Origin of the sequence: Enterococcus sp. 3G1_DIV0629, from assembly GCF_002141285.1 — a bacterium.
In the GTDB taxonomy this organism is placed as follows: domain Bacteria; phylum Bacillota; class Bacilli; order Lactobacillales; family Enterococcaceae; genus Enterococcus_B; species Enterococcus_B lactis.
Genome location: NZ_NGLI01000001.1, coordinates 1,379,556 through 1,432,310, shown reverse-complemented (window position 1 = coordinate 1,432,310; position 52,755 = coordinate 1,379,556). Strand labels below are relative to the sequence as shown.

At 37.1% G+C, this 52,755-nt stretch carries 50 protein-coding genes, 1 pseudogene and 1 other annotated feature (1 of these 52 cut by a window edge); of the genes and pseudogenes, 32 read left to right on the top strand and 19 right to left on the bottom strand.

Features of this window, described 5'->3' with window-relative positions:
• The first annotated feature begins 217 nt into the window (after positions 1-217).
• The 5 genes from A5816_RS07215 to A5816_RS07195 all read left to right on the top strand — a co-directional run bounded on the left by A5816_RS07215 (position 218) and on the right by A5816_RS07195 (position 3,967).
• Positions 218-1,522, top strand: a complete 1,305-nt coding sequence (locus A5816_RS07215; protein ID WP_038398819.1) for a PTS sugar transporter subunit IIC — start codon at positions 218-220, stop codon at positions 1,520-1,522.
• Between the two features lie 24 nt (positions 1,523-1,546).
• Positions 1,547-1,807 (top strand): hypothetical protein, encoded by a 261-nt coding sequence (locus A5816_RS07210; RefSeq protein ID WP_002309692.1) that lies wholly within the window; start codon positions 1,547-1,549, stop codon positions 1,805-1,807.
• Positions 1,808-2,007: 200 nt separating this feature from the next.
• Positions 2,008-2,406, top strand: coding sequence for a cytidine deaminase (locus tag A5816_RS07205; RefSeq protein WP_002292397.1), 399 nt, complete (start codon positions 2,008-2,010; stop codon positions 2,404-2,406).
• Between the two features lie 92 nt (positions 2,407-2,498).
• Positions 2,499-3,008, top strand: coding sequence for a kinase (locus tag A5816_RS07200; protein ID WP_086311033.1), 510 nt, complete (start codon positions 2,499-2,501; stop codon positions 3,006-3,008).
• A gap of 131 nt (positions 3,009-3,139) precedes the next feature.
• Complete coding sequence (locus A5816_RS07195; protein ID WP_086311032.1) at positions 3,140-3,967, top strand: helix-turn-helix transcriptional regulator; 828 nt, start codon at positions 3,140-3,142, stop codon at positions 3,965-3,967.
• Between the two features lie 97 nt (positions 3,968-4,064).
• On the opposite strand, the gene A5816_RS07190 is transcribed toward A5816_RS07195, so the two are convergent.
• The 3 genes from A5816_RS07190 to A5816_RS07180 form a co-directional block, all read right to left on the bottom strand.
• Positions 4,065-5,261, bottom strand: coding sequence for a MalY/PatB family protein (locus tag A5816_RS07190; protein ID WP_179189697.1), 1,197 nt, complete (start codon positions 5,259-5,261; stop codon positions 4,065-4,067).
• An 11-nt stretch (positions 5,262-5,272) separates the two neighbouring features.
• Positions 5,273-6,841 (bottom strand): maltose/glucose-specific PTS transporter subunit IIBC, encoded by a 1,569-nt coding sequence (gene malX / locus A5816_RS07185; RefSeq protein WP_086311030.1) that lies wholly within the window; start codon positions 6,839-6,841, stop codon positions 5,273-5,275.
• 170 nt (positions 6,842-7,011) lie between these two features.
• Positions 7,012-7,782, bottom strand: a complete 771-nt coding sequence (locus A5816_RS07180) for a MurR/RpiR family transcriptional regulator (RefSeq protein WP_038398821.1) — start codon at positions 7,780-7,782, stop codon at positions 7,012-7,014.
• A gap of 171 nt (positions 7,783-7,953) precedes the next feature.
• Here A5816_RS07180 and A5816_RS16655 point away from each other — a divergent pair.
• Positions 7,954-8,303: pseudogene (locus tag A5816_RS16655) on the top strand (hypothetical protein).
• Between the two features lie 106 nt (positions 8,304-8,409).
• On the opposite strand, the gene A5816_RS07170 reads toward A5816_RS16655, so the two are convergent.
• Complete coding sequence (locus tag A5816_RS07170; protein ID WP_086311029.1) at positions 8,410-9,180, bottom strand: DeoR/GlpR family DNA-binding transcription regulator; 771 nt, start codon at positions 9,178-9,180, stop codon at positions 8,410-8,412.
• A 216-nt stretch (positions 9,181-9,396) separates the two neighbouring features.
• Between A5816_RS07170 and ulaG the strand changes: the two genes are divergently transcribed.
• The 13 genes from ulaG to A5816_RS07105 all read left to right on the top strand — a co-directional run bounded on the left by ulaG (position 9,397) and on the right by A5816_RS07105 (position 25,110).
• Positions 9,397-10,464: an L-ascorbate 6-phosphate lactonase gene (ulaG, locus tag A5816_RS07165; protein WP_010732842.1), complete on the top strand. Its 1,068-nt coding sequence runs from the start codon at positions 9,397-9,399 to the stop codon at positions 10,462-10,464.
• 17 nt (positions 10,465-10,481) lie between these two features.
• Positions 10,482-10,943 carry a PTS sugar transporter subunit IIA gene (locus A5816_RS07160; RefSeq protein ID WP_086311028.1) on the top strand — a complete coding sequence of 154 codons (462 nt, stop codon included), beginning with the start codon at positions 10,482-10,484 and terminating at the stop codon, positions 10,941-10,943.
• Between the two features lie 19 nt (positions 10,944-10,962).
• Positions 10,963-12,447 carry a PTS ascorbate transporter subunit IIC gene (locus A5816_RS07155; protein ID WP_086311027.1) on the top strand — a complete coding sequence of 495 codons (1,485 nt, stop codon included), beginning with the start codon at positions 10,963-10,965 and terminating at the stop codon, positions 12,445-12,447.
• Positions 12,448-12,488: 41 nt separating this feature from the next.
• On the top strand, positions 12,489-12,788 hold the full coding sequence (locus tag A5816_RS07150; RefSeq protein WP_002292382.1) for a PTS sugar transporter subunit IIB: 300 nt from the start codon (positions 12,489-12,491) through the stop codon (positions 12,786-12,788).
• Positions 12,789-12,802: 14 nt separating this feature from the next.
• The gene (locus tag A5816_RS07145) at positions 12,803-13,441 is read left to right on the top strand and encodes a 3-keto-L-gulonate-6-phosphate decarboxylase UlaD (RefSeq protein ID WP_086311026.1); all 639 of its coding nucleotides are present in this window, start codon (positions 12,803-12,805) and stop codon (positions 13,439-13,441) included.
• 4 nt (positions 13,442-13,445) lie between these two features.
• Positions 13,446-14,306: an L-ribulose-5-phosphate 3-epimerase gene (locus A5816_RS07140; RefSeq protein ID WP_086311025.1), complete on the top strand. Its 861-nt coding sequence runs from the start codon at positions 13,446-13,448 to the stop codon at positions 14,304-14,306.
• Positions 14,296-15,006, top strand: coding sequence for an L-ribulose-5-phosphate 4-epimerase (locus tag A5816_RS07135; protein ID WP_086311176.1), 711 nt, complete (start codon positions 14,296-14,298; stop codon positions 15,004-15,006). The genes A5816_RS07140 and A5816_RS07135 overlap by 11 nt, the downstream gene beginning before the upstream one ends.
• A 733-nt stretch (positions 15,007-15,739) precedes the next feature.
• Entirely contained in the window at positions 15,740-16,585 is an 846-nt protein-coding gene (locus A5816_RS07130; RefSeq protein WP_086311024.1) for a class C sortase, read from the top strand.
• Positions 16,586-16,593: 8 nt separating this feature from the next.
• Positions 16,594-17,460 (top strand): class A sortase, encoded by an 867-nt coding sequence (locus A5816_RS07125; RefSeq protein ID WP_086311023.1) that lies wholly within the window; start codon positions 16,594-16,596, stop codon positions 17,458-17,460.
• 77 nt (positions 17,461-17,537) lie between these two features.
• Complete coding sequence (locus A5816_RS07120) at positions 17,538-19,172, top strand: SpaH/EbpB family LPXTG-anchored major pilin (RefSeq protein WP_086311022.1); 1,635 nt, start codon at positions 17,538-17,540, stop codon at positions 19,170-19,172.
• Positions 19,173-19,242: 70 nt separating this feature from the next.
• Positions 19,243-19,962 carry a prealbumin-like fold domain-containing protein gene (locus A5816_RS07115; RefSeq protein ID WP_086311021.1) on the top strand — a complete coding sequence of 240 codons (720 nt, stop codon included), beginning with the start codon at positions 19,243-19,245 and terminating at the stop codon, positions 19,960-19,962.
• Entirely contained in the window at positions 19,959-24,566 is a 4,608-nt protein-coding gene (locus A5816_RS07110; protein WP_086311020.1) for a BspA family leucine-rich repeat surface protein, read from the top strand. Before A5816_RS07115 ends, A5816_RS07110 begins: the two co-directional genes overlap by 4 nt.
• Before the next feature lie 136 nt (positions 24,567-24,702).
• Positions 24,703-25,110, top strand: coding sequence for a GNAT family N-acetyltransferase (locus A5816_RS07105; RefSeq protein ID WP_086311019.1), 408 nt, complete (start codon positions 24,703-24,705; stop codon positions 25,108-25,110).
• 98 nt (positions 25,111-25,208) lie between these two features.
• Here A5816_RS07105 and A5816_RS07100 read toward each other — a convergent pair whose 3' ends face one another.
• On the bottom strand, positions 25,209-25,508 hold the full coding sequence (locus tag A5816_RS07100; protein WP_086311018.1) for a hypothetical protein: 300 nt from the start codon (positions 25,506-25,508) through the stop codon (positions 25,209-25,211).
• A 63-nt stretch (positions 25,509-25,571) separates the two neighbouring features.
• A complete protein-coding gene (locus A5816_RS07095) occupies positions 25,572-25,766 on the bottom strand; it encodes a hypothetical protein (RefSeq protein WP_002372947.1) in 195 nt (64 codons plus the stop codon).
• Positions 25,767-26,203: 437 nt separating this feature from the next.
• On the opposite strand from A5816_RS07095, the gene A5816_RS07090 reads away from it, so the two are divergent.
• Positions 26,204-26,626: a hypothetical protein gene (locus tag A5816_RS07090; protein WP_086311017.1), complete on the top strand. Its 423-nt coding sequence runs from the start codon at positions 26,204-26,206 to the stop codon at positions 26,624-26,626.
• Between the two features lie 179 nt (positions 26,627-26,805).
• On the opposite strand, the gene A5816_RS07085 is transcribed toward A5816_RS07090, so the two are convergent.
• Positions 26,806-27,567 (bottom strand): formate/nitrite transporter family protein, encoded by a 762-nt coding sequence (locus A5816_RS07085; protein WP_070770671.1) that lies wholly within the window; start codon positions 27,565-27,567, stop codon positions 26,806-26,808.
• Positions 27,568-27,878: 311 nt separating this feature from the next.
• Between A5816_RS07085 and A5816_RS07080 the strand changes: the two genes are divergently transcribed.
• Positions 27,879-28,124 carry a hypothetical protein gene (locus A5816_RS07080; protein ID WP_086311016.1) on the top strand — a complete coding sequence of 82 codons (246 nt, stop codon included), beginning with the start codon at positions 27,879-27,881 and terminating at the stop codon, positions 28,122-28,124.
• A 354-nt stretch (positions 28,125-28,478) separates the two neighbouring features.
• On the top strand, positions 28,479-30,104 hold the full coding sequence (locus tag A5816_RS07075; RefSeq protein WP_086311015.1) for an acyltransferase family protein: 1,626 nt from the start codon (positions 28,479-28,481) through the stop codon (positions 30,102-30,104).
• Positions 30,105-30,297: 193 nt separating this feature from the next.
• Here the strand turns inward: A5816_RS07075 and A5816_RS07070 are convergent, their stop codons facing one another.
• Positions 30,298-31,056, bottom strand: a complete 759-nt coding sequence (locus tag A5816_RS07070) for a serine protease (RefSeq protein ID WP_002372955.1) — start codon at positions 31,054-31,056, stop codon at positions 30,298-30,300.
• Between the two features lie 214 nt (positions 31,057-31,270).
• On the opposite strand from A5816_RS07070, the gene A5816_RS07065 reads away from it, so the two are divergent.
• Positions 31,271-33,211, top strand: coding sequence for a PTS fructose transporter subunit IIABC (locus A5816_RS07065; RefSeq protein WP_086311014.1), 1,941 nt, complete (start codon positions 31,271-31,273; stop codon positions 33,209-33,211).
• An 89-nt stretch (positions 33,212-33,300) separates the two neighbouring features.
• Positions 33,301-35,223, top strand: a complete 1,923-nt coding sequence (locus tag A5816_RS07060; protein WP_086311013.1) for a BglG family transcription antiterminator — start codon at positions 33,301-33,303, stop codon at positions 35,221-35,223.
• Positions 35,224-35,512: 289 nt separating this feature from the next.
• Here A5816_RS07060 and A5816_RS07055 read toward each other — a convergent pair whose 3' ends face one another.
• From A5816_RS07055 to arsC, 4 genes are all read right to left on the bottom strand, one after another.
• Positions 35,513-36,346 carry an energy-coupling factor transporter transmembrane protein EcfT gene (locus A5816_RS07055; protein WP_002372959.1) on the bottom strand — a complete coding sequence of 278 codons (834 nt, stop codon included), beginning with the start codon at positions 36,344-36,346 and terminating at the stop codon, positions 35,513-35,515.
• On the bottom strand, positions 36,333-38,021 hold the full coding sequence (locus A5816_RS07050; RefSeq protein WP_086311012.1) for an ABC transporter ATP-binding protein: 1,689 nt from the start codon (positions 38,019-38,021) through the stop codon (positions 36,333-36,335). Before A5816_RS07050 ends, A5816_RS07055 begins: the two co-directional genes overlap by 14 nt.
• A 16-nt stretch (positions 38,022-38,037) precedes the next feature.
• On the bottom strand, positions 38,038-38,589 hold the full coding sequence (locus tag A5816_RS07045) for an ECF-type riboflavin transporter substrate-binding protein (RefSeq protein WP_002315249.1): 552 nt from the start codon (positions 38,587-38,589) through the stop codon (positions 38,038-38,040).
• Between the two features lie 201 nt (positions 38,590-38,790).
• Positions 38,791-39,038: a binding site (T-box leader), on the bottom strand.
• 140 nt (positions 39,039-39,178) lie between these two features.
• Positions 39,179-39,601, bottom strand: a complete 423-nt coding sequence (gene arsC / locus A5816_RS07040) for an arsenate reductase (thioredoxin) (RefSeq protein WP_086311011.1) — start codon at positions 39,599-39,601, stop codon at positions 39,179-39,181.
• Between the two features lie 392 nt (positions 39,602-39,993).
• Between arsC and A5816_RS07035 the strand changes: the two genes are divergently transcribed.
• Complete coding sequence (locus A5816_RS07035; protein ID WP_002315247.1) at positions 39,994-41,016, top strand: LLM class flavin-dependent oxidoreductase; 1,023 nt, start codon at positions 39,994-39,996, stop codon at positions 41,014-41,016.
• A 124-nt stretch (positions 41,017-41,140) separates the two neighbouring features.
• On the opposite strand, the gene A5816_RS07030 is transcribed toward A5816_RS07035, so the two are convergent.
• On the bottom strand, positions 41,141-41,575 hold the full coding sequence (locus A5816_RS07030; RefSeq protein ID WP_086311010.1) for a MerR family transcriptional regulator: 435 nt from the start codon (positions 41,573-41,575) through the stop codon (positions 41,141-41,143).
• Between the two features lie 114 nt (positions 41,576-41,689).
• Between A5816_RS07030 and A5816_RS07025 the strand changes: the two genes are divergently transcribed.
• Entirely contained in the window at positions 41,690-42,664 is a 975-nt protein-coding gene (locus A5816_RS07025) for an alpha/beta hydrolase (RefSeq protein ID WP_086311009.1), read from the top strand.
• A 502-nt stretch (positions 42,665-43,166) separates the two neighbouring features.
• On the opposite strand, the gene A5816_RS07020 is transcribed toward A5816_RS07025, so the two are convergent.
• Both A5816_RS07020 and A5816_RS07015 read right to left on the bottom strand, forming a co-directional pair.
• Positions 43,167-44,120, bottom strand: coding sequence for a 1-phosphofructokinase family hexose kinase (locus A5816_RS07020; RefSeq protein WP_086311008.1), 954 nt, complete (start codon positions 44,118-44,120; stop codon positions 43,167-43,169).
• Entirely contained in the window at positions 44,086-44,877 is a 792-nt protein-coding gene (locus A5816_RS07015; protein ID WP_002372971.1) for a DeoR/GlpR family DNA-binding transcription regulator, read from the bottom strand. The genes A5816_RS07020 and A5816_RS07015 overlap by 35 nt, the downstream gene beginning before the upstream one ends.
• Positions 44,878-45,098: 221 nt before the next feature.
• Here A5816_RS07015 and A5816_RS07010 point away from each other — a divergent pair, with 221 nt between their 5' ends.
• The 5 genes from A5816_RS07010 to A5816_RS06990 all read left to right on the top strand — a co-directional run bounded on the left by A5816_RS07010 (position 45,099) and on the right by A5816_RS06990 (position 48,350).
• Complete coding sequence (locus A5816_RS07010; RefSeq protein WP_010732816.1) at positions 45,099-45,557, top strand: PTS sugar transporter subunit IIA; 459 nt, start codon at positions 45,099-45,101, stop codon at positions 45,555-45,557.
• Positions 45,558-45,568: 11 nt separating this feature from the next.
• Positions 45,569-45,868: a PTS sugar transporter subunit IIB gene (locus A5816_RS07005; protein ID WP_002291814.1), complete on the top strand. Its 300-nt coding sequence runs from the start codon at positions 45,569-45,571 to the stop codon at positions 45,866-45,868.
• 72 nt (positions 45,869-45,940) lie between these two features.
• Positions 45,941-47,302: a PTS galactitol transporter subunit IIC gene (locus A5816_RS07000; RefSeq protein WP_044147008.1), complete on the top strand. Its 1,362-nt coding sequence runs from the start codon at positions 45,941-45,943 to the stop codon at positions 47,300-47,302.
• Between the two features lie 21 nt (positions 47,303-47,323).
• Positions 47,324-47,584: a hypothetical protein gene (locus A5816_RS06995; RefSeq protein WP_002372975.1), complete on the top strand. Its 261-nt coding sequence runs from the start codon at positions 47,324-47,326 to the stop codon at positions 47,582-47,584.
• Positions 47,585-47,597: 13 nt separating this feature from the next.
• Positions 47,598-48,350 carry a class II aldolase/adducin family protein gene (locus tag A5816_RS06990; RefSeq protein ID WP_002372977.1) on the top strand — a complete coding sequence of 251 codons (753 nt, stop codon included), beginning with the start codon at positions 47,598-47,600 and terminating at the stop codon, positions 48,348-48,350.
• Positions 48,351-48,442: 92 nt separating this feature from the next.
• Here the strand turns inward: A5816_RS06990 and A5816_RS06985 are convergent, their stop codons facing one another.
• The 4 genes from A5816_RS06985 to celB form a co-directional block, all read right to left on the bottom strand.
• Positions 48,443-49,048 (bottom strand): alpha/beta hydrolase, encoded by a 606-nt coding sequence (locus A5816_RS06985; protein WP_002372978.1) that lies wholly within the window; start codon positions 49,046-49,048, stop codon positions 48,443-48,445.
• 52 nt (positions 49,049-49,100) lie between these two features.
• Positions 49,101-50,075: a ring-cleaving dioxygenase gene (locus tag A5816_RS06980; RefSeq protein WP_002288275.1), complete on the bottom strand. Its 975-nt coding sequence runs from the start codon at positions 50,073-50,075 to the stop codon at positions 49,101-49,103.
• A gap of 351 nt (positions 50,076-50,426) precedes the next feature.
• Entirely contained in the window at positions 50,427-51,146 is a 720-nt protein-coding gene (locus tag A5816_RS06970; protein WP_179189695.1) for a GntR family transcriptional regulator, read from the bottom strand.
• 127 nt (positions 51,147-51,273) lie between these two features.
• Entirely contained in the window at positions 51,274-52,545 is a 1,272-nt protein-coding gene (gene celB / locus A5816_RS06965) for a PTS cellobiose transporter subunit IIC (protein ID WP_086311006.1), read from the bottom strand.
• A 153-nt stretch (positions 52,546-52,698) separates the two neighbouring features.
• On the opposite strand from celB, the gene A5816_RS06960 reads away from it, so the two are divergent.
• Positions 52,699-52,755, top strand: partial view of a glycoside hydrolase family 1 protein gene (locus A5816_RS06960; protein ID WP_002372983.1) — the 5' end (the start) only. Its footprint extends 1,341 nt past the window's final position; 57 of the gene's 1,398 nt are visible here — the first part of the coding sequence; its start codon is at positions 52,699-52,701; its stop codon lies beyond the right edge, outside the window.

Here is a 52,755-nt window from a genome sequence, read left to right as displayed (position 1 = left end):
CTATTTTATAAACCCATAGATCAGTATAGGAACAGTAAAGTTTATTAGGTTTGAAAAATTTTTTTTGTATAGAAAAAAGAACCTGTATTAAAAAATAATAATATTTTCTACTAAAATATATTGAAATAAAATTTCATAATTATATAATTAATTATGAACATTCTTTGCTTCATCATGCAGTGAATGGTTTCTATTTTATTGAAAAGGAGTGGTTTTAGTGGAAAAGCTGATGAAATGGGTTGAGGAAAAACTTGTCCCACCAATGGCAAAAATTGGTACACAGCGACATTTATTGGCAATTCGTAATGGGGTTGTTTCAACACTGTCATTGATTTTGATTGGTACATTTTTTATGGTTTTCATCAATTTACCGTTTCCTGGGTGGAATGAATTTATTGCCCCTTATTCGGCAACGATCGTTTTACCTTTCAGGATTACGATGGGATTAATGGCTATTTACGCAACTTTTGTTATGGGGTCGGATCTAGCTAAATCATATGGGTTGGATAGTGTGACAGGTGGTATATTATCACTAGGGACGTTCTTTATGTTACAAGTTCCTGTAAACGTTTTAACGCCTGAAGAGGCACCTCTTGGCTGGGTCTTACCGATGAGTTCTTTAGGAGCATCTGGGATGTTTGCCGGGATCCTATCCATGATTTTTGCAGTGGAAGTGTATCGTTTCTTTAAAAAGCGTAATATTACTATCAAAATGCCAGAACAAGTACCACCTGCTGTTGCCCGTAGTTTTGAGGCATTGATTCCTGGTGCAGTGATTTTAACAACGACTTGGTTGATTCGAAGCGTCGCGGGCTTTGATGTAAACGCTGCCTTATTATCGTTATTCGAGCCTTTAACCAATATTTTAGGGAATAATCTGCTTGGTGTTTTATTACCAATGTTTTTGATCCATTTGTTGTGGTCATTTGGGATTCATGGCATGAGTATCGTAGGAGCTGTTGTTCGTCCAATGTGGCTGATTATGTTGGATGAGAATGCGAAGGCGTTAGCAGATGGTACAGTTGCTACCAAATTGCCTTATATCGCTCCTGAACAGTTTTATCAATGGACAGTTACGATTGGCGGTGCAGGAGCCACAATTGTGGTATCAGTTTTGTTTTTATTCTTTTGTAAATCAAAATTCTTAAAAGAAGTTGGTCGTTTTTCCATTATTCCTGGTATCTTCAATATCAATGAGCCGATGATTTTTGGAGCTCCTATGATGTTGAATCCTTACATGTTCATTCCATTCAACTTAGTTCCTTTAGTTTTGACTATTGTCAGCTATTTTGCAGTCAAATTAGAAATGGTCAATGGATTTACTGTGCTGCCAACATGGACATTACCAGCACCAATCGGCGGCTATCTCTCAGCAGGAAATGACTGGCGTGTGGTTGTTTTGATCTTGATCAACACGCTGATAGCATTTATCATCTATTATCCATTTGTAAAAGCTTATGATAAAAAGATGTTGTCAGATGAACAAAATAATAGTGGAGATAACGAAATACAAACTGCTTAAGTCTGATTTCAGAGGTGGAAAACAATGTATTGGCTGATTTTATTTTTTGTTTTTATCTTTTTATTAACGATAAGCCAACTTATGTTGAATATGCTGGCTATGCGTCACGTTCACATCAATCGGTGGGTTTGGGCACTGGCATCATTTTTGATTGTGATTCTTCCAAAGATCATTTTACCGCAGATGAATGTTTTATTATCATGGGGTACATATATACTTTGTGGAATTTTTGCTATCAATTTTATGATCGAGCAGCATAGATGGTTTGTCACATCGAAGCTTTAATCGAAGCTTTAATCGAAACTTTAAATGTTCCAAAAGCAGGCTTGTAAATGCAAGCTTGCTTTTTTACCGTTGTATCAAGAACAATAGACCATACTCCATACTAACTGAGTCGTTTCTTTTCTTTACGTTCTGCCATTGATGTTTTTTTATATAAAGATTATGATTGCTTTAACCGATTTGGCAGAAAGAAGGAGATAAAAATGAGCGATTTATCAACAATGGATTTAGAATTAGTGGATGCTGCAACCGAAGTCATCAAATCAAATATTGATTTGGTGTCTTTCAATCATACAGTAGGAGCTGCAGTACGTTGCACAAACGGTAATGTGTATACTGGTGTGAATGTTTATTCGAATCATGGGGCATGTGCAGAAATCATTGCGTTAGGGACAGCAATCAGTCGTGGTGAACGTGATTTTGAGTGTATCGTAGCTGTGGGTGGAGATCATTCTGACATGATCTATTCTCCATGTGGGAATTGCCGACAGTTTATATTGGAGTATGCACCTGATTGTGAGATCATTGTCTCAACAGAAGAGGGGGCTAAAAAAATCAAAATTACGGATCTCATTCCATATGCTTACCACAGATCAGAATGATTTTATACAAACAGATTCTCTTTTTATTTTCAATCAACAGAAGGTAATGATGTTGGATGAATGATTATCGGTATACAAGGAGATGCAGTGTCATGGGGAAGCTAGTCATATTAAGAGGAAATTCAGCAAGTGGGAAAACAACGACAGCTAAAGCTATTCAAAATCATTTTCCTATGGGGAAGGTGATGCGAATCTCTCAAGATGAAGTGAGAAGAGGAATGTTGAATGTCAAAGATAAAGTAGGAAATCCTACGCCAGATTTGATCCGTCAGTTGGCAGAATTCGGAAAAGACAGATTTGATTTAGTCCTTGTTGAGGGGATCATGAGCACAAAAATCTACAAAGCGATGCTTATGGACCTGTATGAGAGCTTTCAAGGAAATGTATTTGCTTATTATTACGATCTTTCTTTTGAAGAAACGCTGAGACGTCACAGCCAGAGAAAGGTGTCAAAAGAATTTGGTGCAGAACAAATGGCGGCTTGGTGGTTGGAGCATGATATACTTGGATTGCCTAATGAGAAGATACTGACTGCCGAATTAAGTCAACAAGAAATGATAGAGAAAATACTTCAGGAGATTGATCTGCAGGTAGTCAGTTGATTTTTTATCAAGAAATAATTGGTGATAAAAATTAAAATTTTTATTCTGTTCTAAACAATTATGGTTGTTTAGAACTTTTTTTTGTGTATGATATAAAGGAGAAATAATTTTTTAAAGGGAAGGAAATTGTTTTGATAAAAGTAGATGGAGCATTACTGAAAGAATACCGAAAGAAAAAGGGGTTAACACAAGTACAATTAGCAGAAGGTATTTGCGAACAGGCAACTGTCAGCAATATCGAAAACAAGAATATGTCACCAGGTATCAACATCCTAAGTGCGCTTTGCAAAAAGTTGAATGTCGAGATCTCCGATATATTAGTGGAAACAGAAGAAGACAAGATCCGAAAAAAATTAAGTGAGATTCAATCGTTGAATGCTGTATCGAAGTACAAAGAATCTTATGAAATTTTACAAAAGATTGATCAGAAAAAAGTAAGCAATTCTGATCTTTTAAACCAAATCTTGTTTTATCAAGGACTGCTTGATCATCTTTATGCAAAAAAAGAAGATGCAGCATTGTTTTATTTCAATCAAGTGTTGGAACAAACGACCGAAACAGATATCCATCACTTACAAGCAGCTGCAAATGTGGCAATGATCTATTTGGCAAAAGGAGAATTAGACTTTGCAAAAGTGTATGTGGAACGTACGCTTAAAATCTTGAATGATACTGGTTTTGATAATCTGACGGTCTGTGCCGTATATTATAACATCGCCACCTATTACAGCAAAATCGAGAACTATGAAAAAGCAATCCAGTTGTGCGAGAAGGGGATTGAATACAATAAGAAACATAAATCGACCCATGCATTGGAATACTTGCTTTATGAAATTGCTTTTTGCCATAAGCAACTAGGAGAAGACGATTATTTAGAAAGATATATGGATGCCAAAAAAGTAGCATGTTTCAACGGGAATGATCACGCGGTGAAAGTGATCGAAAACGACCTTAAATAAAGAGGTCATGACAGAAGTGTATAACTTTAAGAACACCGTTGATTCGAAAAAAAGAAAAAAAAGAGATGTGACAAAAACTTTTGTCACATCTCTTTTATTATGGCTTAATTTCGATTGCAGCCACCGCTTCAAAACTTTTCAACATACGATCTAGTCCATCTACTAATTTTGATTTCGGACAGCCGATATTCAATCGTAAAAATTGATGACCGTTTCCGCCATAAATCGATCCATCCATAATCGCCACTTTACCTACAGAAATCAGCTTCTCTCTTAAAAGAGGGATATCTGATACAGCTTTGGACATATCCAGCCACATCAAATAGGTTGCTTCAAGATCGACGACTTTTACATCTGGCAGTTTTTCCTGGATAAATGCTTTTACATACCGCTGATTGCTTTCAAGATAATGATTCAGTTCATCTACCCAATGACTGCAATACCGATAGGCACTCATTGTCGCTAACATACCGAAAATATTGGTAGAAGATAACCCATCCGCATTTTTTAACTTCCTTTGAAAATGCTCACGTAATCCAAGATTCGGTATCAACGCATAGGCAAATGTCAATCCAGGGAAGTTAAATGTTTTTGTACCGCTGGTGACAATCGCCACTTGTTCATAATTGAAGCGTGTGATAGGTATATGCCTTTGTCCTCGTCCTAAAATGTCCATGTGTATCTCATCAGATAATAAAAATATAGAATATTGACGGCACAAAGCCACGATTTTTTCTAATTCCCATTGTTTCCATACTCTTCCGGTTGGATTGTGGGGAGAGCAGAGAAGTAGTACTTTGTTTTCTGGCATGGCTAATTTCTCTTCCAAATCCGTAAAATCGATCCGGTATTGACTTTCTTCATAGATCAAAGGATTCTCGACTAGAAGTCGGTCATTGTCTTGGATGACTTTAAAAAAAGCATCATAAGCTGGCGTTTGTAAAACCACTCCTTCCCCTTTTTTAGTAAGCATTTGAATAAGGGTAGATATTGCATAGATAACTGTTGGAGTGTACATGATCCATTCTTCTTCCAGTAGTGTGTCAAAACGGGATTGATACCACTGTTTAATTGCTTCTTTTAATTCATGATGATTCCAGCGGGTATAGCCAAATACTGGATGGTTCATTCTTTCTTTCAAAGTTTCAAGTACTTCTTCGGGGACCATAAAATCTGTATCAGAAATCGTAAAAGGGAGTAAATCAGCTTCTCCAAATCGGTCTTCAACGTAGTCCCACTGTGTACAGTACGTTCCTTTTCTATTTATAGCGGTATCAAATGTCAAAAATTTCACCTTCTATCTTTTTATCCTAAAATCGTATCAAGCTGATTGCGAACAGTTGTGACTTTTGTTCCGATAATCACTTGGACGTTTTGATGATCGAGATGGACCACACCTAATGCTCCTAGTTGTTTTAACTTTTCATCATCTACGATATCTGCATCTGCTAAAACTAAACGTAAACGTGTAATACAATTATCTAAAGATTGGATGTTTTCTTGACCACCAAGTGCTGCTAAAATTCCTTTTGCATCGTATCCGCCTGTTTTATGAAAGTTCACTTCTTGATCGGTATATTCTGTTTCATCCACTGTCTTGTCACGCCCAGGTGTTTTTAAATCCAATTTTATGATTACTGTTTTGAAGACAATATAGTAAATACCGAACCACAAAGCACCGATTATTAATACCCACCACCATTTTGTGTCATTACCTTGGAGTAGACCAAAAATCACAAAATCTAAGATTCCACCATCTGTATTCCCGATTACTACACCTAATAATGCCATGACCATAAAACCTAGACCAGTCATGACGACATGGAAGAGCCATAATAGCGGACTAATGAATAAAAATAAAAATTCGATTGGTTCTGTGATTCCGGTCACAGCTGTCGCAATCACACCTGAAATCAATAATCCTTTGATTTTATGTCGATTTTGTGGTGCTGCAGTACGATACATAGCTAATGCTGCTGCAGGCAGTCCAAAAATAAATGTAGGCATTTTTCCCTGTGATAAAAAGGCAGTTGCACTTGGCGAAATAGGCAAATTGTTTTGCAATTCTGCATAAAAGATATTCAGTGCACCAAATACTTCTTTCCCATCAATGATCGCCGAACCACCAACTTCAGTAAAGCGTATCATCGAAACTAGAATATGATGAAGCCCGAATGGAAGAAGCAGTCGTTCCCCTGAGCCGAATAAGAAGGGACCAAATATTCCTGAACGTTGGATTAGCTGGCCGATAGCCATAATGACCATAGCGAATAAAGGCCAAATCAAGGGGATGATCAAACCCACAAACCCTAAAACTAGAGAAGTGATAATCGGTACAAAACGAGCCCCTGAGAAGAAGGCGAAACTATCTGGTAACTGAACAGTATAAAACCTGTTATGCAACTTATAAACGATGATTCCAGCAATGATCCCTCCAAGAACACCCATTTCGATCGTCTGGATACCAAAAACCATTCCTTGTCCAGCTTCTCGCAAGTGGTCGGCATCAACTAAACGATTTGTCAGGACTAAGTAAAAGTTGATGGCTAAATTCATGACAGTGTAACCGACGAATCCAGAGAAAGCGGCCACACCTTTTTCCTTACGAACTAATCCTAATGGAATGGCCATGGCAAACATGACTGGCAAGTAGGTAAAGGCAAAACCGCCAATAGCAGACATGAATTGGAACACTGCTTTGACTGCTGGATATCCTAAAAACGGTAAAGTCTGAATCATTGATTCACTGGAAAATGAACTACCTAACCCTAAAAGAATACCCATGAAAGCCAACAAAGCAACCGGCAACATAAAAGTCTTTCCCAACCCTTGAAAGAACTCCCAAAAGGTCGATTTCTTTTTCTTTGTATCCATTTTTCTTCCTCCATCTCTTAGTAGTTTTAAGATCTTCAAAAAAATGATTGCGTTTTCATTGATAGGTTTATTATAGCTAACTAAAGGAAATAAAAAAGAGGAGACAGATATTCTGTATCCTCATACATGATTGAGTAAGCAGTTTCACTAGAAATAGCAACAAATTATAGCTAATTGTTTTTCATTTGGTCTGCATACATCAAGAGTACTGTATCAAATAAACAAATGACAGAAATTCTTGAACTTAAATCGACACTGTGGTGATAGCGAGTCGTTCCCTTTGCATATAAGGAAATCGTCGATAATTTTTCCAAGTTACTTCCCTTGGTTGAAATAATGCTGATGATAGGGACTTGTTGTCTTTGAGCAATCTGGGCATAGGAGAGGATACCTTTTGTTTCTCCTGTGAAACTGACGAAAATAGCTAAGTCTTCCTGATTTAAATTACTTACAGCTGCTTCTTGTTCATCCCAATCTGAACGAGCAAATGCTTTTTTTCCTAAAAAAGTCAGTTTTCGAGCAAAATCTGTACAAATAGGGAAGCTTCCTCCTAATCCAAAAACTTCAATAGTATTCGATTGATGGATCAATGTCATCATTTGTTTGGCCTTTTCTTCGCTCATTTGATGGAACGTTTCTGTAACATTTGAAGTGATCTGGTTCGTGATTGTTTGAAAGCTTTGGCTATTTCCTTCCTGTTCCTCTACATGGATGGATTGATCGATGGCGTATTTCAACTCTTTAAAACCTTGATAGCCTAAATGTTTAGCCGTTCGGGAGATAGTAGCAGTTGAGACAAATAAATCATCAGATACTTCATAAATCGTTTTTGTTCCAATATCGGACAAATGGAGGAATATATAATCCAATATTTCATTTTCGATTTTACTTAACGAGGAACGCTTCTTTTCTAGTAAAGCAATCAAACTATTGCTTAACATGGACGGTACTCCTTTCAATATCTAACAAAAATAGCATTCGTAAACAAATATCTCTGTTGAGTTTATATAATAATCTAACTTATTATATAGCGCTTTCATGAAAATGTATATATAATAAAAGTTAGTTAAAATACTGGGATGATCTAAAGACAAAAGAGAGGAAGGTAACCAATGAATCTTAACAAGCCCAAGATTGCTGAACAAAGTCCAAAGAAAATCTTTCTTTTCGATATGACATTCAGTTTGATTTCTTCTGATGGACTTTTGCAAACGCAACGTTTAGAAAGAAAATTGACACATTTTTTTCAAAAAGAGCAAAAAATGTGTCAGTCAAAGTCTATGATTCTAGCCAAATAGACAAAGAAGCAAAGAGAGCAGACATCTTATTGCTCACTCCTTTACTTGGATACGCAAAAGATAAAATAGAAAGTCAGTTCCCTGAAATCCCTGTTTTCGTAATATCTAAGGAAGAATATGGAACTTTGGATGTGGAGAAAATAGTTAGTAAAATGGATGATTAAATCAAATTTTGATTGTTCCTCCATTTTAGCGTTTTAAGAAGTCTCTGCTATGTTCAAATGGTAATTTTGAATGTAGCAGAGTTTTTTACGCAAACAAACATAATTCTTAAAATGAATCTACTTGGATGATTTTTGTCCCCGTATTCTTGATCTCGTCTAATACTTTTTCAGAGCAAAATTTATCAGTGATCAAATAATCAAAGACTGAAATATCAGCAATCTTGAACTTTGATGTCAGTCCGATTTTTCGATGATCAGCAACTAGAATCTTACATTTGATTGTCTGGTTGATCATCATTTCATTGATTGTTGATTCATTCAATATTTTCGTTGTGACCCCATGTGCGACATCGACTCCGCTGCAACCAATGATACAAATGTCTGCATTGATTGAAGCAATCGTATTTAATGCGATATCGCCCACCAGCGCTTCTTTTGGAAAGCGCATCTCTCCGCCAGTTAAAATATAACTGCAATTATCTTTGTGAGGAGAATAGTTGATTTTTACGTTGTTTGTAACGACTGTCAAATGGTTAGATTGAAGAAAATCCAGTGTTTTTAATGCAGTCGAGCTAGAATTAATAAACAATGTATCATAATCGCTAATGTATTTACTAGCTTCTCTGGCAATCGCTTGTTTAATCCTTTCAGGACCAGATTGATCAAAATCAGTCTGGTTTTTGTAATTATAAGAACAATAACCGTAATTGCGGATGATCTCGTTTTTTTCTTCTAATAAATTTAAATCTCTGCGTATCGTACTAATAGATACATCCAGAGATTCAGCTAATTCAAAAGTTGACAATTGTTCGGTTTGCTGAAGTAGTTCCAAAATATCTTTTTGTCGTTTTTCAATATTGACAAGTGAGTTTTTCATGACGTTGCCTCCTGAAGGACATCTTGATCCATGGATTTATTTGATTAGTTGTTCATTTAAATATTCATATCTGTCTTTATTATACTGAAACGATCATTAATCTTTAAAAGAAAATCATATAAAAGACAAACGGTCATATAAAAGGGTTTTCACGCATGCGGTTACGCATTAAGATTTACTTGTAAGTCGTAAGAATGATATGGGGGGAGCAAGCAAATGAGCAAAACGGTAAATGAAGTGACAAAAGAAAAGTGGCTATTAGAAACATTTCCAGAATGGGGTACGTATTTGAACGAGGAAATCGAATCAGAAGTAGTGCATCCTGGAACTTTTGCTATGTGGTGGCTAGGCTGTACGGGCATTTGGCTGAAAAGTCATGAAGGAACGAATATCTTATGTGATCTATGGTGTGGAACGGGAAAACGCAGTCATGGAAATGGCATGATGAAAAAAGGGCATCAGATGATGCGTATGAGCGGTGTTCAAAATATGCAGCCTAACTTACGGACTCAGCCTTTTGTAATCGATCCTTTTGAAATAAAAAATGTAGACGCTTTAATCGTCACACACATCCATTCCGATCATCTAGATATCCACACAGCTGCAGCCGTTCATCAAAATTGTCCTGAAGCAATATTCATTGGACCAAAAGAAGTGGTTCGCACGTGGCAAAAATGGGGGATCCCTGAAGAAAAAACGATTATCGTGAAACCAGGTGATGCGGTCAAAATCAAAGATATCAATGTAGTAGCTTTAGAAGCGTTTGATCGGACAGCGTTGGTTACTTGTGAAGATCCGGAAGAAGTATTGAAAGGAAAAATGCCTCAGGAGATGGATCAAATAGCAGTAAATTATTTATTCGAAACATCAGGAGGTAATCTTTATCACGCAGGAGATTCACATTATTCCAATTTATTTGCCAAACATGGCAATGACCACAAAATCGATGTCTGCTTAGGAGCCTACGGTGAAAACCCACGAGGGATAACAGACAAAGTTACTTCTGTTGATATGCTTCGCATGGCGGAGTCATTGAACGCAAAAGTAGTGATTCCTGTCCACTACGATATTTGGTCTAATTTTATGGCTGATCCTAAAGAGATTACTGAAATTTGGAAATTCAAAAAGGATCGCTTACAGTATGGGTTTAAACCTTATATCTGGCAAGTAGGCGGGAAATTCATCTATCCGACAAACAAAGATGATCTTGAGTTTAATTTTTATCGCGGATTTGAAGATGTCTTCTCGATTGAAAATGATACACCGTTTCCGTCGTTTTTATAAGAAAGAAGGGAAGTTTCTTGCTGAAATACTTTTTTGACCATCAATTGATCCATTACTCAGATAAAGAAATCACGGATTGGCGTGAAGCTATCGCCGAAAGCTGTCGTGTATTGATTGATAAGAAAATCATTGAACAAACGTATGTTGAAGAAATCATTCATTGTGTAGAAAAATATGGACCTTATATTGTGATTGCACCTCAAGTAGCCATGCCACATTCTTCAGAAAAAAGTGAGGGAGTTTTTGGAACGGCTATTTCATTTACCAAGTTGAAGCAGCCAGTCCGTTTTGAAAGTGAAGATGAGAATGAGGAGAAAACGGCCAGTTTGTTTTTTACACTCGCAGCAAAAAATCCAGAAGAACACCTAGAAAATATCCAAAAATTATCCGAATTATTAATGACAGATGGATTGGTTGAGCGTCTCATCTCTACGAACTCCATCGATGATTACCAAGTTGTGATGGCGGAATATAATTAATTGATAGAGGAGAAAAAAGATGGGGGAATTTTTGTTAAGCATTTGGACGTATTTTGCAACAAATATCTTGACGCAGCCAGCGTACCTGATTGGTTTTATCGTGTTATTAGGCTATATTTTGCTGAAACGCCCGCTTCATGAATGCATCGCTGGATTCTTAAAGGCAACGGTTGGTTACTTTATTTTGACTGTTGGCTCTGGTGGTTTGGTCAACAATTTTCGGCCAATCTTGGTTGGTCTGAAAGAACGGTTTAATTTGGATGCCATGGTTACAGATCCTTATTTTGGACAAAATGCTGTGGATGCTGGATTAATGGAGACATTTGGCCGTACCTTTGGAGATGTGATGATTTTATTACTGATTGCATTTGTTTTAAATATTTTATTAGTTCGTTTTCAGAAATATACGAAACTGCGATCCGTTTTCACTACCGGAAATGTTCAGGTCCAGCAAGCAGCTACCGCTTTTTGGATTTTACTGTTTTGCTTTCCTGATCTAGGCAGGATACAAGTATTGATATTTATGGGATTGATTTTAGGGTGTTATTGGGCAGTAGCTTCTAACTTAACAGTAGGGATCACGCAGGAATTGACAGAAGGTGCCGGATTTGCGGTGGCACATCAGCAAATGTTCGGAATCTTTATTTTTGCTAAACTAGCTGAATGGATGAAAAAGCGGGATGAAAAGAAAAATCGATCGATCAAGCAAGACAAGAAAATCGAAGATATCAAATTACCAGGATTCCTGTCGATATTTAATGAGAATATGATTGCTACTTCGTTGCTCATGCTATTTTTCTTTGGGATCATTCTGATTGTACTAGGCAAAGATTATTTGATTCAAGCACAATTCATGCAAGAGGGGCAGAGTTTCTTATTCTACATTATGACGACTTCCTTGAATTTTGCGGTATATCTGGCAATCTTGCAATTAGGTGTTCGGACTTTCGTCGATGAACTAACTCAATCTTTTCAAGGAATCTCAAGCACGATTTTACCAGGAGCTGTTCCAGGAATCGATGTAGCCGCTACTTTTGGCTTTGGTTCGCCAAATGCGGTAACGATTGGATTTTTGTTTGGTGCTTTGGGCCAGTTTTTGATGATTGGTTTACTGATTTTATTGAAATCACCAACGATCGTCATAGCCGGTTTCATTCCATTGTTCTTTGATAATGCTGTTATAGCAGTTTATGCCAATAACCGAGGTGGATTCAAAGCTGCCTGTCTATTCCCGTTTCTTTCTGGAATCATACAAGTAGGCGGTTCAGCATTATTCGCTACATGGATCGGGATGTCAACATACGGTGGTTATATCGGGATGTTCGATTGGGCGACAGCTTGGCCATTATTTACAGTAGTCATGAAAGTCCTAGGTTATGCTGGAATCGCCGTAGTCGTCATTGGTTTATTGGCTATTCCGCAGTTACAATATCGGAAAAATCCTGAGGGGTATTTCTTGATTGTAGAAGATTATGAAAAATATGCAGAAAAGCAGAAAGCATAAAAGAAATCTGATTAGACAACACTCATAATGGAGGGATTAGGATGAGAATTTTAGTATCGTGTGCAAATGGATCAGGAACCAGCTTGATGATGATGAGAAGTGTAGAAAAAGCAATGAAAGAACTAAATATACCAATTACCAAGATTCATCATTGTGCTATTTCAGAGGGAAAAAGCTCAGCGAGTCAATATGATGTAGTTTTTACACCAGTCAATTTTTTGAATATGTTTACTCAGGCAGAGAAAAAAGGCGTTACAGTTATCGGTATCAAAAATGTGATGTCCGCCAAAGAAATCAGTGAAAAATTTGCTGAAACAACATGGTATCAAAAAAACAAGTGAAAGAAGGAACCAAGATGAGCAGGCCGAATCTACAAATTGCGTTAGATCACAATGATTTAGAACATGCATTAGGCGATGTTATGAAAGTCGGTGATGTAGTAGATATTATTGAAGTGGGAACGATCCTTTGCTTACAGGAAGGACAAAAAGCGATTCGCTGTATTCACAGTATATTTCCAGACAAAAAACTGGTCGCTGATACAAAATGTGCAGATGCTGGAGGAACAGTAGCAAGAAATGTGGCTAATGCAGGAGCAGATTGGATGACAGTCATTTGCTGTGCAACAATGCCAACGATGAAGGCAGCACAAAAAGAGATAGGCGAATTACAAGTAGAACTCTATGGCAATTGGACTTTTGAGCAAGCCAAGGATTGGTATAACATCGGAATCCGACAGGTAATCTACCACCAAAGCCGTGATGCGCTCTTATCTGGTGAAGCTTGGGGTGAAAAAGATTTGTCGAAGGTCAGCAAACTGAATGAACTAGGCTTCAATGTTTCTGTAACTGGTGGATTAAATCCAAACACATTACAATTGTTTGAAGGAATCGACGTGTATACCTTTATCGCGGGTCGGGGGATTACAGCAGCAGAAGATCCAATGAAGGCTGCACAATGTTTCAAAGATGAGATTATTCGTATCTGGGGGTAAGGAAATGGCTCAAATTGGGATTTATGAAAAAGCATTACCCAAAGATATTTCATGGAAAGAACGTTTTTCCCTTGTAAAAGAAATGGACTTCGATTTTATCGAGATGTCGATTGATGAGACGGATGAGCGGTTAGCACGATTAGATTGGTCTGAAGAAAAGATGGCTGAGCTGAGAGAAGAGATGTTTAGCTCTGGAGTACGTATCCATTCGATTTGTTTAAGTGCGCATCGGCGATTTCCGTTTGGTTCTGCTGATCCAGAAAAGAAAAAAGCAGCGAAACAACTAATGAAAAAAGCAATCCATTTGGCGCATAATCTAAGCGTCAAAGTAATCCAAATAGCTGGATACGACGTTTATTATGAAGAGAAATCAATGAATTCCAGAGAAGACTTTATCGAAGGAATAAAAGAAAGCGTAAAGGAAGCTTCTAAATATGGCATCATTCTTTCCGTGGAAATCATGGATGATCCATTTATGAACTCCATTTCAAAATTTTTAGAAATCAAAGAACAGATTCATTCCCCTTTTCTACAAGTATATCCAGACCTAGGCAATTTGTCCGCATGGCCGGAAAATAATCCGGCTCGAGAACTTGAGAAAGGGATCGATTATATCACTGCTATCCACTTAAAAGACACGTATCCTGTAACAAAAGAATATTCAGGACAGTTTCGTGATGTTCCTTTTGGTAACGGATGCGTTGATTTTCTTGGATTATTGAGACATTTGAAACGTCTAGATTATGATGGAACATTCCTGATCGAAATGTGGAGTGAAAAAAGTCAAGACTTTCGAAGAGAAATCCAGCAGGCAAAAGACTACTTAAGTTCTAAATTGAAGGAGGCTGGCTATGATGTCTTGTGAAGAAAAAATTGCAGCAATGAAGCAACGTGTCTTTGAAGCAAATCTGGCATTGCCGCGATACGGATTAGTCAAATTGACTTGGGGCAATGTGAGTGAAGTGGACCGTGAATTAGGAGTCATCGTTATTAAGCCAAGCGGTGTCAGATATGAACGCATGCAAGCAGACCAAATGGTTGTAACAGATTTGTCAGGGAATATGATAGAAGAAGACAGCTTGAAACCATCTTCAGATCTGCCTACCCATGTTGTTTTATACAAAGCTTTTGAAGATGTAACTGCTGTTACTCATACTCATTCTACTCACTCTGTCATGTGGGCGCAAGCAGGCCGAGATTTGCCAGCTTATGGCACGACCCATGCTGATGCTTTTTATGGAAAGATTCCTTGTACACGCCAATTGACGAAAGAAGAAGTAAAAGAAGCTTACGAAGTTCATACAGGGAATGTGATTGTCGAGACGTTTAAGGAAAGAAAATTAGAGCCAAACGAAGTCCCTGGAGTACTTGTCTATGGACATGGACCATTCACTTGGGGGCACTCACCTATAGAAGCAGTAGAAAATAGCCTGATTTTAGATGAAATTTGTTTGATGGCTAAAGAAAACGAGTTGATCAACCCAAATATATGTGAAATCCCACAATATTTGCTAGATAAACATTATTTTCGAAAACATGGAAAGCATGCATACTATGGGCAATAGAAGTTTTCAACTGATAAGGTCAAGAAAAAAATAAGAGAATTTTAAAGGAGCTGTTTATGAGGACAGCTCTTTTTTGGTGTCCAATAAATAAATCATAAATAAAATGGATGAGTTCTTTTTATCAAATGCAACGGTGATAATGTATATTTATTTAATTAGTGTATGTGTGTGTAATTTTAATCTTCTTATATAATAAAAAAGAAAATGAATTGTTTCGTGCCTATTTAACAAAGTATAAGAATCTATATGACTTTATGCTTTATCTATTTTTATGAATAATTTTTATCAATATACAAAAAACAAAAAAGAAAGAATCTATATAAGAAAGCCAAACGTTGGTATCAATAGGTTGAAGAACATATGTCTTGTTTGAATAAAAGAAGTATTGTGTATTTTTACATGACAAAAAAATAGTTTTGTCGTTAGAACGGGATAAAGACTAAGCACATCTATATTTATATTAGTTATCAAATGAAAATCAAAATTACCTTATATTTTTTAAAACATAAAATATAAGGTAATTTTATGAATAAACATACCATTTTTTATTTGGGCCTAGGTATAAAATTAGAGTTGGAAAAGCGAAAAAGCTGATTATTCTGACTATTGAAATTTTAAAAATAAAAAATTTCAACATATCTGGAAAAGGATATAGATACAAAAAGGAATAGCTCTATAAATCGTTTTTCCTTACAGCAATCAACAAAGATAACTAGAGGGGGGATGACGGTCTGTGAAACGAAACGTGGACAGAAAAAAGCAGAAACGCAGGATAATCTATACGTTATTCAGCAGTGTTATCCTTTTAGGCGTTTTACTGTTATTAGCGCCAATCATTTTTGATATGGTAAATCTCGCTCACCGTAAAGATATGATGACAAAATACGAGCAGCAACTACCTGTAGAGGACGCTCAACTTACATTAATCAAAAAATACAACGAGATGATTTATCATCAACAAAAAGAAGAGTCCACTGAAACAATCAAGATCACGGAGATTCAAAAAAACTTGAAATTGCCAATTGGATATATCGATATTCCTAGCATCAAGCTAAAAAATATGGTGATTTATTTTGGCGATTCTGATTGGGTCCTTAATCGAGGAATAGGAACTTTACCATGGACAAGTTTGCCAATTGGCGGAAAGAACACGCTTAGCGGTATCACAGGACATTCAGGGTTAGCTAATCAGATTTTATTCGATAATATTCGTTATTTGAATAATGGCGATATCTTTTATGTTAACGCTTTTGGTAAGCGCTTAGCTTACCAAGTCTATGATCAAAAAGTGATCGATCCGAATGATAAAGAGGCAATCAAGGCTTTTTATGTCCAGAAAGATAAAGATATTGCGGCATTGATGACCTGTACACCCTTGTTTGTCAACAGTCACCGTTTAGTGGTATATGGTAAGCGGATTCCAATCAAAGATGCTAAAAAAGTCAAAATTGCCCATCGTACGATATGGTCGTTGGATATGATTTGGATTACAGTGCTGTTGCTGTTCCTACTCTTGCTTTTATTATGGATGCTGTATCGTTATTTTCGAGATAAACGTAAAAAAAGAGAAATCGATTGAAGATGTGAATGATTATGATTAAACGACTTGTCCTTTATTTCTTTCTTCCTGTCCTAGTGATTTTTTCTCTGACACTATGGATTTACGAAGGATACAATCAATTATTGAAGACTCCAGATACGACAGTTTCTTTAGTAGAAGGTCAACAACAAGCAGAAAAAAATTTACCAAAGTCTTCCCCACAAACAAACGATCAACGTGAAAAAATCACGGATGCGGGTATGCAAGTGCTCGTACAAGCCCGAAAAAAACGGGCTGAGATAATGGGACAAGCAGGGATTGGTCGTATCGCCATTCCTTCAGAGAACTTAGATTTACCTATTTTAAATGAAATCACCGAACTCAATCTGTCTACCGGAGCGACGATGTATTTTCCAGAACGCCATTTAGGTGAAGGAAATGTCGTTTTGGCTAGTCATAATTTTTCAGATGCGGATGTCTTACTTCACCGAATTAAAAATGTGAAGAAAGGAACAGAAATCTATCTAACTGATTTTACGAATGTTTGGATCTATCAAGTTACAGTGAATAAAATCATTCAGGAAACGCAAACTGACGTTTTGGAACAACCTTTGAATGATGAGACACTTGTGACTTTGATCCGCTGTGAAGGTGGAACAGGAACGAACTATCGGCGAGTTGTTCAAGGAATCTTGCAAAAAACGATGACGATTACCAATCTTAGTACTGCTCAGCAAACAAAACTTGGAATTAGCAAGAAAGAAACAAAACTGAAGAAGGAGTCAAGCTGGATGAGTGAGCAGTTAGCTCTTAGTATCCAAATGAAACGGCCGACCGTTCCATTGATATTAATTGTCGTCTTAGCAAGTCTATTTCTAGCTGTACAAGGAATCAATTTTGTCCGGAAAAATTAGGATATTGCTTTATCTGTTGATCTTAGGGTTGGAAAGTCAAATGCTATTCAGAAAATACACTCAAGGAGGAAATGAATATGAAAAATAAGTCAGTCAAAAAATCTCGCAAATGGCTGAGTACGTTATTAGTTTGCGGAACATTATTAGGTACAGCTAGCGTAGCTGGTGCTGTATTGTTTGTTGAAGACGAGGGAAATCAGTTCGTTTCGGCGACAGTTGTTTCTGATGATAGCAGCACACGAAGTATAACGATCCATAAATATAGCAATGCAACGGATGCTGGAACGCCAGTAGCTGACAATGGGGCCTTTGAAGCATCCATTGATACAACAGCCCACAAACCATTAGCAAATGTCCCATTTAAAGTGGTTCGTGTCACGCCTAAAGCTGGAGCTACTAGTTCAACGATCAAAGCAGATGATGCAACGACCTACGATGTAGATTCTGCATTCCCAGAAAAAACACAAGTGACAAATGCGGACGGCGAATTGACCTTTGATCTTGGAGCCGGAACTACTAATGATGGGTTTTACTTGGTAACTGAATTATCATCAGCCTCTGTAAAAACACCAACAGTGCCATTTGTTGTGGCTGTTCCATTAACGGTCCAAGGAGCAACTAGCTCAGATAATTCGCTATTATATGATGTTAATGTTTATCCAAAAAATGATACAGAAGAAGTCCATTTGAATCCAGTGAAATCACTTGTGGATACAGATGGGACAACATCAGCAGTATCTATCAAAGCAGGTGAGTCTGTCACTTGGGATTTAAGTGTGGATGTCCCAGCAGACATCTATACTCCTACAACAGTAGATACAGCGGCCATCTACGCAGAAAAATTGCAATTAATGGATCCAATCGATACGAAATCATTAGGTGCACCAGATTTTGGTGCTATCACTGGTAAAGCTACTGGTACGGTGGGCGCAGTTGATTTAGTGAACGGCACTGACTTCACTGCCACAGAAGAAGCTTCAGATGGTTTGGATGATTATTACACTGTCAAAATCGAATTGACTAAATCCGGAATGGAAAAAGTTGCTGGGTATGATAAAGTATCATTCCAAGTGGTGACAAAAGTTTTGGAGGATAAAACAGAAGGGCTTATCTTAAACAGTTTTGATACATTGTATGTAGGACCAACTGGTGAAAAAACACCAGAAACGACGAATCCAACACCAGATCCTAATCCAAATGATCAAATGCCAACATTACCTGATCCAAAAAACCCGGGTGAAAATACCCCTGAAGTAAAAATGGGGAATGTGGATGTTTTGAAAACAGATGAAGCAGGTACACCTCTAGCCAATGCTGTCTTTAGGCTTGCTGCAAGTGAAGAAGATGTGAAAGCAGAAAACTGGGTAACGGATGCAGATGGCGAAGTCGTTACTTTAACGACAGACGCCGAAGGTAAAGCAGAATTCACTGGTTTGAAAGTTGACCCAGAATCAGGAGAACAAAATTACTACTTGGTCGAAACGTCAGCACCAACAGGTTATGCTCTTGATGGAACAGTACATTTGGTAACAGCAAAAAATGATACGGATGTTGATGCAGCAGTTGTCAATAAAGACAACAAATGGGTTCCTAACTTACCAATGACTGGGGATGATGCTCGTTTGATCCTTTTAGTCACAGCTAGTGTTTTGATTGTTACTGGCGGTAGTGTACTTTACATGTATCATAGTAAAGAACAGGATAATAACTAGCAGTCACAAGCGAAAAAAGAGTACCTCCTATACGAGGTACCCCTTTTCGCATGAGGAAGGAGGAATTTACATGAGGCATAAAGTACGATTATTTAGTGTGCTGATTGTTAGCCTCGCTTGTCTTGTACTCGGTCATACAGTTACTGCGGATGTGTTGAATCAACCAAGTCCTTCAGTAACCATTATCAAGCGAACATCTGTTAGTTCTTCTGCTACAGTAACGCAAACAACGAGTCCTCTTGCAGGGGTACATTATCTATTGACCCGTATTTTACCTGTTGAAGGGAAAACAATCGTTGCGACAGATCCTACCACATACACGATTGCTTCTGGTGAGCAGGGGTTCACTACTGAACTAGTTACAGATGACAATGGACAAGTTGTCTATGATGATGCAGCTAAATTAACTGACGGTACTTATCTGTTAGAAGAATTAAAAGGATATGGTGTAGATACGACCGCAGATCCAGTCGTTTTTACATTGCCGTTTACGGATGCGACAGGGCAAGTATCAGATGATTTTATCTATGAACCAAAGTCAGGTCTGTCAGATATTTCAGGAAATAGCCAGACGAATCATCCAGGCATAAATGATTCAAATGGATCAGGTGTAAATTCAGGAGTAAATGTAGGAGCAAGTGATAAGAAACAAACAGTTATTATGCAAACAAGCGGAAGTGTTTGGTCAATTTCGCTTTTGTCTATCTTCTTTGCCTTAGGAGGATTCTTAAGTGCATTGATGGGTGGACTAGTTATTTTAAGAAAATATTTAGGGAGGGGAAAAGTATGAATAAAAAGAAACAACCAACTACTTTCGGATACCCTCAGCTAAAGAATAATAAGAAAAACAAACAGCTAAAAGATTCTTCTTATTTACAAGGCGTAGCAGCTCTGATCCTGATATTCCAAATAGCGACTGCTTCTCTTGCTCCTGTTTATCAAGTAGCAGCTCAAACATCTACAACTACAACAACAGCCTCTACAGTAGAAAAGCCAGATACAACAGGTTCTTCTACAGTAACGAGTACGATGAAAGAAGCATCAACACAAGCATCCTCTTCATCTAAGCAATCTGAATCTACGGAATCAACAGAAACAGCTGACTCAATTGAGACAAGTCAATCATCAGACGTTGGTCCTGACCAGCTTAAAAGAGAGTTGGTATCTGTGATTGCTGGGTTTGGAGATACAACGGGAGTATCGGTGACTATCGAAGATAAAAAAATTATCGTTGATCTCACTTCGCAGTTAAGTAAACAGGTAGACGCAATCAAAACAGCTGTGACTCCTAAAGTCCCTGCAGGGTATGAAATCACTATTACTGCCTTGGATGCTACGGTAACTGGTACATTTGGGACAGCACCGTGGTCTTTAACTGATGATGGAACATTGCATATAGGGGCAGGAGTTTTCAGTGCAACAACTGGCACAGGTAATTCAGCACCTTGGACTACTACCACTTATGCTTCCAAAGTAAAAAAAATTATTTTTGATGGTAACGTTACTGCTGATTCCCTATCTTCAGGATTATTTCAGCAGTTAACGAATCTTCAAACAATCGAAGGGTTGGGCAAGCTAGATGTTTCTAAAGTAACAGATATGTCGAGAATGTTTTGGAATGATAGGTCATTAATATCCCTAGATGTTTCTAGTTGGAAAGTAGATAATGTACAAAATATGCAGTGGATGTTTTATCTAAATAACTCATTGACATCCTTAGAGGTTTCTAATTGGAAAGTCAACAATGTGACGAATATGAATTCGATGTTCGGAGGGACAACCAATTTAACTCAACTAGACGTAAAAAACTGGGTGCCGGAAAAGGTAGCGGACTTTTCATTTATGTTCGCTGACTCGGGAGTACAATCTTTGGATTTCTCAAACTGGACAACAGCTAAGGTGATTACTACTAATATGTTCTATCGATCAGCCAATACAGGACCATCAAAACTAACAAAGGTTATTTTTGGTCCAAATATGAACCTTACGGTCAGTTTGCCCGTCCAGACGGGATATAATTGGTATTACCTTAGTGACACAGGTAATATCGATTTAACAAAGCAATTGAGTTCTGGTAAATATGTATCTGGTACGTCGACAAATGGAACCTATGTCATCGTCAATCCAACTTTACCAGTAACAGCTGACATCAAGTACCTTCCTACGGATAGCACTACTCCATTGACAACACAAACAATTTCCGGCACAGTGGGTCAAGTCAAACAAGTAACAGTTCTTGATCCATGGACATCAGCAGAATTGAAAGGACAACCTTATGTATTTGCAATCAGAAATGATGATCCTATGTCTGCTTTCAGTCCTCCAAATCTCTCTGTTACTTTATCAAGTGATACAACAGATGACAAACCTATTTCATTACAACCCGTAATAGCCAAAGGGATTTTCGGCACTGTGAAGTGGTACATGGATGAAGCTGGTACTTTACACATTGGCTCAGGCACCTTCGCTGATTCAAGCGGCACATCTCCATGGCAAGCCAATAGTTCCAATATCAAAAATATTATTTTTGAAGGCAATGTTACAGCAGCAACAGATTCTCGAAGTTTGTTCGATGGATTGAGCAATGTAGTGTCTATCAAAGGATTAGATAAACTTGACGTGAAAAATATCGGGAATGCCAAGCGAATGTTTGCTGATATGAAATCTCTAAAGGAAATAGGTGGCTTGAGCAATTGGAATACAGGTAATGTGAATAACATGAGCGAGATGTTCAATGGAGCTTCTGCTTTGAATAGTCTAGATTTTACTAATTGGAACACGAGTAATGTAACTAACATGGATCAGATGCTATCTGGAATGTCGGCATTACAAAAAATCACTTTTGGTTCTGGTTTTGTGACATCTCAAGCAACATCTAACCCGGTAGGACAAGTTGATTTACCAAATGATACTACTACAATCCAATGGCAAAGCGTCGCTGACGGTTCTGTAGAGGCACCATTAGGAACGACCTATATCGGTTTATACGACAGCGCGGTCAGCAAGCCTGACACCTATGTTCTTGCCAATGTCAAAACGGATGCTGTGATAAAATATGTCGACGCAGTGACAGGGACGGAAATTGCCAGCGAAACTGTTACAGGAGCAGTAGGAGATAAGATCAATTATAATGTGCTCGATCCTTGGAAATCACCTGAATTAAAAGATAAACTATACGTTTTTACCGCTACAGCTGAAAACAAGCTAGCTGCATACAGCCACGATCCTGTTTCGTTAACGCTAGCGCTAGCGCTAGACTCATCAGATGATCAAATAATCCAACTGCAAGAAGTAAAAGCCAAGGGAATAAACGGAGAAGTAAAATGGTATATTGATAGGAATAATGCTTTACATTTGGGTCCTGGTATTTATGGTATTGGTGGTTGGCAGGGATACAAGGATACAATCACCTCAATTGAAATCGAGGGTAAGATAAAACTCTTTGATCCCTATGCTTATAAACTATTTTATGAGTTTATAAATGTAACAAGTATCACAGGACTGGACAATATGGATGTCTCGGCAGTGACAGATATGCAATCTATGTTCTCTCGAGATTATAAATTAAAATCTTTGGATTTGTCTAGTTGGGATACGAGCAATGTAACAAATATGTCCAGCATGTTTGAAAATTTATCCTCTCTTGAAATACTTGACTTAAGTACTTGGGATACTTCAAATGTGACAGATATGAGCAGAATGTTCGCATTTGTTCAAAATATTGAGGATCTAGATATTTCAGGTTTTGATACTCACAATGTTAAAAATATGCAATCTATGTTTATTCAGTCCGCCTTAAAAACACTTGATTTAGGCACTTGGGATACTTCGAATGTGACAGATATGAGTGGAATGATGGGCTTCATGCCGAAATTAGAAAAAATCAACTTAGGAACTTGGGAAACACAATCTGTGGAAACAACGAGTGTAATGTTTTTTGGTGATTCAACATTGACAGAATTGAATCTTTCCTTTACCGACACACCCAACTTAAAAGATATTAGTAACATGTTAACGGGTATGACCAATCTTAGTAAATTAATAATAGGAAAAGGACTGGAAACTTCCAATATTGAAATCACTGCTAGTTCTCCTAATAAGAGTATGGATTTGCCGAATACACAAGATGAGGGAGTGTGGCAAAATATCGGGAACGGGACCGAGGAAAATCCGGCTGGTGATCAAATGATTACTGCATACGACAGTACAGTATCACCTGCGGATACTTACTTTTTGCTGAAGCAAGCAAATGTCGATTACCAAATATTAGACTATTATGGAAATCCTCAACCATTGGTTACAGATAAAACAGTATTAGGAAAGGTTGGAGGTACTGTTTCCTATGAGGTACAAGATCCTTGGAAATTCGATGATCTGAAAAAATATCCGATAGTTTTTGCAGGAGATGGATTGGCGGCGTTTGACTACGATCCTACAACAAATCCTGATTTGATTCCCGTACAAATCACGCTTGATGGAATTAGTCAAGGCCATATCAATATTAAACCAGTATTTTATAACCTTATAACGGACCCGGTTACTGGTGCAAGAAGTTTCGTATCAGGAAAAGGTATTTTCGGAGATGTGAAATGGTATATCGATCCAGAAGGCATTTTGCATATCGGTAGCGGAACATTTGCGGATACTAATGGAAAATCGCCATGGGCTGATTTTAAGGAGACGATTACTGGGATTATTTTTGAAGGCAATGTCAAGGCGGGGGCGGATTCGTCCTTATTGTTCTCAGATCTTCCAGCTGTAAAAGGAATTCAAAACATGGATCGATTAGATGTCTCTGGCGTAACAAATATGGCAGGCATGTTTGAGAACAGTCCACAACTGACATCATTAGATCTATCTACTTGGGAGGTATCGAATGTTGAAAACATGAAAACTATATTCCAAGGCACTATCAATCTTACTGATCTGAATATAAAGAATTGGGATGTGGATCAAGTGACGAATATGGGTGGAGCATTCGCTTCATCCGGCCTTTCCAACTTAGATTTGACGGGATGGAATACAGCTAAGGCCACCGATCATTCAGAGATGTTCGCTGATATGACTAATCTTAAACAGATCACGTTTGATAAAGGATTCGACCTGAAAGCTGAGTTGCCGAACACTACTGATACACTGAAATGGCGGAATTTGTCTGTAGCTGATGGTGGCACGGTAGAAAAACCAGCCGGAACAAACTTCTTTGATGTTTACGATGGTGAGCCTTCTTCAGCAGATACTTACGTATTAGGACCAGATGATACTCAAATTGCCTCGATATTCCCAAATACAGGAAGCAATTTTCGATTGTATACATTGATCAGCGCTAGCTTCATGATTATACTAAGTCTGTTTGGATTGATTTGGTTTAGAAAAACACAAGCAGAACGATAAGTAAAAGAGACAGCGATCACCACTTGATAAGAGTGATCGCTGTTTTTTTATTTAATGGAGAAGGTGGATACGGTTTGCTAAATAATCAAAGAATTGTATTATTAGAGGGAGAATTGTATAAGAAAGGAAGAAAAAAATGAATGTTGATTCCCTTATGATCGATGAGATTTCTGAATTATATAAGAGCGTTGGTTGGACGAATTACACAAAAGACACTGCAAGGTTAGCTAGAGCATTTGAACAATCTGAATCTCTGATAAAGCGTAATGGGGAAGGGAAGATTATCGGAGTTGTTCGTTGGATCACTGATTGTGCGACAATCGCATTTATTCAAGATATCCTCATTCATCCGAGGTACCAGCGCCAAGGAATAGGCAAAGCGCTTTTGAATGAAGCTTTGGAGAAGATCACTAGTTATGGACCAGTCCAAATCGAATTATTGACAGATGATACTGAGAAAACAAAAAAATTTTATGAATCAGTAGGATTTGTTCAAGTAAAAGAAATGGATGCTGTTTCTTATATAAAGGATACTAGAAGATAAGAGGGACTTTTTGGTAATGACAAATACTATGTATAACGTAAAAAGAAAAAATTGGAGGATAGATTCAAGTATCATTCAATCCATCCTCCAATCCTCGTCTATTTTATTTGTTTATTTACTTCTTTATCAAATACTATTTTTTGTAAATTTGAACTAATATAAAAAATGAATACATGATTTTTTTTAAAAGTAAATGCTATACGATAATTTTTTTTATCAATATTGACTTTCATTTCGTATATTCCCTTTGCCGAGCGTGTTCGTACTGGTTTTATACGAAAAAAATTATGGTCTAAATGCTCTATGATTTTTTTAGAAATAGTTTTTTTGTATGCGAGATGTACCTCTTGCGGAAATTGTTCCAATAGTTCACTGTCAAACTCAACAGTATAATCCATATTTTGCTTCCTTTCTATACGGCTTAAAGTGTTGGAATAAGTCATACATTAGTTTTTGCACTGTTACTTTTCGATAATCTCTACAACTGCTTTGCCGCAAGTCAGTTCTTTTTCCAGCTCGTTCTTTATTTTTATGGCACATGGTTTGGAAAAAGGAGCAGCTTCTTTCCATGAACCAAGTAAAGGATACTCATTACTCATGCCTTTCACATATTGTTTATTTTTGACACCTTTTGTTTTTACTTCTACATAATACATTTGATCATCTTCTTTCTTGCTGTTTTTAGTTCATATTCAAATATATGTAAGCGAAAATGATTATGTATCTATATCTTTATGATAAATAAAAAGAATCAATTTAAAAGTTTTTTTCACTCGATATAACTAATTTGAATAATACATATAATAAAAACGGATAGAATCTGTTGCTTTATTGAATCACTTGTTTTGAATAATCAATAGACAAAAGCTATCTCTAAACGTACTTTGTAAAATAATATCATTTAAAAATTATTAGTTAATCGTTAAATATAATAAATTAAAATAAGCCTGTAACTATTTATTTTGGTTATTGCTTTTCTTTTTCGCATATTATTAAGTAAAAAAATTAGCAGTATCTGTAATATCAGAAGAGGACGATCACCATTTTAAAAGTCATGATTCTATCTTAAGAAAAGAGAGTAGGTTCTATAATAATGATAAAAATATTTTATGTTCTGTTAATTGGTTGTATCACTATATTGAGTGGCTGTACAGCTACTACAGAAGGTCAAACAAGTATACCTAAAAAAATATCTCTTACACAAAAACAGTTAGACAGAGCAGATAGCCTGTCAGGACATTGGTTTTATCATGAAGAAGATACTAGATTCCATATCGAGATTACAAGTGACCAGATCAAAGTAAAAAAGAAGAAGACAGAAAACAAGGAAGAGGAAACAATTTATAGCATCTATAATTATGAAAATGAAAATGGAAAGATAAGCATTTATGGAACAACGGATAAAAGGGAATTTTATATTTCTGAAGTAGATACTGATACAGTTTATATCGGGGGTGGGATAGCAGACATAGAAAGTGCTTGGCGAGTTAAAGCACATAAGCAAACTTTAGAATAGAAATTTTATTGGTATCTTTTTCTAAGAAATAGTTAGTGGCGAGGAAAAGGGAGGAGATAAATAAATACTGTATGGATTATTATCTGAATGATCAAGAAACTATTTTTTAGCTTAGAGAAGATTCTAATAATAAAAATTGATAAGCTTCTTAATCATTCGGATAACATCTTATGTGGATTTCAATGATGTTTATAACTAACGTAATAAAAACCTGAAACAAAAATAGCTCCGCCAATGATATTTCCAATATAAACAGGGATAAAATTCGAGAGAAATTCTAACCAAGTCGCTTGACCTTCAAATATGGCAGCAGGTATCACAAAACAGTTGGCCACACTATGTTGGAAACCGATTGCCACAAAAATCATCACTGGAAACCAAATCGTTAATACTTTGCCGGCCGCATCTTTTGCCCCATATGATAACCATAACGCTAAACCAACAAACCAATTACAACCTATTCCAGACCCTAATGCTTGCCACCAAGAAACAGCGATTTTATGATCAGCAATATGGATCACTTGGTCGAGATAGACACCTGAATGAGTTAAACCAACAAAATGTCCAAAGAAGTAGGCTACGAAAATTGCCCCAATAATATTTGCAAAAGTAATCACTGACCAATTCTTAACCAGCTGTGAGAATGTGACTTTTTTATCCATAAAGGCAATCGCCACAGCCATCATATTTCCGGTGATCAATTCACCACCGCCAAGAAGGATGACCAGCAGACCGATAGGGAAAACCGAGGCACCAACTAAACTAGTCAAGCTAGCCATAGATTCTGGGATAGAAGCAGAGACCCGTACGTATGCCAAATAACCTAGAGAAATCATGGCTCCTCCGATAAACCCTAAAATCAGTTTAGCTAAGATAGGTTTCTGTATTTTTTTTGATCCAAGATGAATACTGATTTCCATAATTTCTTCTGGTGTGTGCATGATACTTCGACGCCTACTTTCTTAATGAATTTTCATGTGATAAAATATAGTGAAAAAATTCACATTTTTCTTGTTGATTATATCATCTTATTATTTATATGTGCATATTATTGTAAAAATTTTTATTTAATCACATTGGATTCTAAAAAAGAAACAAAAATAAAAGTTATGTATAGGGTGGTCAAAAAGTAAATAATATCAGTTATCAAATTTTCTGTAAATTTTCTTGAAATTATAGCATATTATTACTTTAAAACAATCTATATTTTTTATAAAAAAGGAAATGAATAAATTATGATAGGAGAGAAAAAATGTCAAAATCTAAAAAAAATATCACCATAATTGGTTTAGGGCTATCTGCATATTTATTTACAGAATTTGTTTATAGACATGTGAATTTATTTGCAGAACCTTTATTCGCATTATATGAATCAAATTCCTCAATCGTCAGAGAACTTGCTAATTTAATGATAGCCTTGCTGTTTACTCCCGCGTTGAGGGTCATAACTATTTTGGTCTGTTTAGTGCTCTTATTTTTCGTTAATAAAAAGAAATAACGTAGTATTTCAAAAGACAAAGAAGTGGGATGATGATTGCTATAGTATGCTATACGTGGTGCTAGTCAAGTGAGAATAAACAAAAAAACTGTAGAACAAAGAAAATTTTTTGTCTACAGTCTGAGGTGGTGACATATCTTTGTCACCACCTTTTTTTGTCGCACAAATAATTAATCGGATATTTTATGTTCATGTTTTTTGTGTTCAACGAGTATTGATAGGGAAAAGATACATTTTAGATGCTTTTAACTGTTAATTTACAAAACAAGGTAAACGAATAGAAAAATGAAAAAATAGATAAGGAAGAATATGTTTGATTAAAAAATGCCATGAAGAGAAGGAAGTTGATGATACATGAAAAAAATATATTCAAAGGAAATCGATTGTTTTAGAGGCATAGCTGTTTTAGCAGTGATATTTTATCATTTGCCAAATAGTAAGCTACCAGGCGGATTGCAAGGAGTAACGATCTTTTTTGTGGTTTCTGGTTTTTTAATGGCTAAAAATACGATAAGAGATGAAAAAAACAGACAATTCAGTTTTCTACATTTTTACTATAAGCGTATCAAACGTATTTATCCATTTTTACTGTTTTCTTTGGTCGTATCCATTTTCATACTAGGGATCAGCAACATTCGATTGATAGGAAATATTCGTAGTGAGCTACCTAGTTTGATTTTTGGCTATAACAATTGGTGGCAGCTGAATCAAGGCGTATCTTATTTCGACTCTTACTTTAATGCTTCTTTATTTAAACATTATTGGTCGCTTTCCGTTGAGCTACAATTTTATTTGATTTGGCCATTTTTGTTTATTGTCATTAAACGTATGAGGAGAAAACAAGTGTTTTACTTAATTTATACATTGATTTTTGTTTCTATTCTTTTTAGTTTGTTTTTACCTTCAGCTAAGGCGTATTATCATACGGTGGCTAAACTTTTTCCATTTTTATTAGGAGTTTGGGGGTATTTTAATCGAATAACTATTGGCCGTTTCTTTGAACAAAATAGTTTTAGTAAAATCTGGCTTTTACTACTAGCCAGTCTTTGTCTGATCCTGTTCCCGATTTTTCCTTATACACTAAATGAACTACTGATCAGTATTTGTTTTGCTCTATTGTTAGCCAGTGTCGATGATATGAACATTGCAAAAAAGACCAAAATCGCTAGTACAAAACTTTCTTTTGTAGGAAAAATCAGTTATGAACTTTATTTGGTGCATTTTCCAGTATTGATTGCTCTAACAAATCTATTCAAACATTATCATTTGAAATATTTGGATATCGCAGGTTTATTCACTGTGTTTTTGTGTACGTTACTCATGATTACTTTCTTTAGAAAAGGAGTGCAGAAGATGAGATCACCCAAAATTTGGACAGCTATGGCACTAATGATAATTGGAGTTTCTGTACTGGTATTACGCGCTCCAGCCAATAGGTTGACCGCTGACCAAAATCAGTTGCAAAGTTTATTAAAAGAAAATTCTAGTAAAGCAAGTGCAGGAGAAAATCAGTTGTCACAAGAGAAGAAAATATTATTTATCGGTGATTCTGTTATGCTGGGGGCGTATCAGGAACTGAAAGAGACTTTTCCTAAAGAAGCATTGGTAGACGCAAAAGAGTCAAGACAAATCACTGCGTTACCAGAAATCTTAAAGGAGCATAAAGATTTAGTTTCTTACCAACAAATAGTGATCGGGTTAGGAACCAATGGTGTGATAACAGATGAAGCTATAGAACAAACCATGTCTTTGCTGAAAGATAAAAAAGTATACTGGGTAAATATAAAAGCTCCAACTGGCTGGCAAGATACGATAAATGCCACATTAGCTAAATTGCCAAATCAGTATTCTAATATAACGATGATCGATTGGTATAGTGAAAGCAAAAACCATCCTGAGTTTTTTTATGATGATGAAACCCATTTGAATGAAAGCGGACGTACAGCTTATGCAAAGTATATTGCTTCAGTGATCCAATAAGGTAGTGATCATCAGTTATTTAAAGATAGATTGAAATCCCGCTTTTTCTTATATCAGAAAAAACTTCTTTTGTCTTAAAGGCAATTAGTATTTGAGAAAATCTTTTGAAACAAAAGAAAAATATCAGGCTCTTTTTTCCTTTAGAAGTTAAGAGCCTGATATTTTTGTTGTTTCGATTATAACTAGCATATTTTTATGATAAATGATCTAAAATAAATTGATAATATTCATCATTTATTTTTGTACCAAAATTATTTTTACTACCGCCGGTTGTATGGACAGCGATAATCTCATTTTTTTCATTATAGACTGGGGAGCCGGATTGTCCGCCCTTTGTGTCCATATCATAATAGACTCTAGTATTCGTTTGTCCTGTTACTTTTCCTTGTGCTGTCCACATCGTTCCCCATGTTTTATCACCGGGAAAGCCAGTAGTAGTTAAACTAACACCGTTTTCAATAGAATTAGATAGCTTAAGAGGCAATACTGGAACTACTTCACCGATGCTCTTACTGTTCAAACTATCTACAGTGATTACTGCTATGTCTGTATCAACACCAGCATGATCAATATAACTTTGAGGAATATGCACAGACTTGATTTTGAATTTACCGTACGGAAGTTTAGCTCCATTTCTTCCAGGAATGACATAAATACTGTCCTTATTCGTATTTTCAAGTATCTTCTTTACAACATGGGCAGCGGTCAATACGGTATTCTTTCCAATAACTGCGCCGCTACCCGCATTGCCGTCTGCTGCTACGAAGACCATACTATTATAAGGTTCAGCTTTTGTATCCGTGATTTGAATGCGTTCATCTGTTCCTATGATGGAACGAGGCTGAATATTTAAATTACTAGTACCTGTAACAGCATCTGCAACTCCTCCGCCTATTAATCCACTGAATAACCCACCAACCAACATAATCAATAACAAACGATTCTTTTTCATAAATAACCTCCTTTATGTTTGATATGATCAGTTTATAACGTAGTGATTTTTTTCACAAAAGAAATGCACTTTTATTTTTCCAAGCAAAAGAATCGTTTTCTTGTCAAAGTTTTTATTTATTCCAAAAATTTCAGTTATTACGGAATCATTTTGTGCTTAATAAAAAGAAACCGTTTTTATATACTGTAAGTGTAGAAAGAAAGGCGGTAGAAAAATGAAAAAAATTATTGCAATCACATCTTGTCCAGTTGGCATTGCCCATACATACATGGCAGCAGAAAACTTAGAGAAAGCGGGAAAAGCAGTTGGCGCCGAGGTAAAAGTCGAAACACATGGTTCCATCGGTATCGAAAATGAATTGACTGCAAAAGATATCGAAGAAGCAGCTGGTGTAATCATCGCAGCGGATACTAAAATAGATAAATCACGATTTGGCGGCAAACCATTGATAACCGTAGGCGTGCAAGAAGGAATCCATCATGCAGATGAATTGGTAGGAGAGATTTTAGCAGGAAAAGCGCCAATCTATAAAAGTACAGAGACAACTATTTCTGCCGAAAATAAAAGTGAATCAGAAAATTTAGGTAAGAAAATCTATAAGAGTTTGATGAATGGTGTTTCATATATGGTGCCATTCGTAGTTACAGGAGGATTATTGATCGCAATTTCATTAACATTGGGCGGAACAGCGACACCTGAAGGAATCAAGATACCAGAAGGAACGATTTGGGCAACGATGAATAGTATCGGAAGTATTGCTATGGGGTTGATGGTTCCAATCTTATCTGCATTTATTGCGCAAAGCATTGCAGATCGTCCAGGACTTGTTCCTGGATTTGTTGGTGGGATGTTAGCAGCAAATGGCGCATTATATGGTAGTGATGCGAATGCGGGGTTCTTAGGCGGAATCATCACTGGATTTTTAGCAGGTTTCATTGCTTTAGGAATCAAGAAAGTACGAGTACCGAAAGCTTTACAATCGATTATGCCAATCATTGTTATCCCAATTTTAGGATCATTGGCAGTTGGTTTTGTGTTTATCTACGTTATTGGAGAACCAGTAGCTCTTTTATTTAGTTCGCTGACTCACTTTTTAGCAGGGATGCAAGGAGGAAGTGAAATTGTTTTAGCTATGATCTTAGGAGCAATGATTGCTTTTGATATGGGTGGACCGTTCAATAAAGTAGCCTTTCTGTTCGGATCTGGCTTGATTGCAGAAGGAAATTATTCCATTATGGGTCCAATTGCTGTAGCTATCTGTATCCCTCCGTTAGCATTAGGATTGGCATCATTGATATTGAAAACCAAATTTACAAAAACAGAACGAGAAGCTGGTAAGGCATCCTTAGCCATGGGGCTGTTCGGGATCACAGAAGGTGCGATTCCGTTTGCTTCAACAGATCCATTACGAGTGATTCCAAGCATTGTAGTCGGAGCGATGACAGGAAGTGTCATCGCAATGCTTTCAGGAGTGACAGATCATGTCGCTCATGGCGGTCCAATCGTAGCAGTTTTAGGAGCAGTCGATCATGTAGCCATGTTTTTTGTAGCAGTGGTTGCAGGTATTGCTGTCACCGTGTTAATGTTAAGAATCTTGAAACCAACATTAGAACATACTGCAGTTGCTGCAGCAAATGGGGTAGCGGTAGCGGATTTATCAGAATCTGAAACAAGTGATGTTTATACGAAAACTGAAACTTTTGATTCTATCACGGATATTATGTCAGATGAAGCAATCGTTCTAGGTGAAACAGCAACAACAAAAGACGGAGTAATCGAAGATTTAGTCCAACGTTTAGAAAAAACAGCGGCGATCACAGATAAAAACGGGTTTAAAGAAGTCATCTATGATAGAGAAAAGGAAAGTACGACGGGAATCGGCATGGGAATCGCTATTCCACACGGAAAATCAGCTTATGTTCGTAAACCAACAGTGGCTTTTGCCAGAAGTCAAGATGGAGTAGAGTGGCATTCTTTAGATGGAAAACTTGCACATATGATCTTTATGATTGCTGTACCTGAAAACAGCCAAGGAGATATGCACTTGAAAATACTGCAACGTCTTTCACGTAAATTGATGGATGATGATTTCCGTCAAGCATTGATGGATGCGCCAGATAAAGCAGCGGTTCACCAATTATTAAGTGAAATGTAATAACATAAGATGAAAAATCGACCGTGATGAGACATAATAGATGTGTTATCATGATCGATTTTTTATTTGGAAGGGAGTTTCTGCTTATTATGAATCAGCGTCAGCAATCTTTGATTTACCAATTAATTGAAACGAATAATTATATCACAATAAAAAAGCTAGCAGAGCATTTCCATGTGTCGGAAAGAACGGTTCATAGCGATTTGAATGTCATTGAAACTTGGTTCAGAGACAAACAGCTGCCTTTGATGATTGAAAGAAAAAAGGGGACAGGGATCTTGTTGAATGGTCTGCCTCACGAAAAGGAACAATTGAAACAAGCGCTTAATGAAGAGGCACAAACAGAAATGGATAAAAACCAGCTTCGTCAATTATTGATTTTCCATCTGCTAGTAGCAAAAGACGGATTTAGTCTTGAAGAGCTTTCGGAAAAACTATATGTTGGAAAACGTACGATTCGTAAAGAATTGACAGAGCTGAAAAGCTTTTTTGAGTACCATCATTTACAGCTAGTATCCAAAACAAAACTTGGCACTTTTCTTAAAGGCGATGAACAAGAAAAAAGACAGCTGCTTGTTAAGACGCTACGCAATATGCAGAAAGAAAATCCACAAAGTCCGTCGTTGAAAGAATTTTTTGCCAAAGATACATTAAAAGTCATCCAACATACATTAAAAGAAGTTTTCTATGAAAATCATCTAGAACAACCAGGAGGACTGGCTAGTGTGGAGATTCATATCTATTTTATGCTTGAGCGAATGAAACAGTACCAGAAAGTGAAATTAAGTAAAGACGAAAATGAAGTCGTTGAGCACACCCAAGCACAGCAGTTAAGTAGTCAGATCTTAGCAAAATTAGCCACTATTTACCCAATTGAATTTTCTCCTGATGAAATCAATTATCTGGCTTTGCGTATCGCCAATCTTTTTACAAACTCACAAGCAGCCACACGATTTCAAAAGGAATCTAGTACACTTACTGATCATTTGATTGTACAAGTGGAGCAGTTTTTAGGTTATTCATTGAAAGAAGATCAGTTACTGAAACAAAACTTAAGGTCTCATTTATCTTCGACCTATTTTCGACTCCATTATGGATTGCAGATTTCTAATCCATTGACGAAAAACGTATTTAGTACGTACACACAACTTTTTTTAGTTTTACAGTTGATTCTAGAAGATTATTTTGAGAAAGAAAATTTTTATGTTCCGCAAGATGAGACAGCTTATTTAACGATCCATTTTCAAGCGGCGATCGAGAGACACAAACATCAGAAAAGTAGAAGATACCAAGCCGTTTTAGTTAGTGAATATTCAAAAGCTATGGCTACTTTTCTTGAAGCGCGGCTGAACAGAGAACTTCCGGAATTAACGATTATAGATTTAATTGAATATAAGCCAGGACTAGAGAGGGAAGACTTTCCACCTGTTGATTTTATTTTAGCTACATTACCGTTTAAACATGAAAATATTCCAGTAATCGAGATTTCACCAATGATCACAGAAACTGATCTGGCCTATTTGACAAAATATATGCTGGAACATGTACCTATCAAGAAGAAAAAAACGTTTGATCTAGCAAGCTTTACTCATCCATTTTTGATCTTTCCTCAGCTTGAATGGACTGACCCAGTAGATATTTTAAATTTTATGGGGAATGTCTTAGTAGAACATCATTATGTGGAGTCGGAATTCGTCGATTCTGTCTTGGAACGAGACCGTCACGCCAGTACTAGAGTGGCACCATTTGTAACGATTCCTCACGGTAATACGCTGTATGTAAAACATTCGATGATTTCTATTGCAACAATGAAAGAACCAATCCTATGGCATGGGGAACAGATACGTATCGTACTGCTGTTAGCAATAAAGAGAAAGGATTTGAAACATGCAGAGTTCAAAAAAATTTTTTCTGTTATTCACTATTTAGAAAAGCAACCAGAACAAATGGCACAGTTGATGCAATCCAATCATCCACTAGAGATTTTAACCTTGTTGTCTAGTTATGAATAAGCAGATATTAAAAAACTGCCTTTATATCTATAATAATTCTATCTATTTAATTAGAAGTAGAAAACTAAATACAAAGGGACTATAACAAAAGTCTTGTTACAGTTCCTTCTTCCGAATAAACGGTGTTCAATCAACTGACCCTCGGTATTCGCTCAAAAAACGGCAAAATATGAGGAACTATTTTGCCGTTTTGTTTCTCTAAAATCCAGCCAATTCAAAAACATGAAATGCTGTTTTTGTTTAGCTGGACTTATTACTTGATGCAGAACAGCTTTTCCACAACCTCTATTTAATGAAATGGATTATAGAATCGTCCGTCATTTAGGATAACTAATAAAATCCCTATTGAACAAAAGAGGACAACGAGAAATAGTGCAAGATAATCATTCCGTTGCAGTGGTTTTGCCGACAGCCATGTCCGTCCTTTTTTCTTTCCAAAACGCCGAAGTTCCATGGCAGAAGAAATCGTCTCAATACGTTCTAAACTGGAAAAAATCAATGGGATCGCAATCGTCAAATTTCCTCGTACCCGTTTCATGAGAGAGGCTTTACCAGAGAGTTCATTTCCTCGTGCTTGCTGGGCTTTGGAAATCGTTCGAAAATCCTCTTGGATATCTGGAATGTAGCGTAGCGCTAAAGAAAAGGCATAAGCAATTTTATAAGAGCCACCAATTCGATGGATACTAGAAGCTAATTCACTTGGATTCGTCGTTAAAATAAAAATCAAACCTGGAGGAATGGTAACGAAATATTTAATCAGTAAATTGAATTCATAAAAAATCTGTTCTTGAGTGAGCGTATATCTACCGATTCCATCAAAGATGACATGGCGAGTACCATAGATAGCTACTCCGTATTCTGGGGCAAATAAATAAACAGTCAATAAATTCAAAATGGAGAAAAAAGCAATGAACTTCAATACAAAAGAGATCTCAGAATAACTAATTCTGGCTATCCGAAAAATGAGAACCGAAAACACAGCAAGACAAAGCAAAAATCGTGTGTCATAAGAGACCATCCCAATAATCGAAAGTAATAGAAAACAAAAAAGTTTGGTAAAACCGCTGAGTTGATGGATGATTGTTTTTTTCGGTACATAACCGATGAGATTATTCTCTGTCATAAGGGTCCCCCTTATGCTGAATAAAAGCCGAAACGAATCCGCTAGCATCTGTCAGCTGATTACTTTTTGCCAAATGATACAGACTAGTTTTCCGCAAGCTTGCCGAGGTAACTAAATCGGTTGAAGATAGTACCTTCGAAGGTATTTCATCTGCAATAATTTGTCCTTCTTTCAAAACAATCGTCCGTTCTGTATATTCCAGCATCAAGTGCATATCATGAGTGATCATCAAAATCGTGAGGCCTTGCTGATTCAATTTTTTCAAAAAATCCATCATTTTAGTGTAGTGATAGTAATCTTGTCCAGCTGTCGGTTCATCAAGAATCAGCAATTCTGGTTCGAGTGCCAATATAGCTGCAACTGCTACCCGTCGTTTTTGTCCATAGCTCAGCGCTGAAATCGGCCAGTTACGAAACTCATACAATCCGCATATTTTCAAAGTTTCCAAGACTTTTTCTTGGATGTTTATCGGATCTTCACCGCGATTTTCTAAAGCCAAAGCAACTTCTTCAAAAACTATGTTTTTAGAAAGCATTTGGTTACTGTTTTGCAGTACATAGCCAATTTTGTCCGCTCGCTCTTTGATGCTTTCAGATATGATTGATTGGCCTTTCCACAACAGTTCGCCTTTTTGGAAAGGATGGAAACCGGTGATGAGATTGGACAATGTGGATTTTCCTGCTCCATTATGTCCGACTAAACTAACCATCTCTCTTTGATGAAGAGTTAAATCGATTCCTTTGATGATTGGTTCCTTACCGAAGTGGAAGGATACATCTTTCAATGTCAATAGCGGCGTTTTCTTTTTAGAAGGAGAACAAAAAGTCCCTTGTTGTTTTGCTAAAGCAGCAGCAATCTCTGGGGAAACCAGTTGATCGACTTGTGTTAAATCTGGGAATTCTGTCAATGAGAGTCCAGATCGTTTCAATGCTGTGATGTATAAGGGTTCACGAATTCCGCACTTCGACAATAAATCACTTTTCAGCAATTCAGTAGGAGCTATATCCGCAATGATCTTTCCCTCATCAATCAAGATGATGCGATCGACTGGTGCAGCTAGCACTTCCTCCAAACGATGTTCAATAATGATCGTCGTAAATTGTTGCGATTGATAGAGACGGTCAATCATCTGGATTGCTTCATAGCCTGTCTGTGGATCAAGATTAGCTAATGGTTCATCAAACAAGAGAATAGGTGTTTCATCGATCAAAACACCAGCCATTGCTACCCGCTGCTTTTGTCCGCCAGATAGATCTTGCGGACGTTTGTCTAATTGGGCCAGTAAATTCGTCTTTTCTGCCCAGAAATTGACAGTTTCTTGCATTTCTTTTTGTTCGATCATCTCATTTTCAAGAGAAAAAGCGATGTCTTCAGCTACTGTTAATCCGACAAATTGGCTGTCAGTATCTTGTAAAACGGTGCCTACTTCTAATGAAAGATCATAGATAGAAGATTCACTGAAATTTTTACCATTGATCGTTAATTGACCAGTAAAACTTCCTTTTTCATTTTGTGGGATGATGCCATTCAAACATTTTCCCAAAGTTGATTTTCCTGAGCCGCTAGGTCCTATGATCAAAATTTTTTCCCCAGGATGGATAATCAAATCGATATTTTTTAATGTTGCTTCGGCTTGGCTGTCATATTGAAATGTAAAATTACGAAACTCGATCATTTTAGTTCCTCGCGTTCTAAGCTTCTTTGTTCAAACTTCCTTTTTTGACTTTTGTCTGTGCATAAGCTTTCAATAAAATAATGCCGATAATCCCTGTCACAATAGCATTTGTGATTCCAGCAACGATTCCTTGCGTGAAGACTTTGCTTGGAGCCTCTGCATAAATCAAAATATCTCCCACAGGCGCAATAATCACCCATGTCACTAAATTGGCAATCGTTTCACCCACGAGAAAGAGCGTGATTTCTTTTTTACCAAATATGCCTTCTTCAATCGGGATACGTTTGGTCAATAAACCAAAAAATACACCTAAAATCCCAGATGCAATGATCCATGACCACCAAGCACCATAAGTAGTTAAGTCACCCAGTGCATGGCCAATAAAACCAGCTAATCCTGCAACGACTGGCCCGTAAACTACGCCTAGCAGCGCTAGAAAAGGGTAAGCGGTCGCGATATCCGTATTTGGAACACCTGTTGGAATGGTGACGAAACGTTTTAAGATAAAGAAGACAGCTGCTCCGATACCGATAGCTACAATATGCTTTACTGTAAATTTTTTATTCATTCTATTTTCCCCCAATTGTTTATTTATGAATGCGCATTTCCAATTTTTGACCACATCATGTCAAAATTTTGTTGGATGATTCAAAATTTTCCGAAAATTCACTTCCTTTCGATAGTATCCAAGGTCAAGTAGTAGATGGACTTAATTAGTATCGATAGTCGATTCAAAAGTGGGTACAAAAAAATGCCCTAGCAAAAAATTGCTAAGGGCATAGATATGCGTTACCACCTTTGGTTATAAAATCCTCACAGACTTTACCTCGATCAGTACCCAAAAAAATCATCTTTTGGAAACTGTGCCTTGTTAACGGTAGACATCCGTATTTCCTTAAATATTCGGGAAATCCGCTCAAAAGCCATTTTCAAGTAACAGATACGCATTCCTTTTCACCAAGCAGGAACTCTCTTTGGCGTCTAACATTACTTTACTTTCTTTGTCATCGCGTTTCATTGATTGCTAATAAAATAGCAGAGAAGTATCCATTTGTCAACGGGAGGAACGATTGATCTAGCAAAAAGAAGAGAAGAAGTTTTTGCTAGAGAACAATTCTATCTATCAGTTAATTGTAAAAACATTTTTGAGGATTCCTTTATAAACTTGGGGCATATTGATTTAAGTCAGAAACCTTTGTTTTGATTACTTCTCTGACTTTTCTGAATTCCGCTAATATTTCTTCTTCGCTCCCGACAGCTTGTGCAGGATCTTTTAGGTCCCAGTGAAGGTGTTCGTGATTGTTTGGAACGGCAGGGCACTTGTCTTTGGCATCACCACAAAGTGTAATGATCAAGTCTGCCTGAGCAAAGTAATCTCTATCAATCAAATCAGACGTCTGTTTGGAAATATCGATACCGTCTTCTGCCATGATTTTTACAGCTCTTGGATTCAAACCATGTGTCTCGATCCCCGCACTTCTGATCTCAAACTTTGAAGGAGGCAGATATTTACGCGCGTAGCCTTCTGCTATTTGACTGCGGCAAGAATTGCCCGTACATAAAAAATAGATTTTTTTCATTTGATTTCCTCCGTTATGTATTAGTAAATGTAACTGTTTATCTAAAGAAAACTCTATATGATGGAGCGAAAAAAACAATGGGTTTCTTAGTTTATATGTTTCTTGTTGTTCAGCGTATAAATTGATGTGTACAAAGAACTCATCCTGTCTTTTTTACCATAAATACACGTTAGAAACAATCATTTTGAGTCAAAAAACAACGATGTGAAAGACTATTAAAAGAGATTAAGGCATGGCAGATGATGAAGGAAGTAGGGGTATAGTAAGCCGATAGATTTCTTGAATATGACGCGAGAACAATTATTCGTCTTTTAAGAAAAAAAGTAGTAGAATCAGTTTATATTAAAAATAAAAAACCTTCCATTTTTGTAGGGTTGGAGGAGGTCATTACCTTGAAAAAAATCGGCTTTTTAAGCTTTGGACATTGGATGGAGCAAGGATCACTCGTGAAAACAGCTCAAGATGCTTATTTGCAATCAATCGATTTAGCAGTGGAAGCAGAAAAAATTGGAGTAGACGGAGCGTTTTTCCGCGTACATCATTTTGCCCCTCAGATTGGGTCGCCGTTTCCTTTGCTAGCTGCAATCGGCGCAAAGACGAGTAAGATCGAAATCGGCACAGGACTTATCGATATGCGATATGAAAATCCTTATTATATGGCAGAAAATGCTGGATTGACAGATATCATCACACAAGGAAGAGTGCAACTAGGAGTGGGGCGTGGTTCACCTGAACAAGTTCTAGATGGCTGGAAATACTTTGGGTATGATTACAGTGAAGAAGAAATCAAAGAGGTGACACGGGAACGCACCCTTGAATTCTTGGAACTACTTGAAGGAAAACCATTTGCAGAACCAAATCCTCAACCAATGTTCCCACAAGGATCAGGAAAATTACGGATCGAACCTTATTCAGAAGGATTACGACAAAGAATCTGGTGGGGAGCTGGTTCGCAGCAAACGGCAATCTGGGCAGCACAACATGGAATGAATCTGCAATCATCTACATTAGTCAATTACGAATCCCATGAGCCGTTTCATATCCAACAAGCAAACCAATTACGTGCGTATAAAGAAGCGTGGAAGCAGGCGGGTCATGATTTTGAACCAAGAACATTGGTCACTCGCTCAATCCAGCCAATCACCACTGATTTGGATCGACGCTTATTTGGACAAGACGGTAGTCCGCAACAAGATGCTGTCGGCTATCTTGCTTATCACCGGAACCCGACGATTTTTGGAAAAACTTTTGCTGGTGAACCTGATCAATTAATCAAGGAGCTCGCTGAAGATGAAGCAATCAAAGAAGCAGACACAGTACTTGTCACGATTCCTAATACTTTGGGGGTAGAATACAACATGCACTTGCTTGAAACAATCGTAAAAGATATCGCTCCAGAATTAGGATGGCGGTAAAAAGGATATTTCTGTAAGTGCAGGATACTTGAGTGAAAAAATAAACACTTCTAACAATCAGTTAGAGGTGTTTATTCATGTTTTCATGAAGTTCATAGAGAAGGAAAGTGAGTTATCCGTTTGTTCAATGAGAATGTTCATAAGCTTCTTTTACATGTTGGGGTAAATCATCAGGAATCAGTTTCAATACGGCTTCTTCATTGCCGATTTTTATTGCTTCTTCATAGTACCAGCTTTTGTAATTTAGCATAGCGAGTACTCTTTCTAATTTTGTTATTTCTTCTTCTACAACTTCTTTTTGCTTTTCAAATAGTTCTTTACGAACCGCAAATGTCTTACTGCCTTCTTTGCTCCATTCCATGAATTGCTTGATGTCTTTTATTTCTAAACCAGATTTTTTCAAACAATCAATGACTCTCAAGGCCTCTAATTCACTCTCTGAAAATTTTCTAATACCGGAAACACGCTGGATATCAGGAAATAATCCCTCTTTGTCGTAATAACGTAAAGTAGAAACAGGAAGTCCAAACATTTCAGACACTTGTCCAATGGAATACATAAAAAAATCCTCCTAAATTAAAATTTCGCCCTTGACCTAAAGTCAGGTTTAAGTTTTATCATGATAATACATTCAAAAACAAATGTCAATTTTGATCAAAGGAGCGTTTAGAATATGAGTAAAGAATTAAATATCACCCAAGAATGGGACAAAGTATTTCCAAAAAGCGAGCAAGTCAATCATCGAAAGGTGACCTTCCCAAATCGTTTCGGTATCACATTAGTCGCTGATTTATATGAACCAAAAGAAGTAAGTGAAGAGAAATTGCCAGCAATCGCTGTGAGCGGACCATTTGGCGCAGTAAAGGAACAATCGTCTGGTCTATATGCGCAGACGATGGCTGAAAGAGGCTTTTTAACGATTGCATTTGACCCATCGTTTACAGGAGAAAGCGGAGGAATACCACGATATGTTGCTTCGCCTGATATCAATACGGAAGATTTTCAAGCGGCAGTAGACTTTTTATCTGTACAAAAAAATGTAAACCCTGAGAGAATCGGAATCATCGGTATTTGTGGATGGGGAGGTATGGCATTGAATGCGGCAGCAATCGATACACGGGTCAAAGCAACAGTCGTCTCAACAATGTACGATATGACTCGAGTAACAGCCAATGGCTACTTCGATGCTATGGATGAAGATGCCCGATATAAAATGCGTGAAGAATTAAATGCACAACGTATCATTGATTTCAAACAATGGGACTACGCACGTGCTGGAGGAGTGGTTGACCCATTGCCTGAAGATGCTCCTCAGTTTGTTAAAGATTACCATGCGTATTATAAAACAGATCGCGGATACCATGTCCGTTCTTTAAATTCTAACGACGGTTGGAATAGGACATCAGGGTTATCACTTATGAATGCGAAACTATTGCATTATATTCCAGAAATCCGTCATGCGGTATTAGTCATTCATGGGGAAAAAGCTCACTCACGTTACTTTGGGGAGGATGCTTTCAATGAGCTGAAAGGCGATAACAAGGAACTCATGATCATTCCAGGAGCTTCCCATACAGATCTATACGACCAGACAGACATCATTCCATTTGAAAAAATGGCAACATTCTTTGAAGAGAACCTTGTGTAACCAAAAGAGGTTGTGAAAAAGCTGCCCTGCATCAAGTAATAAGGACAGACAAAAAAGCTTCTCATTTTTGACTTGGTTGGACTTATTACCATAGATGCAAGCTTTTGAGCTCCGTTTAAAGAAGAGGTTGTGAAAAAGCCGCTTAGTTTCGAGTATGAAGAAAAATTTTGTGAAAATGGCTTTCCACATTTTTGCATAAATTTGGCTTAATACCGAGAAACTGGCTTTTGAACACCGTTTATACCAAGAGGTCGTGAGCCTGCCGTTTCACTCTAAGTCACAAGGAGCAATTTCAAAAAACAGCTTCTCATGTTTGTTGAATATTGTGACTTGTGACCGAGGAGTTGGCAAGAGAACACCGTTTATTCGAAAAAAAGAACTATGACACTGTAGTGACCCCCAAAAGTTAGATTTTTTGGTCTAACTTTTGGAGGTCGGTACATTTTTTGTCACAGTCTCTTTGTGTCTCATTTCATATAAACAATTATTTACTTTGTACTATTTATTTCATTTCTGTGATTTTAATATTTTTTGCTAAATTTTTTACATCAGCTGGGATAACTTTCCCGACTTCTGATTGCTGTGCATTCGACATGCCGCAAGCCATTGCATACCTTACACATTCTTTTAAAGGATAATTCTGTTCTAATGAATGAGCAAAACCTCCAACAGTGGCATCCCCAGAGCCTGTTGTATTCGTGATAGAGATCTTAGGGATTTCAACATTCCAAAATTCTTCTTTTACTTTGACTACTGCACCATACGAGCCGCAAGAAACCATGATGACATCGATATCTTTAAATAGTGGATTTGTTTTTAGATGGTGTTTTATGTCGCTTTTTTGAGTGATTTTTTGATGGATGATATCTGAAAACTCATGGATATTAGGTTTGATGAACATCGGTTTATACTTACTTGCTAAGACTTCACGGAGATGTTGTCCAGATATATCCATTAATATATAGGTGGAAGGATCTATTTGTTCTTTGATATATTGTAATAATTTAGCATACAAAAAGGGGTCTTGATTGTTGACAGAACCATTTATTGTAATGACTGAAAGGTAATTATTTTTACTGATTTGTTTGATATCATTCATTAATTTTTTGATAGTAGCATCTGCTATTTTAGGACCAGCTTCCACAAGTTCTGTCTGCGTTTCACCATCATGCATGATGGTGACGGCACCTCTTGATTCTTCTGCAATAGGTAAAAAATGCAAATCAAACAGATTTTCATTTTGTAGCATATCTTGAATCATACCGCCAAAATAACCGCCCAAAAACCCTGTTAAAATGACTGATGAACCTAGTAAAGCAGAAGCTCGTCCGCAATTGATTCCCTTGCCGCCTACATAGCGTACCGGAGAAGCAAAGCGTGTCATCGTACCTAATTCAAAGTGTTTTGTAAAATAAATGGAATCAATGGATGGGTTCATCGTGATTGTCAGTATCATTTTTTGGCTCCTTTAATATGGTTAAGTATTTTGAATAATGATGGAAATCTTGTTCTGATAAATGATTATCGGTTATTAGATAATCAAAATCGGTTAATTTTCTAAAAGTATAGACATCTGATTTATTTAATTTTGAATAATCTGCAACAATACATTTGATTTTTGCTGCATTGAGCGCTGCATTTTGAATATTTCCTTCAATAAATTGAGCAGTTGTGACATTGTTTTCAAATATTCCATTTGTTGCAGCGAAAGAGATATCGACATTCAAACTTTCAAAAGATCTTTCTGCAACTTCCCCAATGAACTCTTCTGTAATAGGAGAAAATTCGCCACCAGTAAGTAAAATCCGATAACTAGTATGATTCTTCAAATAGTTGAAAGCAATCAAACTATTTGTAATTACAAATAGATTTTTCTTTTGAATGAAAGGAAGTGCATACAGGATCGTTGTACCGGCGCCTACATAAATAGTAGAATGATCCGGAATTATACTGTTCATGACTTGGCCAATATATTTTTTTTCGGCTACATTCGTATCAATCTTTTCTTGAGTCGATAGTTCTCGATTATAAGGTTCCTTTCGTTCAACGCCACCATACAGCTTTTTTACTTTATTTTTTTTTGCTAATTCAGTGACATCTCGGCGTATGGTCATTTCTGATACGCCTAATTTGTTAGCGATTTCTGAATTAGTTAAATAAAAATCTTTCTCTAATAATGTAATGATTTGTTCTTGTCTTTCTTTTTTCAACATATGAATTACTCCTTTAACATAAAAGCCAATTTTTGTTCGACTTTGTTCTTCTTAATTATATAGATAAACGATTTTATTTTCAAGTAGATCAAATTTAACAAAATAAATTTCTTTTGAAAGCGTTGACAAAACGAACTAACAGAAATATAATGTTCTTGTAAACAAAGATGAACTTAGTAGAACATGAAATTAACAAACTTAATCAAAAAGAGGGTGGAGAAATGGAATATAAAGAGATGTTTGTTCCTAGTCTGATTCAATTAGCGGTAGACGTAAAAAATAAAGAAGAAGCTTTTTTAATAGCTGCCCAACGATTAGAAAAAATGGGGTACGTCAATGAGAATTATTTGAATGGACTGATTGCAAGAGAAAGAGAATTTCCTACAGGATTGATTACTAAGTATTTAAATATCGCACTGCCACATTCGGAATGTGAATATGTCGAAAAGCCATTCGTTTTTGTTATGCAGCTGAAGAACCCAATTTATTTTTATCAAATGGGGGATAATCAGGAAATGACTGTAGAAAATCTATTTTTTTTAGGAATCAAAGAACCAAAAGAACAAGTAGGATTACTTCAAACGTTTATGAATTTATTCATGGATGAAACATTCGTGGAAAATTATAAGAAACAAAAAACACCGCAAAAAATATACGAACTTATTACAAATTATATTTAGGAGGAAGAAAAATGAAGAATCGGTTAATTGTCGCATGTGGAAGTGGAGTAGCAACTAGTCAGACGATCGCGAGTAAGATCCAAAGTATGTTAGAAGATGATGGCATCACATTTCCTGTAGAAGCAGTTGATTACAAATCGATCCAAAATGAGCTTCCTACTGCTGGAATCTATGTGTATGTCGCACAGCCGGATGATGAAGTCCTGGAACAAGCAAAAGATTTAGGTATTGAAGTATTTCCAGGAATTCCATTTTTAACTGGAATGGGCGTAGAACCTATTTATGACAGTATCAAAGAGTTAATACAGTAAAGAATGATTGTCGGATAAAAAAGTTGGTTCATGGTTTTATCTACTATATTTCGAAAGAAAGAAGGTTTATTTATGGAAGTTTTCCAAACCATTATCAATTATGTTTTGAACTTAGGATCAGCCATTTTTGTTCCCCTGATTATTTTGATACTTGGATTATTGGCAGGGATGAAATTTAAAAAAGCATTCATGTCTGCATTGACTTTAGGGATCGCTTTTAGCGGGATGTCTATGGTCATTGGCTATATGTCTAACGCAGTAAGTCCAGCATCAGAAGCATTGGCTAAAAATACGGGAATCAGTTTGCCTGCACTTGATCTTGGGTGGACAGGTGCAGCAAGCATCACATGGTCGTGGAGTTATGCTTTTATATTCTTTGCAGTAACGATTGGGGTCAATTTTGTACTGTTACTTTTTAATTGGACGAAGACGTTAAATGTTGATATGTGGAATGTTTGGGGGAAAGCTTTAACTGCTTATTTAGTTTATTATGTTTCTGGTAGTTTGGCTGCAGGCTTTCTTACAGCAATGGTTCAAGTCATATTGGAATTAAAGCTTGGTGATATGTTTCAGAAGCATATACAAGATCTCACAGGGATTCCATTAGTAACAGTGACTCATTTTATGACATCTGCCGCTGTCTTGTTGCTCCCTTTCAATATGATCATGGATAAAATACCTGCATTAAATAAACGAGCGGATACGAATGCATTGAAGAAGAAAATTGGGATCTTCTCTGAAAACTCTGTAATGGGGTTCATTATTGGCTTGGGACTTGGCTTTGCTGCTGCGTACGGTGTTTCAGGTTCTCTTAATCTAGCGATCCAAACAGCTACAGCATTAAGTTTGTTTCCTATGATCTCTAAAATGTTCATGCAATCTTTGTCTCCTTTAGCAGACGCGATGTCAGAATTTATGAAAAAGCGATTTAAGGATCGTGAAGTATATATTGGATTGGACTGGCCGATATTAGCTGGTCGTTCAGAGATTTGGGTTACTGCTATTTTACTTGTTCCTGTGTTTATCGGTTATGCCATTATTTTGCCAGGAAACCAAGTATTACCATTAGCAGGGATCATCAACTATTCGATTGCGGTCGGCGGATTGCTTCTAACAGGAGGAAACTTGGCTCGTATGCTGATCCTGGGAATCCTCACGATGCCTATTTATTTGTACGGTGCCACTTATCTTGCGCCAATACTCAGTGATTTAGCAGAAAAAAGCGGAGCAGTCGAGGGAATCAAGAAAGGACAGTTGATCACATGGTCATCAATAGAAGGGCCGGAGTTCAGGGTTTTATTTGCGGAGGCATTTAATAGAAATATTCTCGCTATTGTAGGATGCGTAATTTTTCTAGGACTGTTTGTTCTACTTTATAAATATATGATAAAAGCGAAAGTCCCGAGCGAACGTTATGCTGAACTACAAAAATAGCATCGGAATGGTGGGAAAGTGATGAAAAGGGAAGAGATAGAAAAATTAAAATGGACGATAGCTCTTTGTGGTACACTTCTGCTATTTCTATATGGACTCTTTACTCAGAATATCATCATCAATCTATTGGTCATTTTTTTCGCACTAGTGATCTATAAATATGGAAATCACGTTTTATTCAGAGAGTACGATGAAAAAAGAAAACAGAAAATAGAAGAATCAATGAAAATAAAAGAAGCTACCAAAGAAATATTGAGAGAAAAAAGTTTTATAAAAAGATAATGGAGGGGTCATTATGTCAGATGGACGTATGTTATTTGAGAGAGAACGACAGGACATGGCACGTATCGTAAGAGTGATTTTCGAAAGGAAAAATACAAATGTCGCAGGAGGGAATTTTTCCTTTAAAACCACTGATGATCAAGGAAAAGACTACATCATCATGACACCGACCATGATGTCAGAAGCCTATCTTGGAGAAATTTCTCCTGCACAAGTTCTAGTAGTAGAACCGGGAACACGAAAAATCATCGATGGTGTTGGAAAATTAACTCGGGAGATCAATATGCATGAAGCGATGTATGAGACTAATCCATCTATCAAAGCTGTTTTGCATGCTCATGCTCCTAATGCAATGTTCTGGGCGACCACTGGTTTGCCTATGCCTAATTTGACTGAAGCCACAGCTAAAGTAAAAGAGATTCCTGTCATGGACTTTGAGCCTAATTGCTCTGAAGAACTTGCTGAATTGACAAGCGATTACGTAAAAACACATGATTTAGAATTGCCCCATATGTTATTACTCAATTCACATGGCGTATTGATCAACACAGGTGGAGAATCAGGAATCGAAGCCATCCATAAAGCACTGCAAATCCTTGATACAGTCGAATGGAATGCAGAAATCGCTTATAAACAGACGATTTTCCAAGCACTAGGGATTACTGATGGATTTTATTCGAAAGGTGAGAAAATCGGCAGATTGGAAGATTTGAAACATAAAACGGCTATTTATAATAAATCTGTTATTACAGCTAGCGGAGACTAACCTATCTGACAAAAAAACTACGACTTTCACACACTATGATCCAGATTGATATCTGCTTCAGGTTGTGTCATGTAAGTCGTAGTTCTTTTCTTTTATTTAGTTAGAAGACGCTCTGTCCATTCCCTCGCTTGCTCGATTTCGTCCATCGTCAACTGATGACCTGTTACAGTTAGCTGAATAGTCACATTTGCTTGGCGCGTTTCGAATTGATCGGACAATTCTTTAAAGGAAGCAGGGGAAACGATTGGATCGTTATCACCATAAGAAAGCCAGACGGTTTTATCCTCTAATGTGGAACGGCTTTGATGAACACCTAGAGACATCGGATGGAAAAACAACCCTTTATTTAGCTTGGTCTCACGCTCCAATAATAAATGAGCAGCGATGTTTGCGCCATTTGAATAGCCGACAAGCAACCAATCATTTAACGGTATCTGTTCTTTTTCGCTGATATCTTTGATTTTTTCATGGAGCTTATCTGTTTCTTTTTCCAAACTGTCCAGGTCGAATTGATTCAATCCATTACGCTTGAAAAAACGATTCATCCCATCTTCTTGGATCGTGCCGCGAAAAGAAAGCAACGTACTGTTTGGTGCAAGAAAGTGAGCGATATCCAGTAAAGAATGTTCGTCGCCACCTGTGCCATGAAGCAAGATCAAATGCTTGCCACTTGTTCCTTTTTCAAAAATGTAGGACATTTTGTTCCCTCTTTTCTGTTTCTATAGATGCAAATGAAGTAGCATGAAGAGATTATTCACGTTTTTTATTTGCATCACTTGTATCGAAAGGACGGACATAGGCTTCAATGGCTTCACGACGTTCTTCTAAGAATGGAGGAAGAGATAGTTTTTCTCCAGCGGATTCTGCTGGTTCATCTTCAAGGAATCCAGGACCATCAGTTGCTAATTCAAACAGTACGTGATGAGCGGCTAGGAAGTACTCAGATTGGAAATAGAAACGATCGACGAAACCAGAATTTGGCAATTCGATCTTATTGATTACTTGAATCCAGTATTCTAATGCTTCTTTGTCTGCTACACGCAATGCTAAGTGATGGATATTTCCAAATCCTTCGATTGCTTTTGGCAAGTCTGTCCGATGTTCAATAATGATGCTTGCACCATTTCCGCCTTCACCGATTTCAAATAAGTAGAAATCTCCTGAATGGTCTGTTTCTTTGAATCCTAAGATTTTTTCAAGAATCAAGCGGATATGCTCTAATTGACTGACACGGACAAAGACAGGTCCAAGTCCTGTGATCGCAAATTCTGTCGGTACATTGCTGTTTTTCCAAGGAATGCCAGCTGCTACACCTTGATTGTTTTCGTCAGAGATCAATTGATAATATTGATTGTCGAAATCTTCAAACTCGATATATTTTTTGCCGAAACGTTCATTGATTGCTGAATGAGTAACGTCATATTTTTCAAAACGTTCCAACCAAAAGTCTAATGCAGCGTCACTTGGCACACGGAAAGAAGCACGAGAGATCGTATCTGTTCCTTTTTTTCCTTTTGGCTGATTTGGAAAATCAAAGAAAGTCATATCTGTTCCTGGCGCACCAGTATCATCTGTAAAGTAAAGATGGTAAGTTTCGATGTCATCTTGGTTAACGGTTTTTTTGATTAAGCGCATTCCTAAAATATCTGTAAAAAAGCGGTAGATTTTTGTAGCGCTAGATGTCATTGCTGTGACGTGGTGAATTCCTCTGATTTGTGTATCCATGATAAATTTCCTCCTGTTAACTTACAAAAAGTAAGTAGTTGATTTAGACATAGTATAGAGGGTGCATCTCTATTTTGCAATTAATTTGTCTTCTAAAGTATCAGAAAGGAATCAAGAATGGAAAAGAGGAGGAACGGATCAATAAAATAAAAAGACTTACGACTAGCTGTGTTGATTTCAAAAAAACTAGCTTTAAAAAGCTAACTTTAGAATCATTACGGGTGGTCATAAGTCTTTTTATGATTAGATGGAAACGAGCTTCTGAAAGTACTTGGTAAATATTATTCAAAAGATTGTATCTGTGACAATCAATCGACTCGAAACTAAGCGGCTTTTCCACAACCTCTTTGGTTAAGTTGAACGCACATCCAGCACAGAATAGTTCCGAACATCAAATCGGTTTCGGCTGGAAGAATATTCAATCGGCTGTCCATCTTTGAGATAGACAACTTGCTGAACTTCCAGTACAGGATCGTTTTCTGCACAGTTCAAATATTGCTGATCATAATCATCACTTTTATCTGCAGAAATAGCACGATAAGCCCCTGCAAAATGGACATTCAATTCTTGATGAAGATGATCATAGATAGAGGCTAACAAATGTTCTTTTTTTAAACCCGGCACAAGATGGACTGGCATAAAGGTATGCTCTAAAACATAAGGCTCGCCATCTAAGATCCTTAACCGGTGAATATTGTAGACAGGTTGCTCGGCATCGATCATCAATCGTTCTTGGATATATTGATCAGGGAATTCAACGTCAAAATGAATGATTTGACTCTTCAAAGAACGATGTCTGCGTTTCATTTGGAGACTCAAACCTTCATACTCGTTAGCGGGCGATGTGTCTTTTTGCATGAATGGATGATTCAAGATTTTCGTTCCCGATCCTCGCTGCGAATAGACAAGCCCTTCCATCGCTAAGATATTGATGGCTTTTTTGATTGTCATCCGGCTCGCACCAAATTCTTTTACCAAGTCCACTTGATTAGGCAAAAAACTATCGGGAGGATACTCTTTTGAACGGATTCGTTCCCTTAAAATATTTGCGATTTCTTCGTATTTTGGCACGTTATTCACCTCTTCTAGAGTATAACGAAAGATTATGCTTCCGACAACTCGAAGTAGCATCTGAAACATTGTTTATTCGAAAAAAGAGGATATGACAAGTTTCTTGTCATATCCCCTTAATGATCCATTAAGCAATATCTAAATCTGGTTGTTTATCCAAGACTTTCAAGAACGGGTACCAGATAAAGGCAACGATGACAAAGTCGATGACTTGCAGCATACCACCAAGCCATGAATTTGTTGCTAAGACACCGCTTGCAATGATTGGCACAGTCCATGGAACAGAGACGCCAGTTGGTGCAGGGACAAGTCCAGCAGCCATTACCAAATAATTGAACGTCGTTACGATTAGAGGTGCCACGACCCAAGGAATAAGGATTGTTGCATTCAATACGATTGGAAGACCAAAGATTGCTGGTTCATTTACATTGAAAATACCAGGTGCTAAAGCTAATCGACCAACATCACGATACTGTTTCTTTTTAAGAACAAAGGCCATCAATAAAACGACAGTTAAAGTCATTCCAGAGCCACCAATACCAACAGTGAAGGTTTCCATGAATGGTTTTGTGATGATGTGTGGTAATTCTTTTCCATGTTGATAAGCTTCTAAGTTATCAAGCATCAGTGTATTCCAGATTGGGTCCATTACAGAGTTGACGATGATTTGTCCGTGAAGTCCGAAGAACCATAAGAATTGGACAAAGAACAAAGCAATCAATGTTGCAGGTAAACTACTTCCCAAACCAGTTAATGGTTTTTGGATCACTTCATAAACGACATCATGTAAGTTAGCATTGAAAATACCAGTCATCACAGCGTTGATTACTAAGAAAACAGTTAGTGTCACTACAGCAGGGATCAAAGCGGCAAATGATTTTGTTACTGCAGGTGGAACTCCATCAGGCATTTTGATCTGCCAGCCGCGTTTTGTGATTCTGCAGTAAATTTCTCCAGCCAAGAAAGCAGCGATCATTCCAATGAACATTCCTTTTGCGCCAAGACGATCAAGTGAAAGAACACCAGTTACATCTTCACCGCCAACGGTTTTCATTGCAAAAGGAGTAAGAATCAAGAAGCTGGCAAAAGACACGGCACCACCGAAAATACCTTCAACGTCATAAGATTTTGATAAATAATAGCCGATACCAAAAGTAACAAAAACCGACATGATGCTCATTGTTGCATTTTGCCCATTACCGAATAAGTTCGATAAAGTTCCCTTTGTTGCGTCACTGAAAAAAGGCAAGTTATTGATAACGACAACGATCGAACCGAACATCGTTAAAGGGAAGGAAAGCATAAACGCATCCCGTAAAACTGTAAGGTAACGATTTTGCCCTAATAAATTAGCTAAGGGCATGATTTTCTCAGAAAGCTTGTCCATAAAACCGTTCATTTTTATTCACCTCAAATTTATTTGCAATCGATTACATACAAAGTATAACGCCGAATATTTTAAATGTCTAGTCATTTTTATAAAAAGTATTGATTTATTTTTATGGGTTCGTTATGATTACGATATCAAGAAGAAAAGAGAGGAAGTAAAAAAATGAAAACCTATACATTTCCAGAAAATTTTTGGTGGGGTTCTGCTGCTAGCGGACCG

Excerpts from the sequence above, each read along its gene's own strand:
- A5816_RS07150 (WP_002292382.1), top strand. The coding sequence starts at position 12,489 with ATGAGAATTTTAGTATCGTGTGCAAATGGATCAGGAACCAGCTTGATG.
- A5816_RS07205 (WP_002292397.1), top strand. The coding sequence starts at position 2,008 with ATGAGCGATTTATCAACAATGGATTTAGAATTAGTGGATGCTGCAACC.
- A5816_RS07000 (WP_044147008.1), top strand. The coding sequence starts at position 45,941 with ATGGAAGTTTTCCAAACCATTATCAATTATGTTTTGAACTTAGGATCA.
- A5816_RS07105 (WP_086311019.1), top strand. The coding sequence starts at position 24,703 with ATGAATGTTGATTCCCTTATGATCGATGAGATTTCTGAATTATATAAG.
- A5816_RS07100 (WP_086311018.1), bottom strand. The coding sequence starts at position 25,508 with ATGGATTATACTGTTGAGTTTGACAGTGAACTATTGGAACAATTTCCG.
- A5816_RS06985 (WP_002372978.1), bottom strand. The coding sequence starts at position 49,048 with ATGTCCTACATTTTTGAAAAAGGAACAAGTGGCAAGCATTTGATCTTG.
- celB (WP_086311006.1), bottom strand. The coding sequence starts at position 52,545 with ATGAACGGTTTTATGGACAAGCTTTCTGAGAAAATCATGCCCTTAGCT.
- A5816_RS07080 (WP_086311016.1), top strand. The coding sequence starts at position 27,879 with ATGTCAAAATCTAAAAAAAATATCACCATAATTGGTTTAGGGCTATCT.
- A5816_RS07015 (WP_002372971.1), bottom strand. The coding sequence starts at position 44,877 with ATGTTGAAAAAAGAAAGACAAGAACAAATCATTACATTATTAGAGAAA.
- A5816_RS06980 (WP_002288275.1), bottom strand. The coding sequence starts at position 50,075 with ATGGATACACAAATCAGAGGAATTCACCACGTCACAGCAATGACATCT.
- A5816_RS07210 (WP_002309692.1), top strand. The coding sequence starts at position 1,547 with ATGTATTGGCTGATTTTATTTTTTGTTTTTATCTTTTTATTAACGATA.
- A5816_RS07090 (WP_086311017.1), top strand. The coding sequence starts at position 26,204 with ATGATAAAAATATTTTATGTTCTGTTAATTGGTTGTATCACTATATTG.
- A5816_RS07060 (WP_086311013.1), top strand. The coding sequence starts at position 33,301 with ATGAATCAGCGTCAGCAATCTTTGATTTACCAATTAATTGAAACGAAT.
- malX (WP_086311030.1), bottom strand. The coding sequence starts at position 6,841 with ATGGATACAAAGAAAAAGAAATCGACCTTTTGGGAGTTCTTTCAAGGG.
- A5816_RS07095 (WP_002372947.1), bottom strand. The coding sequence starts at position 25,766 with ATGTATTATGTAGAAGTAAAAACAAAAGGTGTCAAAAATAAACAATAT.
- A5816_RS07045 (WP_002315249.1), bottom strand. The coding sequence starts at position 38,589 with ATGAATAAAAAATTTACAGTAAAGCATATTGTAGCTATCGGTATCGGA.
- A5816_RS07140 (WP_086311025.1), top strand. The coding sequence starts at position 13,446 with ATGGCTCAAATTGGGATTTATGAAAAAGCATTACCCAAAGATATTTCA.
- A5816_RS07125 (WP_086311023.1), top strand. The coding sequence starts at position 16,594 with ATGATTATGATTAAACGACTTGTCCTTTATTTCTTTCTTCCTGTCCTA.
- A5816_RS07170 (WP_086311029.1), bottom strand. The coding sequence starts at position 9,180 with ATGAAAAACTCACTTGTCAATATTGAAAAACGACAAAAAGATATTTTG.
- A5816_RS06995 (WP_002372975.1), top strand. The coding sequence starts at position 47,324 with ATGAAAAGGGAAGAGATAGAAAAATTAAAATGGACGATAGCTCTTTGT.
- A5816_RS07155 (WP_086311027.1), top strand. The coding sequence starts at position 10,963 with ATGGGGGAATTTTTGTTAAGCATTTGGACGTATTTTGCAACAAATATC.
- A5816_RS07030 (WP_086311010.1), bottom strand. The coding sequence starts at position 41,575 with ATGTATTCCATTGGACAAGTGTCTGAAATGTTTGGACTTCCTGTTTCT.
- A5816_RS07005 (WP_002291814.1), top strand. The coding sequence starts at position 45,569 with ATGAAGAATCGGTTAATTGTCGCATGTGGAAGTGGAGTAGCAACTAGT.
- A5816_RS07085 (WP_070770671.1), bottom strand. The coding sequence starts at position 27,567 with ATGCACACACCAGAAGAAATTATGGAAATCAGTATTCATCTTGGATCA.
- A5816_RS07025 (WP_086311009.1), top strand. The coding sequence starts at position 41,690 with ATGAGTAAAGAATTAAATATCACCCAAGAATGGGACAAAGTATTTCCA.
- A5816_RS07115 (WP_086311021.1), top strand. The coding sequence starts at position 19,243 with ATGAGGCATAAAGTACGATTATTTAGTGTGCTGATTGTTAGCCTCGCT.
- A5816_RS07075 (WP_086311015.1), top strand. The coding sequence starts at position 28,479 with ATGAAAAAAATATATTCAAAGGAAATCGATTGTTTTAGAGGCATAGCT.
- ulaG (WP_010732842.1), top strand. The coding sequence starts at position 9,397 with ATGAGCAAAACGGTAAATGAAGTGACAAAAGAAAAGTGGCTATTAGAA.
- A5816_RS07120 (WP_086311022.1), top strand. The coding sequence starts at position 17,538 with ATGAAAAATAAGTCAGTCAAAAAATCTCGCAAATGGCTGAGTACGTTA.
- A5816_RS07020 (WP_086311008.1), bottom strand. The coding sequence starts at position 44,120 with ATGATACTGACAATCACGATGAACCCATCCATTGATTCCATTTATTTT.
- A5816_RS07180 (WP_038398821.1), bottom strand. The coding sequence starts at position 7,782 with ATGTTAAGCAATAGTTTGATTGCTTTACTAGAAAAGAAGCGTTCCTCG.
- A5816_RS07110 (WP_086311020.1), top strand. The coding sequence starts at position 19,959 with ATGAATAAAAAGAAACAACCAACTACTTTCGGATACCCTCAGCTAAAG.
- A5816_RS07065 (WP_086311014.1), top strand. The coding sequence starts at position 31,271 with ATGAAAAAAATTATTGCAATCACATCTTGTCCAGTTGGCATTGCCCAT.
- A5816_RS07010 (WP_010732816.1), top strand. The coding sequence starts at position 45,099 with ATGGAATATAAAGAGATGTTTGTTCCTAGTCTGATTCAATTAGCGGTA.
- arsC (WP_086311011.1), bottom strand. The coding sequence starts at position 39,601 with ATGAAAAAAATCTATTTTTTATGTACGGGCAATTCTTGCCGCAGTCAA.
- A5816_RS07135 (WP_086311176.1), top strand. The coding sequence starts at position 14,296 with ATGTCTTGTGAAGAAAAAATTGCAGCAATGAAGCAACGTGTCTTTGAA.
- A5816_RS06990 (WP_002372977.1), top strand. The coding sequence starts at position 47,598 with ATGTCAGATGGACGTATGTTATTTGAGAGAGAACGACAGGACATGGCA.
- A5816_RS07050 (WP_086311012.1), bottom strand. The coding sequence starts at position 38,021 with ATGATCGAGTTTCGTAATTTTACATTTCAATATGACAGCCAAGCCGAA.
- A5816_RS07200 (WP_086311033.1), top strand. The coding sequence starts at position 2,499 with ATGGGGAAGCTAGTCATATTAAGAGGAAATTCAGCAAGTGGGAAAACA.
- A5816_RS07055 (WP_002372959.1), bottom strand. The coding sequence starts at position 36,346 with ATGACAGAGAATAATCTCATCGGTTATGTACCGAAAAAAACAATCATC.
- A5816_RS07070 (WP_002372955.1), bottom strand. The coding sequence starts at position 31,056 with ATGAAAAAGAATCGTTTGTTATTGATTATGTTGGTTGGTGGGTTATTC.
- A5816_RS07145 (WP_086311026.1), top strand. The coding sequence starts at position 12,803 with ATGAGCAGGCCGAATCTACAAATTGCGTTAGATCACAATGATTTAGAA.